The organism is Halomonas sp. AOP30-A1-24 (assembly GCF_052378165.1).
In the GTDB taxonomy this organism is placed as follows: domain Bacteria; phylum Pseudomonadota; class Gammaproteobacteria; order Pseudomonadales; family Halomonadaceae; genus Vreelandella; species Vreelandella citrativorans.
Genome location: NZ_JBQSXL010000005.1, coordinates 1 through 57,671, shown reverse-complemented (window position 1 = coordinate 57,671; position 57,671 = coordinate 1). Strand labels below are relative to the sequence as shown.

47 protein-coding genes and 7 tRNA genes (1 of these 54 running past the window's edge) are annotated in these 57,671 nt (G+C 54.7%); 31 read left to right on the top strand and 23 right to left on the bottom strand.

The genetic code is table 11. The features are described from left to right. From ACT3TJ_RS04160 to ACT3TJ_RS04150, 3 genes are all read right to left on the bottom strand, one after another. A protein-coding gene (locus ACT3TJ_RS04160) for a YcjF family protein (protein ID WP_193056745.1) crosses the window boundary here: on the bottom strand, positions 1-194 show its 5' portion. The gene continues 853 nt to the left of window position 1, outside the view; only the first 194 of its 1,047 coding nucleotides appear in the window; it begins with the start codon at positions 192-194; its stop codon lies off the left edge, out of view. Continuing rightward, complete coding sequence (locus ACT3TJ_RS04155; protein ID WP_193056744.1) at positions 191-1,579, bottom strand: YcjX family protein; 1,389 nt, start codon at positions 1,577-1,579, stop codon at positions 191-193. Before ACT3TJ_RS04155 ends, ACT3TJ_RS04160 begins: the two co-directional genes overlap by 4 nt. A 164-nt stretch (positions 1,580-1,743) precedes the next feature. Continuing rightward, a complete protein-coding gene (locus ACT3TJ_RS04150; RefSeq protein ID WP_193056743.1) occupies positions 1,744-2,613 on the bottom strand; it encodes a D-hexose-6-phosphate mutarotase in 870 nt (289 codons plus the stop codon). Between the two features lie 150 nt (positions 2,614-2,763). On the opposite strand from ACT3TJ_RS04150, the gene ACT3TJ_RS04145 reads away from it, so the two are divergent. The 4 genes from ACT3TJ_RS04145 to ACT3TJ_RS04130 all read left to right on the top strand — a co-directional run bounded on the left by ACT3TJ_RS04145 (position 2,764) and on the right by ACT3TJ_RS04130 (position 7,631). After that, the gene (locus ACT3TJ_RS04145; RefSeq protein WP_192527808.1) at positions 2,764-3,006 is read left to right on the top strand and encodes a GlsB/YeaQ/YmgE family stress response membrane protein; all 243 of its coding nucleotides are present in this window, start codon (positions 2,764-2,766) and stop codon (positions 3,004-3,006) included. A gap of 189 nt (positions 3,007-3,195) precedes the next feature. Then, positions 3,196-5,661 carry a DUF1266 domain-containing protein gene (locus tag ACT3TJ_RS04140; protein ID WP_193056742.1) on the top strand — a complete coding sequence of 822 codons (2,466 nt, stop codon included), beginning with the start codon at positions 3,196-3,198 and terminating at the stop codon, positions 5,659-5,661. A gap of 85 nt (positions 5,662-5,746) precedes the next feature. Further along, on the top strand, positions 5,747-6,382 hold the full coding sequence (locus ACT3TJ_RS04135; protein WP_172117191.1) for a C40 family peptidase: 636 nt from the start codon (positions 5,747-5,749) through the stop codon (positions 6,380-6,382). 61 nt (positions 6,383-6,443) lie between these two features. Beyond that, positions 6,444-7,631 carry an MFS transporter gene (locus tag ACT3TJ_RS04130; RefSeq protein WP_193056741.1) on the top strand — a complete coding sequence of 396 codons (1,188 nt, stop codon included), beginning with the start codon at positions 6,444-6,446 and terminating at the stop codon, positions 7,629-7,631. Between the two features lie 53 nt (positions 7,632-7,684). On the opposite strand, the gene ACT3TJ_RS04125 is transcribed toward ACT3TJ_RS04130, so the two are convergent. Further along, positions 7,685-8,167, bottom strand: coding sequence for an FKBP-type peptidyl-prolyl cis-trans isomerase (locus ACT3TJ_RS04125; RefSeq protein ID WP_172117189.1), 483 nt, complete (start codon positions 8,165-8,167; stop codon positions 7,685-7,687). A 178-nt stretch (positions 8,168-8,345) separates the two neighbouring features. Here ACT3TJ_RS04125 and ACT3TJ_RS04120 point away from each other — a divergent pair, with 178 nt between their 5' ends. Beyond that, on the top strand, positions 8,346-8,624 hold the full coding sequence (locus ACT3TJ_RS04120; RefSeq protein WP_192527804.1) for a hypothetical protein: 279 nt from the start codon (positions 8,346-8,348) through the stop codon (positions 8,622-8,624). Positions 8,625-8,797: 173 nt separating this feature from the next. Here ACT3TJ_RS04120 and ACT3TJ_RS04115 read toward each other — a convergent pair whose 3' ends face one another. From ACT3TJ_RS04115 to ACT3TJ_RS04080, 8 genes are all read right to left on the bottom strand, one after another. Continuing rightward, positions 8,798-9,265 carry an outer membrane lipoprotein gene (locus ACT3TJ_RS04115; protein WP_087106221.1) on the bottom strand — a complete coding sequence of 156 codons (468 nt, stop codon included), beginning with the start codon at positions 9,263-9,265 and terminating at the stop codon, positions 8,798-8,800. A gap of 234 nt (positions 9,266-9,499) precedes the next feature. Further along, positions 9,500-11,098, bottom strand: a complete 1,599-nt coding sequence (locus ACT3TJ_RS04110) for an isocitrate lyase (protein ID WP_172117187.1) — start codon at positions 11,096-11,098, stop codon at positions 9,500-9,502. A 332-nt stretch (positions 11,099-11,430) separates the two neighbouring features. After that, on the bottom strand, positions 11,431-12,612 hold the full coding sequence (locus ACT3TJ_RS04105) for a cupin domain-containing protein (protein ID WP_172117186.1): 1,182 nt from the start codon (positions 12,610-12,612) through the stop codon (positions 11,431-11,433). A gap of 30 nt (positions 12,613-12,642) precedes the next feature. After that, entirely contained in the window at positions 12,643-14,031 is a 1,389-nt protein-coding gene (purB, locus tag ACT3TJ_RS04100; RefSeq protein WP_193056740.1) for an adenylosuccinate lyase, read from the bottom strand. Between the two features lie 77 nt (positions 14,032-14,108). Continuing rightward, entirely contained in the window at positions 14,109-14,750 is a 642-nt protein-coding gene (gene hflD / locus ACT3TJ_RS04095; protein ID WP_444665479.1) for a high frequency lysogenization protein HflD, read from the bottom strand. Further along, positions 14,747-15,904, bottom strand: a complete 1,158-nt coding sequence (gene mnmA / locus ACT3TJ_RS04090) for a tRNA 2-thiouridine(34) synthase MnmA (protein WP_193056738.1) — start codon at positions 15,902-15,904, stop codon at positions 14,747-14,749. Before mnmA ends, hflD begins: the two co-directional genes overlap by 4 nt. Positions 15,905-15,977: 73 nt before the next feature. Further along, positions 15,978-16,433 carry an NUDIX domain-containing protein gene (locus ACT3TJ_RS04085; protein ID WP_193056737.1) on the bottom strand — a complete coding sequence of 152 codons (456 nt, stop codon included), beginning with the start codon at positions 16,431-16,433 and terminating at the stop codon, positions 15,978-15,980. Continuing rightward, positions 16,430-17,041, bottom strand: coding sequence for a pseudouridine synthase (locus ACT3TJ_RS04080; protein WP_193056736.1), 612 nt, complete (start codon positions 17,039-17,041; stop codon positions 16,430-16,432). The genes ACT3TJ_RS04085 and ACT3TJ_RS04080 overlap by 4 nt, the downstream gene beginning before the upstream one ends. 231 nt (positions 17,042-17,272) lie before the next feature. Here ACT3TJ_RS04080 and ACT3TJ_RS04075 point away from each other — a divergent pair, with 231 nt between their 5' ends. The 3 genes from ACT3TJ_RS04075 (at position 17,273) to clpA (ending at position 22,541) form a co-directional block, all read left to right on the top strand. Beyond that, positions 17,273-19,507, top strand: a complete 2,235-nt coding sequence (locus ACT3TJ_RS04075; protein ID WP_172117181.1) for an NADP-dependent isocitrate dehydrogenase — start codon at positions 17,273-17,275, stop codon at positions 19,505-19,507. 315 nt (positions 19,508-19,822) lie between these two features. Further along, positions 19,823-20,128, top strand: a complete 306-nt coding sequence (gene clpS / locus ACT3TJ_RS04070; protein ID WP_087106453.1) for an ATP-dependent Clp protease adapter ClpS — start codon at positions 19,823-19,825, stop codon at positions 20,126-20,128. A 139-nt stretch (positions 20,129-20,267) separates the two neighbouring features. After that, positions 20,268-22,541, top strand: coding sequence for an ATP-dependent Clp protease ATP-binding subunit ClpA (gene clpA / locus ACT3TJ_RS04065; protein WP_172117180.1), 2,274 nt, complete (start codon positions 20,268-20,270; stop codon positions 22,539-22,541). A gap of 135 nt (positions 22,542-22,676) precedes the next feature. On the opposite strand, the gene infA is transcribed toward clpA, so the two are convergent. The 3 genes from infA to aat form a co-directional block, all read right to left on the bottom strand. Continuing rightward, positions 22,677-22,895 (bottom strand): translation initiation factor IF-1, encoded by a 219-nt coding sequence (infA, locus tag ACT3TJ_RS04060; RefSeq protein ID WP_007111068.1) that lies wholly within the window; start codon positions 22,893-22,895, stop codon positions 22,677-22,679. A gap of 147 nt (positions 22,896-23,042) precedes the next feature. After that, positions 23,043-23,777, bottom strand: a complete 735-nt coding sequence (locus ACT3TJ_RS04055) for an arginyltransferase (RefSeq protein ID WP_444665478.1) — start codon at positions 23,775-23,777, stop codon at positions 23,043-23,045. Positions 23,778-23,816: 39 nt separating this feature from the next. Then, complete coding sequence (gene aat / locus ACT3TJ_RS04050; protein ID WP_444665477.1) at positions 23,817-24,557, bottom strand: leucyl/phenylalanyl-tRNA--protein transferase; 741 nt, start codon at positions 24,555-24,557, stop codon at positions 23,817-23,819. A 118-nt stretch (positions 24,558-24,675) separates the two neighbouring features. Between aat and ACT3TJ_RS04045 the strand changes: the two genes are divergently transcribed. Beyond that, positions 24,676-27,924, top strand: coding sequence for a DNA translocase FtsK 4TM domain-containing protein (locus tag ACT3TJ_RS04045; protein WP_444665476.1), 3,249 nt, complete (start codon positions 24,676-24,678; stop codon positions 27,922-27,924). A 224-nt stretch (positions 27,925-28,148) separates the two neighbouring features. After that, positions 28,149-28,802 carry an outer membrane lipoprotein chaperone LolA gene (gene lolA / locus ACT3TJ_RS04040; protein ID WP_193054841.1) on the top strand — a complete coding sequence of 218 codons (654 nt, stop codon included), beginning with the start codon at positions 28,149-28,151 and terminating at the stop codon, positions 28,800-28,802. 35 nt (positions 28,803-28,837) lie between these two features. Here lolA and ACT3TJ_RS04035 read toward each other — a convergent pair whose 3' ends face one another. Further along, positions 28,838-30,172 carry a replication-associated recombination protein A gene (locus tag ACT3TJ_RS04035; RefSeq protein WP_444621839.1) on the bottom strand — a complete coding sequence of 445 codons (1,335 nt, stop codon included), beginning with the start codon at positions 30,170-30,172 and terminating at the stop codon, positions 28,838-28,840. A 304-nt stretch (positions 30,173-30,476) separates the two neighbouring features. Between ACT3TJ_RS04035 and ACT3TJ_RS04030 the strand changes: the two genes are divergently transcribed. The 5 genes from ACT3TJ_RS04030 (at position 30,477) to ACT3TJ_RS04010 (ending at position 39,271) form a co-directional block, all read left to right on the top strand. Then, positions 30,477-31,022: a hemerythrin domain-containing protein gene (locus tag ACT3TJ_RS04030; protein ID WP_444621838.1), complete on the top strand. Its 546-nt coding sequence runs from the start codon at positions 30,477-30,479 to the stop codon at positions 31,020-31,022. A 113-nt stretch (positions 31,023-31,135) separates the two neighbouring features. After that, positions 31,136-31,924, top strand: coding sequence for a glutamate racemase (gene murI / locus ACT3TJ_RS04025; RefSeq protein ID WP_444621853.1), 789 nt, complete (start codon positions 31,136-31,138; stop codon positions 31,922-31,924). 80 nt (positions 31,925-32,004) lie between these two features. Next, positions 32,005-33,120 (top strand): tRNA (uridine(54)-C5)-methyltransferase TrmA, encoded by a 1,116-nt coding sequence (gene trmA / locus ACT3TJ_RS04020; protein ID WP_172117173.1) that lies wholly within the window; start codon positions 32,005-32,007, stop codon positions 33,118-33,120. A gap of 139 nt (positions 33,121-33,259) precedes the next feature. Continuing rightward, the gene (locus ACT3TJ_RS04015) at positions 33,260-38,083 is read left to right on the top strand and encodes an NAD-glutamate dehydrogenase (protein WP_444621837.1); all 4,824 of its coding nucleotides are present in this window, start codon (positions 33,260-33,262) and stop codon (positions 38,081-38,083) included. A 174-nt stretch (positions 38,084-38,257) separates the two neighbouring features. Beyond that, positions 38,258-39,271: a quinone-dependent dihydroorotate dehydrogenase gene (locus tag ACT3TJ_RS04010; protein ID WP_444621836.1), complete on the top strand. Its 1,014-nt coding sequence runs from the start codon at positions 38,258-38,260 to the stop codon at positions 39,269-39,271. An 81-nt stretch (positions 39,272-39,352) separates the two neighbouring features. On the opposite strand, the gene rmf is transcribed toward ACT3TJ_RS04010, so the two are convergent. Next, complete coding sequence (gene rmf / locus ACT3TJ_RS04005) at positions 39,353-39,562, bottom strand: ribosome modulation factor (RefSeq protein ID WP_087106179.1); 210 nt, start codon at positions 39,560-39,562, stop codon at positions 39,353-39,355. 325 nt (positions 39,563-39,887) lie between these two features. On the opposite strand from rmf, the gene rlmKL reads away from it, so the two are divergent. Further along, on the top strand, positions 39,888-42,110 hold the full coding sequence (rlmKL, locus tag ACT3TJ_RS04000) for a bifunctional 23S rRNA (guanine(2069)-N(7))-methyltransferase RlmK/23S rRNA (guanine(2445)-N(2))-methyltransferase RlmL (RefSeq protein ID WP_444621852.1): 2,223 nt from the start codon (positions 39,888-39,890) through the stop codon (positions 42,108-42,110). Positions 42,111-42,129: 19 nt separating this feature from the next. Continuing rightward, positions 42,130-42,465, top strand: coding sequence for a glutaredoxin family protein (locus tag ACT3TJ_RS03995; RefSeq protein ID WP_193054847.1), 336 nt, complete (start codon positions 42,130-42,132; stop codon positions 42,463-42,465). A 16-nt stretch (positions 42,466-42,481) separates the two neighbouring features. On the opposite strand, the gene ACT3TJ_RS03990 is transcribed toward ACT3TJ_RS03995, so the two are convergent. Then, on the bottom strand, positions 42,482-42,763 hold the full coding sequence (locus tag ACT3TJ_RS03990) for a hypothetical protein (RefSeq protein ID WP_018916661.1): 282 nt from the start codon (positions 42,761-42,763) through the stop codon (positions 42,482-42,484). 187 nt (positions 42,764-42,950) lie between these two features. On the opposite strand from ACT3TJ_RS03990, the gene pdxB reads away from it, so the two are divergent. Then, positions 42,951-44,099 (top strand): 4-phosphoerythronate dehydrogenase PdxB, encoded by a 1,149-nt coding sequence (pdxB, locus tag ACT3TJ_RS03985; RefSeq protein ID WP_444621834.1) that lies wholly within the window; start codon positions 42,951-42,953, stop codon positions 44,097-44,099. Between the two features lie 62 nt (positions 44,100-44,161). Here pdxB and htpX read toward each other — a convergent pair whose 3' ends face one another. The 4 genes from htpX to msrB form a co-directional block, all read right to left on the bottom strand. Next, positions 44,162-45,067, bottom strand: coding sequence for a protease HtpX (htpX, locus tag ACT3TJ_RS03980; RefSeq protein ID WP_172117168.1), 906 nt, complete (start codon positions 45,065-45,067; stop codon positions 44,162-44,164). A gap of 92 nt (positions 45,068-45,159) precedes the next feature. Further along, entirely contained in the window at positions 45,160-46,452 is a 1,293-nt protein-coding gene (locus ACT3TJ_RS03975; protein WP_444621833.1) for a pyridoxal phosphate-dependent aminotransferase, read from the bottom strand. 57 nt (positions 46,453-46,509) lie between these two features. Then, positions 46,510-47,463 (bottom strand): ribosome biogenesis GTPase YlqF, encoded by a 954-nt coding sequence (gene ylqF / locus ACT3TJ_RS03970; RefSeq protein WP_172117167.1) that lies wholly within the window; start codon positions 47,461-47,463, stop codon positions 46,510-46,512. A gap of 106 nt (positions 47,464-47,569) precedes the next feature. Further along, positions 47,570-47,968 carry a peptide-methionine (R)-S-oxide reductase MsrB gene (gene msrB / locus ACT3TJ_RS03965; RefSeq protein ID WP_444621832.1) on the bottom strand — a complete coding sequence of 133 codons (399 nt, stop codon included), beginning with the start codon at positions 47,966-47,968 and terminating at the stop codon, positions 47,570-47,572. Between the two features lie 250 nt (positions 47,969-48,218). Between msrB and ACT3TJ_RS03960 the strand changes: the two genes are divergently transcribed. From ACT3TJ_RS03960 to ACT3TJ_RS03935, 6 genes are all read left to right on the top strand, one after another. After that, positions 48,219-48,294: transfer RNA gene (locus ACT3TJ_RS03960), tRNA-Glu, on the top strand. A gap of 24 nt (positions 48,295-48,318) precedes the next feature. After that, a tRNA-Gly gene (locus ACT3TJ_RS03955) sits at positions 48,319-48,393 on the top strand. Between the two features lie 79 nt (positions 48,394-48,472). Further along, positions 48,473-48,548: transfer RNA gene (locus tag ACT3TJ_RS03950), tRNA-Glu, on the top strand. 24 nt (positions 48,549-48,572) lie between these two features. Next, positions 48,573-48,647 (top strand) — tRNA-Gly (locus ACT3TJ_RS03945). A gap of 23 nt (positions 48,648-48,670) precedes the next feature. Further along, positions 48,671-48,746: transfer RNA gene (locus ACT3TJ_RS03940), tRNA-Glu, on the top strand. A 23-nt stretch (positions 48,747-48,769) separates the two neighbouring features. Continuing rightward, positions 48,770-48,844: transfer RNA gene (locus tag ACT3TJ_RS03935), tRNA-Gly, on the top strand. A 272-nt stretch (positions 48,845-49,116) separates the two neighbouring features. Here ACT3TJ_RS03935 and ACT3TJ_RS03930 read toward each other — a convergent pair. After that, complete coding sequence (locus tag ACT3TJ_RS03930; protein ID WP_444621831.1) at positions 49,117-50,742, bottom strand: methyl-accepting chemotaxis protein; 1,626 nt, start codon at positions 50,740-50,742, stop codon at positions 49,117-49,119. Between the two features lie 281 nt (positions 50,743-51,023). Here ACT3TJ_RS03930 and ACT3TJ_RS03925 point away from each other — a divergent pair, with 281 nt between their 5' ends. The 7 genes from ACT3TJ_RS03925 (at position 51,024) to ACT3TJ_RS03895 (ending at position 57,315) form a co-directional block, all read left to right on the top strand. Beyond that, positions 51,024-51,992, top strand: a complete 969-nt coding sequence (locus ACT3TJ_RS03925; protein ID WP_193054851.1) for an ABC transporter ATP-binding protein — start codon at positions 51,024-51,026, stop codon at positions 51,990-51,992. Then, positions 51,989-52,762, top strand: coding sequence for an ABC transporter permease (locus ACT3TJ_RS03920; RefSeq protein WP_444621829.1), 774 nt, complete (start codon positions 51,989-51,991; stop codon positions 52,760-52,762). The genes ACT3TJ_RS03925 and ACT3TJ_RS03920 overlap by 4 nt, the downstream gene beginning before the upstream one ends. Before the next feature lie 34 nt (positions 52,763-52,796). Then, complete coding sequence (gene queF / locus ACT3TJ_RS03915) at positions 52,797-53,630, top strand: NADPH-dependent 7-cyano-7-deazaguanine reductase QueF (RefSeq protein ID WP_444621828.1); 834 nt, start codon at positions 52,797-52,799, stop codon at positions 53,628-53,630. Between the two features lie 47 nt (positions 53,631-53,677). Further along, positions 53,678-54,238, top strand: a complete 561-nt coding sequence (locus tag ACT3TJ_RS03910) for a nitroreductase family protein (RefSeq protein WP_444621827.1) — start codon at positions 53,678-53,680, stop codon at positions 54,236-54,238. Positions 54,239-54,252: 14 nt separating this feature from the next. Next, positions 54,253-54,756, top strand: coding sequence for a YiiD C-terminal domain-containing protein (locus ACT3TJ_RS03905; protein WP_444621826.1), 504 nt, complete (start codon positions 54,253-54,255; stop codon positions 54,754-54,756). A gap of 107 nt (positions 54,757-54,863) precedes the next feature. After that, positions 54,864-54,951 (top strand) — tRNA-Ser (locus tag ACT3TJ_RS03900). A gap of 291 nt (positions 54,952-55,242) precedes the next feature. Beyond that, positions 55,243-57,315 carry a hypothetical protein gene (locus tag ACT3TJ_RS03895; protein WP_444621825.1) on the top strand — a complete coding sequence of 691 codons (2,073 nt, stop codon included), beginning with the start codon at positions 55,243-55,245 and terminating at the stop codon, positions 57,313-57,315. The last annotated feature ends 356 nt before the right edge of the window (positions 57,316-57,671 follow it).

The following is a 57,671-nucleotide window of genomic DNA, read 5'->3' as shown; positions in this document are numbered from 1 at the left end:
AACCCCCAGCGGCGTTTGCGTGGGGCGCCCAGGCTGGTAGCGGGCAACGCCTGTTCCTCGGCCGCCGTTATAAGGGGCTGGTCATCGTCGGTTGCTTCAAAGCGCTGCTGCTGGCGTAGGCGGGTCTCCTGCTCGGTAACCGTGTCGGGCGTATCGTGCAGGCGAAAATTACGCCGTGGCTGTGGGTCGGTCATGCGAGTTTATCTCCAATCAGCCAATCAATGGCGGCGTCCATTCGGATATGTGTCAGTGCATCCGATGCCGATGGCATGGGTCGAAAGCTGGGGAAGTCAAAGCCCTGGTGCTGCCAGAAGTCGGCATTGGGCAGGCGGGTCGGGACATCGCCTGGGTAAACCAGCACGTCTTCTCCTTCAAGCGTCGTGCCGCGTAGCGCCGAGGAGCGTTTTCCATCTTGCAATACTTCGCGTGCCTCGGTGGCCCGAATAGCTGCAAGCGACAGCGCTTTTACCGGCACGTTGGCAAAGCGTAAATCCTTCAGCGGTTCGGCTAGCAACGCTTCCAGTAACTGTACAACATGGCTGTGCTGGTCAGGCGTTACGTGATCCGCTTTGGTGGCGGCGATGGCCAAACGGTCAATTTTGGGTGCGAACAGCCGCGATAGCAGGCTGCGTTTGCCGTAGTCGAAGCTTTGCATTAATTGATGCAGCGCACGGGAAAGGTCCTCAAACCGTTCTGGCCCGGCGTTCAGTGCACCCAGTACATCGACCAGTACAATCTGGCGATCAAAACGCCTGAAATGATCACGATAGAAGGGCTTCACCACCTGTTGCTGATAGTAGCGAAAACGGGCAGCAAGCGTGGCGTAAAGGCTGCTTTGGGGCAGGCTGTTGAGCATTTCCCTGGAAGCATCAAGATGGGGCAGGGGGAAAAACTGCAGCACCGGGGCGCCCGCCAGCTCACCGGGAAGCAAAAAACGCCCCGGTTGAAGGTCCGAAAAGCCCGCCGCCTTGGCACGACGAAGCCCTTGCGCATAGGCGTCAGCCAAGTGCGCCAGTTGAGCTTCGTCCGCTTCAGAGGCGGGGGCTAAAGATTTCACCGCGTTTAACCACTCGCTGAAGAGTGCGCGCCGCTGCTCGCCTTCCAACAAGGGCTGGGCCTGGCACCAGCTGTAAAAATCGTGCTGCAGCAGCGGTAAATCGAGCAGCCATTCGCCTGGGTAGTCAAACAGGTCCAGCGTTAAATGGGCGATATCCGGCGACAGCCAGCCGCTTTGCGCAGGCCGATAGCGCAACTGCAGGCGTAATTCGCTGATGCCCCGTGTCGGTTCGGGCCAGCGCGGCGGCGTATCGCGCAGCGCCGCCATGCCTGGGTCGTAGGGGAAACGGGGAACGCCAAGATCGGGTTGATTAAGCCGCTGTGCGCCCAGTAAGCGGCCATCTCGGGCGGCGGGCAATAAATCCAGCCTTGCCTCGACGCCCGCATGACGTAGCTGGTTCACCAACGAGGTTAAAAACGCCGTTTTGCCCGCTTGTGATAGCCCCGTTACCGCTAAGCGCAGCTGACGGTCTCGGCCTCGTTCCAGTAAGTTACTCAGTTCGCGGCTTAACGGCTGGCGCATCCTGGCGTTCCTTTTGTTAATCCTGAATTCAGAAGTCATGGGGCCGTGGCCGTAAGCGGCTCACGTAGTGAGCGAACATTAGTGGCTGGCGGCGTTGCAAACGTAATGGCTAATTTGGTTGCTAGCATAGTGAATAGCATAGCCAAGGGTTGATGAACCGTGCATTAACCGCGACTTAGCGTTGTCCCCAGCAGGTGCTGGGCGCCTGGTACCAGCCACACCGGGTCAAGGCGCGTGTTGGCGGCTTCAATGCACAAAAAATGGCGCGCGGCGTCAGCAGGTGTGTCGCCGGGAGGGTTCGCACCGGGGTGCCACACCACGGTTGAATCACTTGACTGCTTGGCAACGCGCAAGCGGCGCACGCCATCATCTAGAAGCACGGCTTCATTGCTGTGATAAATTCGGTCGATGCCGCCACGGATAGCCAGCGTGCCTTGGTGCTCGGACTCCGCAAAATCACGCAGTTTGTCCAGGTAACGGGCGCCCGCAAGACCTTCCACACGACACTGATGCACGTCATCAACGGCTAAATAGGTGTGCAGCGCACCGCTGGTTTTAACCGGCGTATCGCCGATATTTTCACTGATAAGCTCAACATTTAAGCGCTGCGCGTTGGCCTGAACCACCACGCGTGCGGTGAGTTGGTTGTGCAGAGGGTGCTCGGGAGAAAGGTGCACCTCAATTCCCTCTGCGTGCTCATCAACGGCGTCCAGCCGCCAACTGGCTTGGCGAGCCAAACCGTGGAATGGGCCGTCGCGTTCAGGACTTTCGTCGGCGTAGCGCTCGTCTGCAAACCAGGGCCAGCATAATGGGATGCCGCCGCGTATAACGTCGGGCATTGCGGGCGGTGTCGGTGTTACCCAAAGCCAGCCGGTATCATTGGCAGGTTTGAAGTGAAGCACTTGGGCGCCTTGTAGGCTGATGGCAAGCTCGCCCCAGGGCATATTGAAAAGAGCGACATTGCGTCCTTCCCACGTCGTTATTTGCTGGCCGTCTACGCTAGCCATAAGAGTTACGAGTGAATCAGGGGTCATGAGCGTTCCTTAAAAGGGTGTGTATCAAATCAGGCAGGATTGTCGCGCTGTGTGCTATGGTAGGACAAGCATAATGAGTAGGTAAAACGCCTAGGTTGGCAGGTAAGAGACATAGGTAAAACCCTGAAAAGTGGATATCAAGGAGGCACTATGGGCTTTATTGCGTGGTTAATTATTGGTGGTTTGGCTGGCTGGATCGCTGGCAATATCATGCGCGGCGGCGGTTTCGGCATCCTGGGCAATATCGGTGTGGGTATCGTTGGAGCCGTGTTAGGTGGCTTTTTGTTTAGTTTGCTAGGCTTGCAGGCGGGCGGCTTTATTGGCTCGCTAGTGACCGCTACGGTAGGGGCTGTCGTACTGCTGTGGGTTATTAGTAAAGTGCGAAGTGCGTAGCGTTAAATAAAAGACGCCGTGCTTAAGCGGCGCACTGGTTCGATATCATTTGCTGCCCGGCCTTGTGTCGGGCAGTGTCGTTTTGCACCAATCGGTCAGTTTAGCTATCGGTCTTGCCACCACTTTCCGTTACACTAAGGCGCTTTGCTCTAGCGCACTGCTGGTAGATTTTTTGTTTCGAGGTGTCTCTTGGTCGACGCGTTAAACGCTTGGTGGGCCCAACAGCTGGTGCTGTGTGATTGGGCATTTACCCCGCATCCGCTCTCGGTGGATACGCAAGCTGCTGAGCAGCGTTTGCTGCAACTGGGTATTACCAGCCGTAACGAGCTGGCCGAACAGCTTTTTCATGCGTTAGGCGCTTCGACAGGAGAAGCAGACCGCTTATTGGGCGCGCTTGAGTGGTCGGCGTTGGCCGGGGCAGCAGGGTGGTTAAATGCCGATCAGGCTCATGCCTGGGCGCACCATGTTATCCGCCGTATTACCGCTGACTACAGCGATTTACGTGGCTGGCTTTCAGAGCTGCGCCGGGTGCTGGGCGCCAAGGGCTGGGAAACCGGCGCGGATGATCGTTTTATTGACGCTTGCCAGGCACTCTCAGCACTGGAAAGCGAAGACGAAGGGATTACCTGGCTAAGGCTTGAACATACGCTGGCACAGTTGCCCGCGCCGGCGCCGTTATGGCCCCAGGCGGCAGAAGCGCAGGTGTGGCGTTTATGTGCGCTGTTTCGCCCCGTTATTAGCTACCCCGCAAACCGAGCCGATTGGCCGGAAGCCGACCAATGGCTTGAACGCATTTGGCAGATCAATGACCGCGAGCAGCTACTCGAAGTGGCGCTATGGCTGAGCGCTCAGGGAGAGCGCCAGCGCTGGGATATTGAAGCCCGTGAGCTGCTGGGGATGGATAACGCCCAACGGCTTGCTTGGCAGCAGGATGAAATAGAAGACTCGCCCTACGCGGGTGTCCTCAACGCGTTTGTAAGCCAAGGCGAGCCGCTTGAGTGGGCCGCGTGGGACTGGCTGCGGCTGGTGGAGATTGCCTGGGCCGGTGCTTGCTGTGGTTGGTTAAGCCAGGCAGAAGCAGATGATCTTGCATGCCACGCAGCGGACCTAATGAATCATCGCTACCACGACTGGCGCGCTATTCTAAAAGCCTATATGCGAGGTCAGAGCCTTTTTGAGGGTGTCGACCGACGCGATATGACGCCTAACCCTCATCACGCCTTACTGCTCAACGCCGCGCATAGCCCATGGGCCTGCCCGCCCTCTACGCTGTTGAATGAGACGAGTCGCCAAGCATCACAACAGCGTGTCAAAGCGTGGCGCAATACGTCCCATCACTGGCTGCTGGCGTTAGCGGGGGTACGTGAACCCGATGTCATGCTGCGCCAGCTAAACCCCGGTGCACCCATTGCCGAGCAGCGCCGAGCAGATGCCGCGCTTTACCTTCTAGAGTCGCTTGGCCTGCATGCGGATGAGGGCCCCGCTGTTCTCGCCCGTTACTGGTTGCCTGCCCAGGCACATCATCTTAATCAGTTAGCGGCCGATGCGGTGCACGGCGTGTTGCCGCCATCACACACGCTGTTTGGTCAGCCCGCGTCAGACGAGTTGAAGCAGCGTAATGCGGTGAAGGGTGTCAGCCGTCATGCGGCCACTATCCATATGGCGGAAAAGTTTGCCTTCTATTTGCACATGTCGCTGGATAGTGGTTTATTCGAGCGTGAGCCGCTGCTTGCTTATGCCCGTGAACTACGTAGCTGTTTGTGTCGTTTTTACCCTAACCCCAAGCGGTTGCTGGAAGCCTGGTTTGCCTGGGAAAGTTGCTTGCCGGAGCCTGAGCATACCTCGTTAATTAACGAGATTGCTTGGCACCTGGAAGATCCAGGGAGCCTCTTTTACTGGCTGGACTGGCGCCCCGATGCCTGGTGCGAGCCAGGCGGACGGCCAACGCTTACCCATTTTACGGCCATGTCACTGGTTGGGCCGCTTAATAGTGCCGTGTGGAGTGAGCCTCAGCCAGAAAGTGCGCGCGAGTGCGCGGACATTAAAGAGTGGGTGGAGAGTCACTATCACTTGAGCAGTGCTGCCGATATGCAAGAGTTTCTAACCTTTATGTTGGAGGCTGGCGACCGCCAGGAGTATCAGATCAACTATGCGCCCTATACGCTGAACCCGGAGCGTCTAGAGGCCGAAATCGCGATTCTGGAATCGGGTGACTGTGCCGAAGAAGATCGCCACCATCTGCTTCGCCTACGGCGTGTGCAGGGTAATGAAGATAGCTGTAATGATGTTGACATGGCCGCATGGGATATTGCTCAGCTTGTCGATTTGGCGATCGCTGCCCGGCAGTTGGGTTGGCTGGAAAGTCAGGCATTTGCCGAGGTGCTGGACCGTGCGTACCATTTGGCGGCTGATCACTATGCTGGCTGGCAAGAGTACGCCGCAGGAATGTATGCTGGATTCTCGTTTTTTATGGGTGAAACGCCCGAACGTGACAGCTTTTTAGCCGGGTTTCGTCAAGCCATGGTGGCTTGGGTGTGCGGTGCACCGATCCTTGCGGGCCCTTGGGCAAGCCTCGATTTTCCGGGTAATAAACCGCGCCATTTTGCGCCGCTGCATATCGACACCTTACCCGGTGATTCACGAACATTACATTGAGGCTCGCCAACCATGCATTGTCTAGCTTATAGTTTAACGCGTGTTAATTACCCTACCTTCACCATAATAGTACGAGGTTAATCGCATGGTTGCGTTGCCACACCCCGCTGTGACCGCTGTCCGTGTTGTAAGTGTTTGTGTTGTCATTGCTTTTCTGGCTGGCTGTGCAGGCTCTTCGCATCAATCTATCGAGCCGCCCGAGGACTATTTCTCGATGACGCTGCCAGGAATGGCGAAAGGCGTTAGTCCTCAGATGTCACCCGTCAGTAATTCGTTAGACCAGTTACGTAGTTTTCAGACACCGCCACCGACTCTGGTGCGTCAGGCACTACTGGAACAGCACCAGCGATGGTCGGGGACGCCTTACCGCATCGGCGGGACGTCAGAACGAGGAATCGACTGTTCGGCGCTGGTACGTAATGTTTATCGCGATACGTTTAATTTAGAACTACCCCGTTCCACTTCGGGCCAGATACATGAGGGACGCTCGATCGACCGCCAAGAGCTGCAGGCGGGCGATCTGGTTTTCTTCCGTCCGCCAGGGCGTTATAATCATGTGGGCATCTATGTCGGAGATGGCTACTTTTTACATGCCTCTACCTCACAAGGCGTCATCATTTCCAGTTTGGATAACAGCTACTGGCAGCGTTATTACTGGCAGTCGCGTCGGGCGCTGGAACCCACCAACCTTGCTTATTTAGGCAGTAACTTCACTCCGTGAAGGGGCAGGGCTGTTGGCGTTTCGCTTCCAGCCCCGCAAGTTGTCTACTCCTGGGAATGGCATGATTGAAGCCAAAACACGTGCTTGGTGGCGAGCAACAATGGCCCTGTGTTTAGGGTCATTTCTGGTATTTATTAATCTGTATGTTCCTCAACCGTTACTGCCCGAGCTTAAAACGGCCTACGAGGTGTCTACCTTAGGCGTCAGCCTGCTGATGTCGGTTGCTACGCTGTCGCTTGCCTTGTCCCTGTTGGTCTTTGGACCGCTTTCCGATGCGATAGGCCGTGAAGGCATTATGCGTATCACGCTACTGCTGGCGGGGGGCTGTTCGCTGGCGCTGGCATTTGCTCCGAACTTTGAAAGTCTGCTACTGCTTCGCTTGGTTCAGGGATTTGTATTAGGCGGCCTACCCGCCGTTGCTATTGCCTGGATGGGCGATGCCTTTGAAAAGTCTGCGCTGCTAAGCGCCGTAGGGCTCTATATTGGTGCCAATACGCTAGGCGGTATTAGCGGTCGGGTCGTAGGGGGGGCCGTCGCGGAGATAGGTGGGCCCTCCGCTTCCTTTATTGTGGTTGGGGCGATGACGCTGGTTGGCTGCGCAGTATTTTGGCGCTTATTGCCTAATAGCCATGCGTTTGAGCCCAAGCGTTTTCAGCTTCGCCGCGCGCTGGTAGACCTGGCCGGGCATTTGCGCAACCCGGTGCTGCTTGCAGCCTACTGCCTGGGCGGCATCAATTTTCTTATTTTTATCAATCAATATAGCTACATCACCTTTCGCTTGGCCGCTACACCTTATGCGCTGGCAGCGAGCGGGCTGGGGCTGATTTTCCTGACCTATTTGGGTGGCACTTTTGCATCGGCTATTTCTGGCCGACTGGCCGAGCGCACGTCTCCGGCTACTTGCATGATGGCAGGCGTGGCGATTCTGATGACAGGTACCGCCGTCACTCTGCATGATTCGCTGGTGCTAATTATTGTCGGTCTAACGATTAATGCGTTTGGTTTTTTCTTAACGCACTCACTGGCGTCCAGCTGGGTGGGGCGTTATGCCCAAGGCGCGCGTGGCAGTGCGTCAGCCCTTTACCTGGTGTTTTATTACGTGGGCGCAAGTCTCGGTGGCTTCTGGCTGGAGCCTTTTTGGCAGGGAGCTGGCTGGCTTGGTGTGACCTGGGCTTCGTGGATTCTGTTAACGGTTACGTTAACCATCACGCTAGGAATGTGCTGTTTCGAGCGCCGTTGCTGCCTTTAATGAAGGCATAAAAAAGGCAGCCCGCAGGCTGCCTTTTTAGCAAACGTGGGCACTTAGTGCTCAACGCCACCTTCACCGTGCACATGGCCGTGCTCGGTTTCTTCCTGGCTTGCTTCACGTACGGTTGCAATCTCAACGTCAAAGTTAAGTTGCTGGCCTGCCAGCGGGTGATTGCCGTCAACGATGACGGTATCGCCTTCGATGTTCTTAACGGTCACCATTAGCGGGCCACCTTGAGTCTGGGCTTGGAACTGCATGCCCGGCTCAATGTTTTCAACGCCCTGAAAAGCATCACGCGGTACTTCTTGTACCAGCTGCTCTTGGACTTCGCCGTAGCCCTCTTCGGGGGATACTTTAACGTTCAGCTTGTCGCCCGCTGCGCGGCCTTCCAGCTCTTTCTCCAGGCCCGGGATGATGTTGCCAGCGCCATGAAGATACGTGAGCGGCTCACGGCCTTCGGAACTGTCGAGCACCTCACCTTCATCGTTGGTCAGGGTATAGTGGAACGCGACAACCGAGTTTTGCGCAATTTGCATTGGATAACCTTTCGGTGAGTGCATGTCCCAATATGGTAACGCGTGAGGCGTGGCTTGTCAGGGGGTAAACCGGGTTTTTACGCCTGATCGTTAATAGTGGTGTTGCGCCTTGCAGTCACCGGGGATACTCTAAGCCAACAACTTTTCCCTTTTTAAGATCACATTCACTGGAGCTTGCATGACAATCTTCTTTATTTGGCTTATTGCATTTGTCCTGATTGCCTACTTTGCCAATCAGAAGTGGAGCAATGGCCTCAGCCAAGGCCTGGACCGGCTTTTGCCTGGCGTGATGAAAAGCCACGGCGATAATCGCTACTTGTGGGTAACGACGCTGGCTGTATTAGGCGCAACAACGCTGGTTCGTCCGGTGGATATTTTGCTTGTGACTATTTTGCTGGCGTTGGTTGGTTGGGTCATTGTGAAACTGGCCGGTTGGGCGAGCAATATGTCACACTAATTAAGCTATCAAGCGGCGAATGTCATTGCCGCTATGAACATAAAAATGCCCGGCTAAAGATAGCCGGGCATTTTTTTGCGTTAAAACGAATAGCTCACTTAACGTGGTAAATGTTCATCTTACCTGGCGACAAGCCTGAGACCTATCAACCCGAGCCTATCGGCGAAGCGCTATTAATACGGAGCGACGCTTACGTTTGAGCCACTACCGATCAGGCGAACACGCTGGCCTGCCTGGTAGGCGTGATCCGCTCCTTGTACCACCACCACGTCGCTGCCATCATCAAGGCGGATTTCCATTTCCAGTGCGCTGATGCGGTTGGCGCGGTCTTCAGCAGCGGTGCCCGCAATCGTGCCACCCAGAGCGCCGGCAACAGTTGCCAACTGACGACCTGAACCGCCACCCACTTGGCTACCCAACAGACCACCAATAATGGCGCCACCGCCACTACCCAGCAAGCCTCCCGCACGGCTATCTGCCTGAATTTGTACGGGCCTTACCGCTACGATGGTTCCATAAGTAACGCTTTGGCTGGTTTTAGCTTGGTTGCCGCGATACACATCACCTGAATAGGGGGCAGTGTTGGCACACCCGGCCAAGGTCAGGATGCTTAACGCAGCAACAGGTAGTAAACGTTTCATTAAAACCTCCAAGGTATGCAGCTTAAAAAAGTATAATCAGGTGCTTCAAGGGTAGTGCAATGTTTATAAAAAGTAACTGAATTGACTAATTAAGACCAGAGAATATCAAAAGGCCGTAAATCCCAGTGTAGACAGAGAATAAGAAAACAGTGTGCATATCTAACAATAAAAAAAGGAGGCTAAAAAGCCTCCTGAGATAAAGATACTTCGTCGTGGAGTGCGGGTACGGCTACATTAGCCAAACTGGTTCATTGTATTATCTTTGCCGCCCGCTTTAAGCGCTGCGTCGCCGTGGAAGAACTCCTTATGGTCATCGCCAATATTAGAGCCTGCCATATCTTGATGTTTTACCGTGGCAATTCCTTGGCGAATCTCTTCTCGCTGAACACCTTGTACGTAGGCCAGCATACCCTCTTTACCAAAGTAGCCCTTGGCCAGGTTGTCGGTTGAAAGCGCCGCAGTGTGGTAGGTGGGCAGCGTAATAAGATGGTGAAAAATACCCGCTTCACGGGATGAGTCACGCTGGAAATTGCGCGTCCATTCATCCGCCAACTGGCCAAGCTCGGTAGTGTCGTACTCGACACTCATTAGCTTGTCACGCTGATAGGCGGACACATCCTTACCCTCGGCTTGCCAGGCATCGAACACCTGCTGGCGGAAATTGAGCGTCCAGTTGAAAGAGGGCGAGTTGTTGTAAACCAATTTGGCATCGGGCACCACTTCGCGGATACGGTTGACCATGCTGGCAATTTGCCCAACGTGGGGCTTTTCCGTTTCAATCCACAGCAAGTCGGCGCCATTTTGCAGGCTGGTAATACAGTCAAGAATGACGCGGTCTTCACCCGATCCAGCTTTAAACTGATAAAGGCCTGATGCCAAACGCTTGGGTTTGACCAGCTTGCCGTGTTGCTTGATAACCACATCGCCATTATTGATATCGGCAGCATTCTCGATAACGTCACCATCCAGAAAGCTGTTGTACTGATCGCCGAGGTCGCCTGGTTCATGGGTCACGGCAATCTTCTGGGTCAGCCCAGCGCCCAGCGAGTCCGTACGAGCAACGATAACGCCATCTTCCACGCCGAGCTCAAGAAACGCGTACCGGACTGCGTTAATTTTGGCTAGAAAATCCTCGTGCGGAACCGTGACCTTGCCATCTTGGTGGCCGCACTGTTTCTCGTCGGACACCTGGTTTTCGAGCTGAATGCAGCATGCGCCGGCTTGAATAAACTTCTTCGCTAGCAGATAGGTGGCTTCCGCATTACCAAAACCGGCATCAATGTCGGCAATAATAGGCACGATATGAGTATCATAATTGTCGATTTTGCTAATGACTTCCTGCTCTTTGGCGCTGTCACCGCTGGATTTTGCGTCATCCAGCGCGCGGAAAAGATGATTAAGCTCCCAGGCATCGGCCTGCTTCAAGAAGGTGTAAAGCTCCTCAATCAGGTTGGCGACCGAGGTTTTCTCATGCATGGACTGGTCGGGCAGGGGGCCAAATTCGGAACGTAGGGCAGCGACCATCCAACCCGAAAGATAGAGGTAGCGGCGCTTGGTGGTGCCGAAATGCTTTTTGATGGAGATCATCTTCTGCTGACCAATAAAACCGTGCCAGCAGCCTAGCGACTGCGTGTACTGTGCCGTATCGGCATCGTAGGCAGCCATGTCATTGCGCATTATCTTGGCGGTATAGCGCGCAATATCGAGCCCTGTATGGAAACGGTTTTGAGCACGCATCCGCGCTGCATGTTCAGGCTTAATCGCCTCCCACTTGCCGCTTTGGGCCTCACGTAATTGAGCGATGGCTTTAATATCGTTGAGTAGTCCAGACATGAGCAATTCCTCCAGGGTTAAACAGCACTTCGCAAGGTTGTGTTTGTGCTGCGCTTGCGAAAACGTTATCAGCGTCTACCGGCTGTAAGGCATGGCTTCTGTCTAGGCAGAGATACCTGGTAGCGCTGCAGTGCAATAACTATTGACGACAAGGAGGGATTCAACAATTGACACTTGGAGGCAGACGGGGTTGTAACTTGACGACAGAGGGTTAACAAAATGGCGTGTTTGTGTAGTCGTTTTTCGTCAGGCGCGTCACCGGCCCATAAAAAACGCCATCCGAAGATGGCGTTTGGTGCTCAATATTGAGAGACGTTGGGTAGGTGCTGGATCTACTCTTCGTCCTCTTCTTCATCCATAAAGCCCATGCTGCCAGTGTTAACCAACTGGGTAAGTAACGCCGCCGCACCATCAAGCTCAAGAACGTCTTCATAGAAGGGAGCCGATTCTGATAGGCGCTTGGCAAGTGCTTCAGAGCAGGAATGACCATCGCCATCGACAAACAGCGTGGTGCCGCGCGAATCGCTACGCCAGGCAAAGCGTGAACCGGGCATTGCAAAAAGCGGTTCACCCGCTTGCAGATGCGCGACCAGCGCTGCTTCATCCAACGGCGACTCCAGTGGAGCGACCTGATCCATGTACTTGGGTTGCGTCATCACGCGGCCAAACCACTGTGCCATTTGCTCAGGATTGTCCAGCGTTGACAGCATAAACTGGCGCATGCGCTCGATAGCCGCATCATCCAGCTCGCCGGCCTGGCTTGCGGGTGCCATGCCCGCATCGCTGTAGCGCTTTGACGCGGGCAACTGCTCGCCCAGGTAATCCGCGTAAGAGGTAATGGACTCATCGGCAGAGGGTGCGCGAAAGCCTACCGAAATCGTCATGCAGTCATCGGTCTGGCTGACGCCGTGATGTGCCCAACCCGGCGGAAGATACAGCATATCGCCTGGTGCCAATGTCCAGTCTGAGTCTGGTTCAACCTCAAAGGTTTCCAGGATACGCAGGTCAATGCCCTGAATAATCGGGGCGTCATCGGACTGCTTACCCCCCAGCTGCCAACGGCGGTGACCGCTGGCTTGTAGTAAAAAGACATCGTACTGGTCGATATGCGGGCCGACGTTGCCACCTGGCGGTGCATAGCTGATCATAATATCGTCTAACCGCCAGCGTGGCAGAAAGTCGAATTCATCCATCAGCGCAGCAACCGCCGGTACATAGTGGTCAACCGCCTGCACTAACAGGCTCCAGTGGCCTTCAGGCAGGCGCTCAAACGTAGCTTCATCAAGCGGGCCATGAGAAACCTGCCAGGCCCTGTCGGGGCCTTTTTCTTCTACCAGGCGCGCTTCTACACCCGGTTCACAAGCAAGGCCCGCCAGTTCATCAGGATCAATCGGGCTTAGAAAGTCAGGTATAGCGCCACGAATCAGCAGCGGTTTCTGTTGCCAGTAGTGGGCCAGGAAGTCCTCGGGCGTTAAATCGCCCAGCAGGGTAAGTGGCTTATCGTGTTGGCTCATGGCGGTATCCTAATTGAGTGGCCGCAGCGCTTATGACAAGCTGCCCAGGCGTTGAGTAAGTGCTTCAGCTTGCGCTTGTGCATTACCAATATAGCTTGCCGGGGAGAGCTCTTTAAGCGCTGCTTTAACGTCGTCTGGCAGCTCAAGGGTATCAATGAAGGCGGCAAAGCCTGCCTGATCAATACGCTTGCCACGTGTCAGCTCTTTAAGTTTTTCGTAGGGTTTTTCAATACCGTAGCGGCGCATAACGGTTTGAATTGGCTCGGCCAGCACTTCCCAGCTGTTATCCAGGTCGGCGGCCAAGCGCTCAGGGTTGGCTTCCAGTTTGCTGATGCCTTTTAAGCTGGCGTGATAGCCAATCAGGCCATATGCCAAACCTACACCTAAATTGCGCAGCACGGTGGAGTCGGTCAAGTCGCGTTGCCAGCGGGAAATGGGCAGTTTTTGCGCCAGGTGAGCAAGCACGGCGTTCGCCAGGCCGAGATTGCCTTCCGAGTTTTCAAAGTCGATAGGGTTAACCTTGTGCGGCATCGTAGACGAGCCGATTTCGCCTTCAACCGTGCGCTGTTTGAAGTAACCCAGCGAAATATAGCCCCAAACGTCACGATCAAAGTCGATCAAAATGGTGTTGAAACGGCATACCGCATCGAACAGCTCGGCAATGTAGTCGTGCGGCTCAATTTGCGTCGTGTAGGGGTTGAAACTTAGTCCCAGCCCTTCGACGAAGGTGCGCGCATTGGCTTCCCAGTCGATGTCGGGGTAGGTGGTCAAGTGAGCATTATAGTTGCCAACGGCGCCGTTGATTTTTCCCAAAATTTCAACGCGTTCGATCTGCTTGAGCTGGCGCTTTAAGCGGTAGGCCACGTTAGCCATTTCTTTGCCAAGCGTGGTGGGGCTTGCCGTTTGGCCGTGGGTACGCGAGAGCATCGGCTGAGCAGCGTGGGTAATCGCGAGCTTAGCCACTTCATCGGCTACTTCGTGCATGGTAGGCAACAGTGCTTTAAGGCCATCGGCCAGCATTACACCGTAAGACAGGTTGTTGATGTCTTCCGAGGTGCACGCAAAGTGAATGAACTCGGTCACTGCGTTCAATTCGGCGTTGCCAGCAATTTTCTCTTTCAGGAAGTACTCGACGGCTTTCACATCATGATTGGTCGTCCGCTCAATCTCTTTGATACGTTCGGCATCAGCAATCGAAAACTCACCCACTAATTGCTCAAGAAAGGCGGTCGCCTCGGCGGAGAGAGGCGGCACTTCAACGATTTGATGGTGCTCCGCCATGCGCTGCAACCAGCGTACTTCCACAATTACGCGGGCGCGTATCAGGCCAAATTCACTGAAGTGTTCGCGCAGCGCGGACGCTTTGGCGCTGTAGCGACCGTCAACAGGAGAGAGAGCAGTCAAAGCGGAGAGTTGCATGGCATCGTTTCCAAGTAGTTCAAGAACAGGTGAGTCGGGAAAAAGTAAAGAGGCGCAATATCCGCCATTTAAAAGCGTTAACCGAGGCTATCCAGCGCACGGCGCAGAGCTTTGCGCTGAAAAATCAACTTCCAGCGGCGTCCACCCTGCTGATGCCATAAGAGCCCAAATCGAATGCCTGACAATAAGCAGGCACGCACGCGTTCCGGCATCATACGGCTTTGCAGTAATGAGGGGGCACCCTGCACTACAATGCGCGTTTTAAACGTGGAAACCGTCTCCTTGTAAGCTTCGCCGAGGCTTGAGATGACGTTTTCATGGGTAGCGCTAAAGTGTTCGGCCTGACCCTGAATACGGGTAAGGTGCTGGCCCAGAGAATCCATCATGTCGTTGTTGGTGCGCAGCATATTCATGACCAGTAAAATCGTAAAACCGTAGCGCAGCACTACCGGGTTGGCCTGCTTACGGCCTACCAGCGCCTCAAGCGTTTCAAGGCCACGGCGCAGGTTGTTGGGGTGGCCGCCATAGATCGCTTCAAAGCTTTCCGGGTTGGTATCCACGGTCGCTTCAATCAGCGTGTCCCAGGAGCGGGTATCCACTTGGCCGGTGCGCGCTAGCTCATCCACCAGGCTGGCTGCTTGAAACACACCGGCCAGGGCAAGTGCCTGGCGTATAGCGGGTGAGTCAGGCGCCCGGTGAATGGGAGTGGGGGTGCTCATGCGGCAGTCTCCGTGGCATTCCATGTCGCGCGAATGACGCCGCCGCCCAAGCAGATATCGCCATCGTAAAGTACCAACGATTGGCCGGGCGTCACCGCCCACTGCGGGTCATCGAACGTCACTTCAACGCCGCCATCGGGCAACGTGCGCATTTCGCAGGGGCAGTCGCTCTGCCGGTAGCGGGTTTTGGCGGTAAACCGGCCTGACGCTGCGGGTGGTTCGCCTGCGACCCAGTCCATGGCCTCGGTGGCCAACGTATCCGAAAAAAGTAGCGGATGATGCTTGCCTTGTACCACGACCAGTACGTTGCGCTCTAAATCTTTTATCGCTACGTACCATGGGTCTTCGGAGTAGTTGGCCAGCCCGCCAATCCCCAGCCCTTGGCGCTGCCCCAGGGTGTAGTACATCAGCCCCATGTGGTCGCCAATTACATCGCCTTCAGGTGTCTCAATCTTGCCGGGTTGCGCGGGTAGATACTGCTGTAAAAAGTCACGGAAGCGCCGTTCGCCGATAAAGCAGATGCCCGTGGAGTCTTTCTTTTTGGCGGTGATCAGGTCGTGTTCTTCGGCAAGCGCACGAACGGCGGGTTTTTCCAGCTCACCCACCGGGAACAGCGTGCGGGCGATAGCCGCTTCGGGCACCGCGTGCAGGAAGTAACTCTGATCCTTGTTGCCGTCCAGCCCTTTAAGCAGGCGCGGGCGAACACCACTGGTGCCTTGGCGAACCTGTCCTTCACGCACATAGTGGCCGGTGGCGATCTTCTCGGCGCCCAGCATTTCGGCGTACTCAAGAAACACCTTGAACTTGATTTCCCGGTTGCACAGGATGTCGGGGTTGGGTGTACGCCCGGCCTTGTACTCTTCCAGGAAGTGCTCAAACACGTTATCCCAGTACTCGGCGGCAAAGTTGGCCGTATGCAGCTTGATGCCCAGCTTGGCACATACTGCTTCGGCGTCGGCAAGGTCTTCCTTTGCCGTGCAGTATTCAGTGCCGTCGTCTTCGTCCCAGTTCTTCATGAACAGGCCTTCCACCTCGTAACCCTGCTGCTGCAGGATAAGAGCGGAGACAGACGAATCGACGCCACCCGACATGCCGACAATTACTTTGCCTGCGGCGGGCGCCTCGGTAGTGGGCGAGCCATTGGTGGATGTCATTGGCATCCTCGGTTGAAGTGGTATGCAATTGGGCGGTGATTATACACGATGGGGGGTTGGTGCTTCGAGTGCTTCACTCTTGAATGACGCTTAATGGATAGCAGCGTTCGCAGATAGCGTCCTCAATGCGTTTGAGTACCAAGGGGCTTCTTAAGCGGTTTGCGTCTTTTAAGGCGCGAATTTCGTCAAGCGTTAGCCAGTGGGTCGCCACAATGTCACGGTCCAGTGGGGTGTCTTGCTGCTTAAGCGGCTCGGCAAGAAACCCGTGGCTGTGAAAGGTTTGCCCACTCTTTGCGTGAAAAACATACAGACCTAAATAGCCCGTAAGCGTCACCTGCCAGGCCGTCTCTTCTTGCACTTCCCGTACGATTGCCGCCATAGGGCCTTCGCCCAACTCAATATGCCCCGCCGGTTGGTTAAAAACGGTAGTTGGGCCGCCCTTGGCTTCTTCAACCAGTAAAAAGCGGTCGTGATGTTGAATAACACAGGCGGCCGTACTGTGAATGGCACTGCTTCGAGTAGCGCTCATGAGGGCTTTCGCTGGCGCGAGGCAGACGATTTGCCCGAGCGCTGGGGGCTTGGCGCCTTTCTTGGGGCATGCAGGGTTTCCTTGCGCCATTCACCAGGCTGTAAATCACCCAACTGCCAGGCGCCTATCGAGGCACGAATCAAGCGTAGTGTGGGAAACCCGACATGGGCGGTCATCCGGCGTACCTGGCGGTTACGGCCCTCGCTAATGGTCAGTTCCAACCAGCTAGTGGAGGGGTGGCGCTTGGGGTCGATGGCCGGTTCGCGGGGGGCAAGTGCCGGTGGCGCTATTAGTCGAGCTTTGGCAGGGCGGGTAGGGCCGTCCTTCAAGGTAATCCCGGCCCGCAACGCATTAAGCGCGGTGTCGTCGACCTGGCCTTCAAGCTGTACCCAATAGGTTTTGGGTTGCTTGTGGCGAGGGTGCGCAATTCGGTGGATGAGCGCGCCGTCATCACTAAGTAACAGGAGACCTTCAGAGTCATAATCAAGTCGTCCAGCCGCATAAACACCGGGCACCTTAATAACATCGGCAAGGGTAGCTCGCCCTTCGTTATCGGTAAATTGGGAGAGCATGCGGTAGGGTTTGTGGAGTAAATATAGGCTGCTCATAACGTCTCTTACATCTTGCGCCGGATTTGTCGACAATCTCTCATGCGGTTAAAGTGCAGCGCTGGTATACTCCTGCGTGACCGCTGGAGTCGTCGTCAACACCACCGAAGTGATATCAAGGCAGCCAGATTGAGCTGCTTAGCGCGCTTCGCGGCACGGTCTATCGTCGAATGAGCCGCGTAGCTTAGTATTTTATAACTAAAGCGACAGAGAAAAGAGGTTAACGCAAAAATGTCCCAAACGCCGAAGATCATTTATACGCTCACCGACGAAGCCCCTGCGCTCGCGACATATTCCCTGTTACCGATTATCGATGCTTTTACAGACCCGGCCGGGATTGAAGTCGAGACACGCGACATTTCATTGGCAGCACGTGTGCTGGCCCAGTTCCCTGACCTGCTTAACGACGAGCAGCGCGTTAGTGATGACCTGGCAGAGCTTGGCAAGTTAGCGACTACGCCTGAAGCCAATATTATTAAGCTGCCCAATATCAGCGCCTCTGGCCCGCAGCTGAAAGCCACGATCAAAGAGCTTCAAGGCCAAGGCTACCCGCTGCCGGAGTACCCGGAAGAGCCTAAAAACGACGCAGAAAAAGCTATCAAGGCGGCTTACGATAAGGCCAAGGGGAGTGCGGTAAACCCGGTGCTGCGTGAAGGTAACTCTGACCGCCGTGCGCCGAAGTCGGTCAAGAACTACGCGCGCAAGTACCCGCATCGCATGGGCGAGTGGAGCAGCGACTCTCAGTCTCACGTGGCTCACATGAGCGAAGGCGACTTCTACGGCAGCGAGCAATCCGCCGTTATGGAAAAAGCCGGCAAGCTCAAGATTGAACTGCAGCAAAAAGATGGCTCCACAACTGTCCTAAAAGAAGGCCTGGCCGTTCTTGAAGGCGAAGTGATTGATGCAGCCTGCATGAGCAGCCGCCGCCTGCGCAGCTTTATCGACAGCGAAATCAGCGATGCCAAGGCGCGCAACGTACTGTTCTCGCTCCACCTGAAAGCCACCATGATGAAGGTTTCCGACCCGATCATGTTCGGCATCGTGGTTGAAGAGTTCTACAAAGCCGCACTTGAAAAGCACGCCGATGCGCTGAAGTCAGCTGGATTTAACCCTAATAGCGGTATTGGCGATCTCTACAGTGCCATTGAGTCGCTTCCCAGCGACCAGCAAGACGCTATCAAAGGTGATATCGAAGCGCTTTACCAAGAGCGCCCGCCGATGGCGATGGTGAACTCTCACAAGGGCATTACCAACCTTCACGTGCCTTCTGATGTGATCATCGATGCCTCCATGCCGGCGATGATTCGTGACTCCGGTAAAATGTGGGGTGCCGATGACCAATTGCACGACACCAAAGCGGTTATTCCCGATCGTTGCTACGCGACTATCTACCAAGCGGTGATCGAAGATTGCAAAAAGCACGGTGCGTTTGACCCGACCACCATGGGTAGCGTGCCTAACGTGGGCCTGATGGCGCAAAAAGCCGAAGAGTACGGCTCCCACGATAAAACCTTCCAGATCGCTGCCGATGGCACCGTGGTGGTGACGGACGAAAACGGCAACACGCTGTTTAGCCATGACGTTGAAGCAGGCGACATCTGGCGTATGTGCCAGACCAAAGATGCGCCGATTCAGGACTGGGTGAAGCTTGCTGTTACGCGTGCGCGCGAAAGCGGCGTTCCGGCTATTTTCTGGCTGGATGCTAACCGCGCTCATGATGCGCAGCTGATCAAGAAGGTAGAAGCGTACCTTAACGATCACGATACCAACGGCCTGGATATCCGTATCCTGGCGCCGGTTGATGCCATGGCGGTATCGCTTGAGCGTATCCGCAAAGGCGAAGACACCATTTCTGTCACCGGCAACGTGCTGCGCGACTACCTGACCGACCTGTTCCCGATCATGGAGCTGGGCACCAGCGCGAAGATGCTGTCTATCGTTCCGCTGATGAATGGCGGTGGTCTGTTTGAAACTGGCGCGGGCGGTAGTGCTCCCAAGCACGTTCAGCAGTTCCTGGAAGAGAACCACCTGCGTTGGGACTCGCTGGGCGAATTCCTCGCGCTGGCGGCATCGCTTGAGCACCTGGGCAGCACCTTCGGCAACGCACGTGCCACTGTGCTGGCGAAGACGCTTGATGAAGCCAACGGCAAGTTCCTGGATAGCAACAAGTCGCCTTCACGTAAGGTTGGTGAGCTTGATAACCGTGGTAGCCACTTCTACCTGGCACTTTATTGGGCAGAGGCGTTGGCCGCTCAGAATGACGATGCTGAGCTGAAAGCGCTGTTTGCTCAGTTGGCCGAGAAGCTGGAAGCCAATGAGCAAACCATCGTTGCAGAACTTAACGATGTTCAAGGAAAAGCCGTTGATATTCAGGGCTATTTCCGTCCGAACGGTGAGCTGGCAAGCCAGGCCATGCGCCCGAGCAAAACGCTGAACGAAGCGTTAGCCGTGGTGGCAAAAGGTTAAGGCCAAAATGCCCTCGTTAATGGGGGCGTGAAAGCGAAACCCTCGTTCCAATACAGAACGGGGGTTTTTGACTTTTGAAGTATGATATTTTTGATGCCACGTGAACCCTTGTAGAACTTAAGCGTCATAGTCTTTGACGGGTTACCCTTGCGGCTGCAAAGGTGGAGTCGTCCCGACTAGGTCGTTTTATGCGTCTTGAGAGAACCAACAGTGCGATCTATGTCTATTCCAATGTTTGATATGACAATGTTCGGTATGACGACGGTTGATGTAACCGCAATGTCATATGCGATGGCCGGCATGACGCGGCCTGAAATGCCTGATGATGGGGATGTAGCGACTCAGTCTGCTGAGCCCGCTTTAGCACAACCGCCTCTATACAAAGTCGTGCTGCATAACGACGACTACACGCCCATGGATTTTGTTATTGAAGTGCTGCAAGAATTTTTCAGTATGGATAGCGAAAAAGCGGTGCAAACAATGCTGGCGGTGCATACTCAAGGAAAAGCGACCTGTGGTGTTTTTACACGAGACATTGCCGAGACCAAATGCCATCAGGTTAATGAGTATGCACGTGAATGCGAACACCCGTTAATGAGTGATATTGAAGCCGCAAATTGAAAGGGTTGATAAAAATTTGTCGGTGAGGCTTGCAACCCTGCCATTTGTACCCGATGTTGAAAGTGCCGGTCGACTAAATTGATCCGACGCAAGTCCTAGGTGGCGAAATGCCCTAGGTAGTAGCGAAAAGGGGACTGCCATGCTGAGCAAAGAACTTGAACTGACCCTGAACACGGCTTTTACCGTGGCCCGTTCAAAGCGCCACGAGTTCATGACCGTTGAGCACCTACTGTTAGCGTTGCTGGACAATGCCTCAGCAGTTGATGTCTTAAAAGCGTGTGGGGCAAACCTCGACAAGCTGCGGTCCGATCTGCAGGATTTTATTAATTCAACCACACCGCTTATTCCCGAAGGCCATGGGGACCGTGAAACGCAGCCAACGCTTGGTTTTCAGCGTGTGCTACAGCGGGCGGTTTTCCATGTTCAGTCGTCAGGCAAAAGCGAAGTTACCGGCGCCAATGTATTGGTGGCCATTTTTTCTGAGCAGGAAAGCCAGGCGGTCTATTTCCTCAAGCAGCAAAGCGTTGCCCGTGTCGATGCGGTTAACTACATCGCCCACGGTATTTCCAAAGTAGCAGGCCATGGCGAGGCGCCGTCATCATCGCAAGAGGGTGAGGAGGTCGAAGAGGGTGCAAGTGAAGGTGGTGCGCATCCGTTGACCGGATATGCCACTAACCTGAACGAGCAGGCCCGCTTGGGCAAAATTGACCCGTTGATTGGCCGTGACCACGAACTTGAACGCGTTGTGCAGATTCTGGCGCGTCGGCGTAAAAACAACCCGCTGCTAGTCGGCGAGGCTGGCGTAGGCAAGACCGCTGTGGCTGAAGGCCTTGCCAAGCGTATCGTTGAAGAAGACGTTCCGGACGTTATTGCAGACGCCGTAGTTTATTCGCTGGATATGGGCGCGCTGCTTGCCGGAACCAAATACCGCGGCGATTTTGAAAAACGTCTAAAAAGCCTGCTGAGCGAGCTACGCAAGCAGCCCAATGCCGTACTGTTTATCGATGAGATTCATACGATTATCGGTGCGGGTGCTGCCTCTGGTGGCGTAATGGATGCCTCTAACCTGCTGAAACCGCTGCTCTCCTCAGGCGAGCTGCGCTGTATTGGCTCCACGACGTTCCAGGAATTTCGCGGTATTTTTGAAAAAGATCGTGCATTGGCGCGTCGCTTCCAGAAGGTCGACGTACTCGCGCCCTCGGTTGACGATACGATCAAGATTCTTAAAGGATTGCGCTCTCGCTTTGAAGAGCACCACGAGCTTAAGTACACAGATGGTGCGCTGGAAAGCGCAGCACGTTTGGCCGATCGTTACATCAATGATCGTCATTTGCCGGATAAGGCCATTGACGTCATTGACGAGGCGGGCGCTCACCAGCGGCTATTACCCCCTGAGGTGCGCAAAAACACCATTGATGTAGAGCAGGTGGAAGCCATTGTGGCCTCTATCGCGCGCATTCCGCCGAAGAGCGTTTCAAGCTCGGACCGCAAGCTGCTTGAGAAGCTCGACCGCGACCTGAAAATGCTGGTGTTCGGGCAGGACGAAGCCATTGATACGCTCTCTGCCGCTATCAAGCTTTCGCGCGCAGGGCTTAAATCGCCCGATAAGCCGGTAGGTAGCTTCCTGTTTGCTGGGCCGACGGGGGTAGGTAAAACCGAAGTGGCCAAGCAGCTTGCCCATATCATGGGTATCGAGCTTGTGCGCTTTGATATGTCGGAATACATGGAGCGTCACACCGTCTCGCGCTTGATCGGTGCGCCTCCCGGCTATGTCGGGTATGACCAGGGCGGGCTGTTAACCGAAGCAGTGACCAAGCAGCCGCACTGCGTCCTGTTGTTGGATGAGATTGAGAAAGCGCACCCGGAAGTCTTTAACCTGCTGCTGCAGGTAATGGACCATGGCCGCCTGACCGATAACAACGGACGTGAAGCTGACTTCCGCCATGTTATTGTCATCATGACCTCTAACGCAGGTGCCGAGCAGGCCTCGCGTCGCTCTATCGGTTTCCAAAGCCAGGATCACTCAACTGACGCGATGGAAGTTATCCGCCGTACGTTCTCGCCGGAGTTCCGTAACCGCTTGGACGGTATCATTCAGTTCCATGCGTTACCGACGTCTGTTGTGCGTAACGTGGTCGACAAGTTCTTGATTGAACTGCAGGCGCAGCTGGACGAGAAACGTGTACAGCTTGAGGTTGATGATGCGGCCCGGGACTGGTTAGCCGAGAAAGGCTACGATCCGGATATGGGGGCTCGCCCCATGGCGCGCTTGATTCAAGAGAAGCTGAAAAAGCCGCTTGCTGAAATGATTCTGTTTGGCGAGTTGGCCGATAATGGCGGTATTGTGCATGTCAGTCTGGAGGAGGGGGAGCTGCATCTCTCCACCGAGACTGAGATGGCGGATGCGCCCTGAAAAGGGCGCTAAGATCGCCTTAGTGCGTAGCGCCTAATCATACCGTAATGCACAGCGCCCTGTCTTCGACGGGGCGTTGTCGTATACAGGTAACGGCGCCGTACTGCGTGCTGGCTGAAAAGGCGTTATAAAGGCTTAGCGCGAGCGGTAGACAATGCGGCCTTTGGAAAGATCGTACGGCGTTAGTTCCACTTTCACTTTATCGCCCGTCAGAATGCGGATATAGTTTTTACGCATTTTGCCGGAGATATGAGCGGTTACAACGTGACCGTTCTCAAGCTCAACACGGAACATGGTGTTGGGAAGGGTATCAACGATAACACCTTCCATTTCAATATGATCTTCGCGTGCCATATAGGCAGATCCTCACTTATTTAACGTAGTTAGCAAACCAAAACCGTTTCAGGTTTTAAGGGCCAGAAGGCTGACACTTAAGAAACAGCGCTATATTGTGCCGTAAGCCCGTCGTCAAGGCAAAAAAGCTGGCTTAATTTGCTGGCTTTAGCGAATTAAGGGCCGCCAATAACGCCCATCCAGTACTTCAATGGGAGAAAAATCCTGCTTGTAGCGCATTTTACGACACTCTTCGATCCAGTACCCTAAATACAGGTGGGATAGGCCTTTTTCACGCGTCAGCGCAATGAGCTGAAGGATAGCAAGGGTGCCTAAAGAGCGCCTGTCTAGGGCATCGCCAACGCCAAAAAACGTGTAAATGGCCGAAAGGCCATGCTCTAGCTGGTCAAATGCCGATACGGCCACCAGCTCCGAGCCTGCATACATCTCCAGCAAGTAGGCATACGGCTCCTCCAGGGTTAAAAACGTGCGGTACTGTTCACGATTGGGTGGGTACATGTCACCATCGGCATGGCGATGGCGAATATAGTGTGCATAGAGTTCATAGTGTCGCGCCTCATAGCGTGCAGGGACGACGCGGGTGGTGATATCTGCGTTCCGGCGCCACACCTTGCGCTGGGAGCGGTTGGGCGCAAAGGGCTCCACAGGAATACGCACGGACTGGCAGGCATTACAGTTTTCACAGTGGGGCCGGTAGAGATGCCGACCGCTGCGCCGAAACCCGAGTAGCGCCAGCGAGTCATATACGCCCCGAACGGGAGACTCTTGCGGGTCAAGAAAAAGCGTTGTCGCTTCTTTGTCGGGTAAATAGCTGCAGGCATGAGGCACGGTAAGGAAGAAGCGCAGATCCCGCACCGGCCGACGCGGAGTATTACTACTCAAAGCTTGCCTCCTTGATAAATTAACCCAACCCAGCCAGCATCACGGGGTGTTATAGCGCGATACCGCTTCTAGCCAGGGGGATGCAGGCACTGACAATGCCTCATGTGATGACACATTAAACGCCGCTTCGGGCAACCACTGTTCAAGATAGTTGATGAACGTCTCTCGGGCGACTGTTGTCGCACCCATGCTTGCAAGGTGCGGTGTGTGCATTTGGCAATCAATCAACTTGCCGCCATGTGCCTGCATAGCGCCCGCCAAGTGAGCAAGGGCCACTTTTGAGGCATCGGCGATGTTCGAAAACATCGATTCGCCGAAAAATACCGGTCCCATCGCTAAACCATAAAGGCCGCCTACCAATTGGTCGGCGTGATGGACCTCGATACTGTGTGCAATCCCTAGACGGTGAAGCGCTACGTAGGCATTGTACATATCAACGGTGATCCAGGTGCCTGCGTCTTCATCGCGTGGCGCAGCACAGGCATTAATGACGTGTTCAAACTGTTGATTAACGGTGATGTTAAAGCCCCCATTGCGCAGTCGTTTTGCTAAGCTACGCCGCAGCTTGAACTGCTCAGGGCGTAGTACCATACGCGGATCGGGACTCCACCATAAAATGGGGTCGTCATCGCTGTACCATGGGAAAATACCGCGCCGGTACGCTTCCACCAGCCAGCGCGGAGAAAGCTCGCCACCTGCTGCCAGCAGCCCATTGGGCGAGTCCATGGCAATGCGGGTAGGCGGAAAGGTTGGGAATGGCGAAGAAAGCCAAGGTAGCATTACTTGCTCCTGTTACTGAGCACTTGATGAGAAGCTCTGTGACGGCGCAAGGATGCTCGGTATGATGCAAACTCGCAAGTGGATTAAAGACACCATTGAGGTGTAAAGGGAGAATCGCTTGAAAGTGAATAAGGCGGTAGACAAGCGAACGCAGCGTAATTCGCGTCAAGCACCATCTTCGGCCTCTTCTGCGCGGGTTAAAGCCGCGAAAGATAAAGCTCGCCGGTTCGGTCTGCGCTTGCAAGGCTCGGTGCGTGAAGGCGTAGTAGTGGTACTGCTGGCGCTGTGCGTTTTTTTATTATTAGCACTGTTTAGTTATCATCCGGAAGATCCTGGTTGGTCTTACCAGGGGCCTGAAACGGACGTTCGCAACTGGATGGGACCGGTCGGCGCTTGGCTTGCGGATGTCCTGTATTCGCTGTTGGGGGCTAGTGCTTTGTGGTGGCCGGGTATGTTTGGCTTTACCGCATGGTGGCTAATGCGCTCGCGCCAGGTGCGCTTTGAGTTCGACCCCGTGGCGGTTGCCGTGCATGCTGGCGGCCTGGTGCTGTTGATGTTTGGCACGACCATGCTGGGAGCGCTGCACTTTTATCACCCTAGCAGCATTTTACCCTATGCCTCCGGCGGTATTTTGGGGGAAGGGTTGGTCAACACCCTCAAACCACTGGTCGGCAGTGGTGGTGTGGGACTAATCGCTGCGGCCTTGATACTGATTGGCTTCCCGCTGTTTAGCGGTACGTCCTGGCTGCGGGTGGCGGATGAAGTAGGTCGCCGCTTATGCCGTGTTGGTGGCTGGTTGAGTGCCCGCCGTGAAAAAAGTCGTGAGAAACGCCGCGAGCGGGCTGCGCTGCGCGCCTCTTTAAAGCCTGCGCCAAAAGCGGAAGAGCCTCCACGAGCACCTAAAGCCAAAACCAGCCGCGATACACATCGTGAACGTCGCGAGCCCGAGTTCTCGGCACCGTCTGCCGCGCAAGAAACGCCTGCGGAGACCACAAACGATACGTCGATTCCTTGGGCAGCGAGCGCTTTTTCAGCGGCAACGACGGCTGCCGAGACACAGACCAAGCCTGCGGTGGTAACGGCCACTGAGCCTGACGCTGTGCCGCAGCCAGAAGCAGCACCAGAACCCGCGCAAGCGCCAACGCCTGAGGCAGTGCGCCCTGCAGCAGCGCAGAGTGATGAGCCAGTATCGATCAACGCTGATCGCACTTCTGGGCTCAATTCAGAGCCACCCAAAGCGCGTCAACCTGAGGTCATCCCAGAGCCCACGCCTGACAGCGACGCTGCGCCAGCGGTTGAATCATCAACGTCTGAAGAGCCGATGTCGTTACGCGCTTCTCGTGAAGACGATGCTGCGGTGCCCGCTGTCTCGCACTTCTTCCGTCAAGAAGAGGACGCCGAGGAAGCGCAAGACGATGAGCAGGGCAGCGAGCGAGATGATGAGTGGGATAGTGAACAGGGCTTGAAAACAGAGGGCTTGAGAACGGAGGAGTGGCAGCACGATGGCTGGGATGAGCAAGAGCAGGCGGTTCAGGAAGACACGCCTCTGCGCCCTGAGCCCAGGCTAAGCGCGTTTGATCAGCCTGAGGTGGTGCCTCAAAGTGAGCCTTCACTTACCGCTACGCCTTCATATACTGAGCCCCGCCGTGAGCGGGTGCCTGAAGTCGTTCCTGAGCCGGTATGGGAAGAGGATGAAGATGAGCCCTTGCTTAGTCCTACGTCTTTGCCCACCAACACTGCACGCCATGAGCCGACCTTCTCTGCGGATAGCGTGGTCAATGAAGCCGACAGTGGGCCGACGCTCTGGACGGTTGAGCACCTGCAAAATCAGCGGCCTGCGTTTGAGACGTTGCCAGAACCGGAAGGCGATGTGCCCAGCCTTCAACTGCTAACGCCCGCTGAGCCGCATCAGCCGAACTACACAGACGAACAGCTGGCCGATATGGCAGAGCTGCTGGAAGTGCGTCTGCGCGAATATGGTGTAAAAGCAGAAGTGGTCGATACATGGCCTGGCCCCGTCATCACGCGATTTGAAATCAGGCCTGCGGCAGGGGTGAAAGCGTCCAAAATCAGCAATCTTTCCAAAGACCTGGCCCGCTCGCTAATGGTAAAAAGCGTGCGCGTGGTTGAGGTGATTCCTGGGCGGCCTACCGTTGGGATCGAAATTCCCAACCCGCATCGGGCAATGATTCGTCTGCGTGAAGTCATCGACTCCGAGCGCTACCAGCAGGAAACCTCACCGCTAACCATGGCGCTTGGCCAGGATATCGGTGGTGGGCCTGTGATTGCCAACCTCGGCAAGATGCCCCACCTGTTGGTGGCGGGCACCACCGGTTCGGGTAAATCAGTAGGCGTTAACGCAATGCTGATCTCGATGCTGCTGAAAGCCACGCCAGATGAGCTTAAGCTCATCATGGTGGATCCTAAGATGCTGGAGCTTTCGGTCTACGACGGTATTCCGCATCTGCTGGCGCCGGTCGTGACCGATATGAAAGAGGCCGCCAATAGCCTGCGCTGGTGTGTCGCTGAAATGGAGCGCCGCTATAAGCTGATGGCGGCCATGGGCGTGCGTAATATTGCCGGCTTTAACGGCCGATTGGACGAAGCTGAGCGCGCAGGTGCTCAGGTAGCCGACCCGCTTTGGGAGCCGCAACCCTGGGAAATGCACCAAACGCCCCCAGTGCTTGAGAAGCTGCCCTATATCGTGGTGGTCATCGACGAATTTGCCGACATGTTTATGATCGTCGGCAAAAAGGTGGAAGAGCTGATTGCCCGCCTGGCGCAAAAAGCGCGGGCAGCCGGTATTCACCTTATCCTGGCCACCCAGCGCCCCTCGGTGGACGTGGTAACGGGCTTGATCAAGGCGAATATTCCTTCGCGCATGGCATTTCAGGTCTCTTCACGGATCGATTCTCGTACGATTTTGGACCAGGGCGGCGCTGAAAGCCTGTTGGGTCATGGCGACATGCTGTATTTGCCTGCGGGCTCCGGTCCGCCTAATCGAGTGCATGGCGCGTTTGTTGATGATGACGAAGTGCACCGTGTGGTTGAGGATTGGAAGCGCCGCGGTACCCCTGAGTACATTGAGGAAATTTTGTCGGGCGGCGTCTCGGCTGATGCGCTAACGGGGCTTGAGGCAGAAGGCAGTGACGGCGACGATGCTGAACAGGACGCACTGTATGATGAAGCGGTTCAGTTTGTGACCGAAAGCAAAAAAGCCTCGATTTCTGCGGTACAGCGGCGCTTCAAGATTGGTTACAACCGAGCCGCGCGCCTGGTCGATGCCATGGAGGCGGCACAGATCGTTTCTGCCATGGGCAGCAACGGCGCCCGCGAAGTATTAGCACCACCGCCGGTGGGGCATTAATGCCGCAATTAGTAATTCTGCATTTAGTAATCGTGCAAGAAGCGTGAAAATCGCGCCGCGGATGAAACCCCGTGGCGCGTTTCGCGTCTGAAGCATCACATGGACGTTGTTGAAAGTCCTCAGCATTGGTTTATCAGTACTGGTTCATCTGTACTACTTTTATCAGCTTCAATCCGGCAGCGTAGGTCTATTCAACTCGACAACGTATGCCCAGGGAGAACACTATGCGCGACACGCAAACTCTGCTTTCTTCACCCTTGTCATTGGCCGCGGCCGCTCTTGGATTGACGTTTGCTACCCCCGCTGCATGGGCCAATGATGCCGCTGAGCGTTTAACCGAGCGCTTGGAGCCCCTGGAAAGCTATCAGGCGACCTTTGAACAGCAGATTCTTGATGGTAGTGGCCAGCGTTTGCAAAGTGCGCGTGGCGAAATGTGGCTCTCACGCCCAGGCATGTTGCGTTGGGAAGTCGAAGCGCCTTATACGCAGGTCGTCGTGTCCGATGGCAACGATGTGTATCTCTACGATCCGGACCTTGAACAGGTAACGGTTCAGCCGATGGATGACCGCGTAACACACACACCTGCGCTTCTGCTCTCTGGCAGTATCAATGACCTGACGGCAAGTTATGATGTGGTGTATGAGCAGGAGAGCGGTGAAGATGTGTTCACGCTGATCCCAAGCTCGGCAGACACGCTGTTTGAAGAGTTGAGCATGGTGTTTGACAATGACACGCTCACTGAGCTTTGGATGATGGACAGCACTGGTCAAAAAACGCTTATTCGGTTTAGCGATATCACTCAGAACGGGTCTATTGACCGTGGCCTGTTTAACTTCGAAATTCCAGAAGGCACCGACGTTATTCGTGAAGAGCTCTAAAACGTCGGCGGTTTACCCGTGAATGATCAGGCGCCTTAAGGCGCCTGATCTGCTTCCTGGTCACGATTTTCCCGCCAGGCCATTATCTCGCCGAAGCGCTTCTCCTGGCCGAACTGGCTAGGTTCAAAAAAGCGTGCTTTGGGCAAATCCTCTGGCCAACAGTCGTGAGCGCTACCCGCGGGATAGCCATCAGGCTCGTTATGCGCGTAGCGGTAGCCTTCGCCATGGCCTAGCTGCTCCATAAGCCTGGTGGGCGCATTGCGTAAATAAGTGGGTACCTCTATTTGAGGCTGCTGACGCGCGTACTGTTTTGCAGCGTTCCAGGCGCGGTCAATTCGGTTGCTTTTGGGCGCCACGGCCAAATGGATGGCTGCATGGGCAATGGCACGCTGGCCTTCGTAGTCTCCCAAGCGAAGGTAGGCGTCCCAAGCCGCTATCACCAACGGAAGCGCACGTGGGTCGGCATTACCAACATCTTCTGACGCAATGGCGCTAAGCCTGCGAACCACATCCAAAGGATCACCGCCGCCCTGAATAAAGCGCGCCATATAAAGTAACGCTGCGTCAGGGCGTGAAGAGCGTATGGATTTATGAATCGCTGAGAGCAGGTCGTAATAAGCGTCGCCCTGCTTATCAAATGCGCTTGCCTGATGGCCAATAACATCTGCCAATACCGACATGTGAAGCACCTCTTGGCCATTCTCTGGCTGGGTAAAGTCACAAGCGGTTTCTAAAAGTCCCAACGCGCGCCGGGCATCGCCCGCACTTGCGTGCGCCAGGGCAGCAAGCACATCGTCCTCCACGACAATCGCACGTTTGCCAAGACCGCGCTGCTCGTCAGTCAGCGCTTGGCGCATGACGGCTATCAGCTCCTCTTGCGAGAGTGCCTTCAAAACGTAAACTCGAGCGCGAGATAGCAGGGCAGAGTTGACCTCGAAGGAGGGGTTCTCCGTGGTGGCGCCAATCAGGGTTAGCAGCCCCGACTCTACATGAGGCAGCAAGGCATCCTGCTGGCTCTTGTTTAAGCGATGGATCTCATCCAGAAACAGAATCACCGGTGAGGTATGCTGCTGGGCGCGCTCAACTACGGCGCGTATCTCTTTAACGCCTGCCATCACCGCGCTTAAATGCTCCAGATGTGCGCTGGATGCGCGCGCGAGCAGCTCGGCCAGGGTTGTTTTGCCAACGCCTGGCGGCCCCCACAAAATCATTGAGCGTACCAGGCCTGCTTCGGCCATGCGACGAAGCGGCTTGTCGTGACCCACCAACGCTTGTTGGCCGACGTAGTCATCAAGCGTCTGCGGGCGCATCCGATACGCCAACGGCGCGTCATCGCTGGGTGTTGCACGCTGAGAGTCGAAAAGATCCATGTAAACTTCCGTTGTAAATCGAGATGTTGAGTAATGAGGTAATCATAAGAGCGTATGGCAAATGGCGTATTGCCCGACTACCTTTTGCATAGCTTCCATAAAAACTGATACAAACGATATGCTTGTCAGGGTGGCGCCTTAAGCGCATGGTGACATCTAACCATAATACGTAGCGGTACCTACATGACGATAGCGCTTAGCCATCGCCCATAGGCGTAGTGTAGTAATACCCGCTTATGATTGCGTGCCCAACGCCACTTCAGAGTTAAGGCGGCAGGCATGACACCACACAGGAGACGGCACGATGTTAAACCAACTGCGTCTAGATCATGCCAACATGGCACGAATGCTTCATGTCTTGCAGCTTAAACAAAAGACCCTGGCTCAGGGTGAGCGGCCCAATTTTCAGCTGATGCGTGAAGTCGTGGATTACATTTTGTCTTACATGGAAGGTTTCGCGGCCCCGTTAGAGCGTATATGCGTTGATCGTTTGGAAACCCAAGCGCCCGAGCATCTGGAATTAATGGAGAAAATGACCAGCGATTATCTTGAGCTCAAGCCACGCCTTCAATTGCTGTCCGACAACATCGATACGATCCTGATGGACAACATCTTGCCGATGGATCGTTTTGCCGAGGACTTAAAAGCTTACCTTGAGGCGCATAGGGCGTATCTACGCCAAGAGCGAGAAGGTCTTTTCCCTCTTATTGATCAATACTTTAGTGAGGAAGATATGCAAGAGCTGCTGCACGCGCTACCAGAAGGCGCTGAGCAGGAGCTTGAGCGCCTGCAACAGGATTACCCAGAGCTTTACGCTGAACTACGCGGCGCGGACATACCCGCGATCTAATCAGCAGAGCGTTCCTTTGGCTGCCAGCGGGGCGTGTTAAACTAGCGCCCCGTGAATGAGCGGCTGATGGAGAAGCAGGTGTGCTTATCAAAGCAAACGGCAAAGGGGCAGTAATGGCTGGCCCCGTGCTGATTTTTGACTCCGGCGTGGGTGGGCTTTCGGTCGCCCGCTCACTGCGTCAGTATTATCCTGATACGGCGATGTGCTACGCCTGCGATAACGCGTGGATGCCTTATGGGCTGCGTGATGACATAACGCTTTCAGCGCGTATCGTGTCGGTTTGCCAGGCCGCCGTTCAGGCCTGCCAGCCAAGCGTGCTGGTCGTTGCCTGCAATACGGCCAGCACACTCGCGCTGGATGGTTTGCGCAACGCCCTGACGATCCCTGTGGTTGGCACGGTCCCCGCTATTAAACCCGCCGCCGCCATTAGCCAAACACGCCATATTGGCCTGCTGGCTACTCGCGCTACTGTGGGTAGGCCCTACACGCAAAAGTTGATTGAAAACTTTGCCAGCGATTGCCTCATCACCCGGGTAGCCGCCGATGCGCTGGTGCTGGAAGCCGAGGCGCTACTTGGCGGCGGCCAACCTGACCGCCAACGGCTTCAGCAAGCCCTGGCGCCGCTTTGGCAAACGTCGAGCACTCAGCCACCAGTGGATACCGTTGTGCTGGGCTGTACGCATTTCCCCCTGTTAAAACCCTGGCTTGAAGCACTCGCCCCCACACCCGTGAATTGGATTGACTCCGGTGATGCGATCGCTCGGCGCGTCGGCCAGATCGCGCCGCCGTTAAAAAAAGGGCAAGATGGCCGATTTTTTACCACGGCTTCTGCCGATGCGCTAAGCCTAGGCTTTGCGCCGTTTGGATTTTCTGTTCCTGGCCGGTTGGCGTTAAGCGCTTAGGGCGCGTATTTTCAGCCTAAGCCGACACGACTGTTATTAGCATTGATATTAATACCGTTTATGAAAAAAGAGGCGCCGACTTGGCTATCCCCGTGATACAACCCGAACGTTATGACGAGCAGCTTGCCGAGAAGCGTGCTTACCTGGAAAGCACTTTTGCGGTGTTTAATCCGCCCGCACTTGAGGTCTTTGCCTCACCGCCCAGTCACTATCGCCAGCGCTGTGAGTTTCGTATCTGGCATGAAGGCGATGATCTTTACTACGCCATGTTTGAGGTCGACCCAGCCGATCCTAAAAACAAGCAGGTCGTGCGGCTTGATCAGTTTGACGTTGCAAGCGAGTCCATCAATGCGCTAATGCCGCGTCTGCGCGAGGCTTTTCTGGCCAGTGACGAACTGCGTCGGCGCCTATTCCAGGTGGAGTTTCTTACTACGCTGTCAGGCGAGGCGCTGGTCACGCTGATTTACCACCGCCCGCTAGGTGACGCTTGGGAGCAAGAAGCACGCGCCCTAGAAGCCGAGCTTGGCATTATGATCATTGGCCGCTCACGCAAGCAGCGCCTGGTGCTTACCCGTGACCACGTGTGGGAGCGTTTAACGGTTGATGGGCGCTCGCTTGACTATCAGCAGGTCGAAAACAGCTTTACCCAGCCCAATGCACATATCTGCCAAACGATGCTGAGCTGGGCGCGAGAAGTGACGGCCGGACGTCAGGATGAAGACCTCGTCGAGCTTTACTGTGGCAACGGCAATTTCACCATCGCCCTGGCCGATAATTTTCGGCGCGTACTGGCCACTGAAATTTCGCGCACGTCGGTCGCCAGCGCTAACGTCAACCTTGAAGCCAACAAGATCACCAATGCTCATGTAGCCCGTATGTCAGCCGAAGAGTTTGCGCTGGCGCTTAAAGGCGAAAAAGGCGGGCGGCGCGTGGCTGAAATGGCATTGGACGAATATCGCTTCTCCACGGTGCTGGTTGACCCGCCCCGCGCTGGGCTGGACGCGCAGAGCTGCCAGCAAATCAGTGAATACGACCAGATCGTCTATATTTCATGTAACCCAGCAACACTTGCCGAAAACCTGGCGCTGCTCACTAAAACGCACCAGATAGAACGCTTTGCACTATTTGACCAGTTTCCATTCACCGACCATTGTGAATGTGGCGTATGGCTCACGCGGCGCGAGGATGGTCAATAGGGCGCATAATGCGAAAGAGGTATATACCATGAAGAACATGCCAGATGGATAGAGTGATGATCCAGGGTGGCGTAAGCTAGTCGTTATATTGGCCTAAAGGCCTATCGTTCCACGTTTTTTCCGGCAGTCGAGGTGATGGATGCAATACGTTGCGAGTGAAGAGAGTCGGCAAGACCTTTTGAAGCAGCTATTTGAGCGCTTGGAAGCGCGGCTGGAACCGGAGCGAGCAACGGCGATAGAGGCGTTTGCACGACGTTTTTACGCGAGCGTGCCGTTAGAGGATCTTGTTGATCGCCGCCTGGACGATCTTTACGGCGCCACATTATCCATTTGGCAGTTTTTACAGCACCACGATGCGAAGCGCCCTAAAGTGCGCGTTTTCAACCCTGACTTTGAAGAGCATGGTTGGCAGTCGACGCATACCTTTGTGGCGGTACTGCATGAAGACATGCCTTTTTTGGTCGACTCGATACGCATTGAACTGAATCGCCAAGGGCTTACCGTCCATGCGATCCAAAATTCCGTATTTGCTGTGGCCCGCAATGAGCAGAATCAACTGCAAACGCTGACCTCACCTCGTGATGCCAACGCCCCAGAGGCGCGTGAGTCGCTCATCGTTATCGAGGTTGATCGTCATACGGATCCTGACGCGCTGTCGAATATCGAGAAAAAGCTCTATCAAGTACTGCGTGATGTACGTACCGCGGTTGATGACTACGACGCGATTACCCGTCAGATCACCGCTGCGATCCAAGAGCTTGAAAAGAACTGCCCCCCGCAAATCGACCCGGACGACCACGAAGAGGCCATCGCCTTTTTAGAGTGGCTGGTTAAGGATAATTTCACTTTCCTGGGGTATGACGAATACCTGTTGGAAGGCGATGAGCTGCAGCGCGACCCGAATAGCGTGCTTGGGGTCTTCCGCCTGGACGATCCACGCTACGATGAGCGCATTCGTGCCGAAGAGGGCATTGACGAACACGGCAATTATGAACTGGTGCCCCAATTGCTCTCGTTTGCCAAAAGCGCCCACCACTCGCGGGTACACCGCCCGACCTATCCTGACTACATCACCGTTGACCGCTACGACGACGACGGCAATGTGATTGGCGAGCGTCGTTTCTTTGGTTTGTTCACCTCGACGGTGTACAACGAGTCGCCGCGCAATATTCCGCTGCTGCGCCGTAAACTAAAAGCTGTCTCGGATATCGCCGGGTTTAACCCCCAAGGGCATAACGGTAAGCAGCTTCTACAGGTGCTTGAAGTTTATCCCCGCGATGACCTGTTCCAGATCAGTACGGATTCACTAGCGCATACGGCGCTGGGCATTCTTGATATTCGGGAACGCCGCCAGGTACGCCTGTTTATCCGTGCCGATGTTAGCGGCAAGTTCTACTCGTGCCTGGTGTTTGTGCCTCGCGATGTGTTTTCAACCGATTTGCGTCAACGCATTCAAAACCTGTTGTGTGACGAGCTTGACGCGCACTTTGGCGATTTTAATACCTACTTGTCAGAGTCGGTTCTGGCGCGTATTCAACTGATTCTACGCTTTAACGGCGATGCACCCAGCCAGTACGACCTTAAACGCTTGGAAAGCAAGGTTGCCCGCCTGGCACGCAGCTGGCGCGACGAGCTGATGGCCGCGATGATTGAGGGTTTTGGAGAAGAGCGCGCCAATCATCAGATGGAGCAGTTCCAAAGCGCCTTCTCGGCAAGCTATCGCGAAGACTTCAATGCGCGCACCGCAGTATTCGATATACAGCACTTGCTGGCACTGGATAGCGGAGAGGCGCTGTCGCTGTCGCTTTATCGGCCGCTGGAAGAGCAGGGCAGTGGCGTAAACCTGAAGCTTTTCCATCGTGGTTCGCCGATCCCGCTGTCTGATGTGTTGCCCATGATGGAGAACCTGGGGCTTCGGGTTATTAGTGAGCGCCCCTACGACATTAGTGCGCCGCAGCAGCATTACTGGATTCACGACTTTGAGCTTGAGCACGGTAATAAAGATGTCAGCTTGGGTGAAATGCGCGAAACCTTCAGTGAAGCGTTTAAACGTATTTGGGCGGGCGAAGCGGATAACGACGCCTTTAACCGGCTGATTATTGCGGCAGGGCTGGACTGGCGCGAAGTCGCCATGCTGCGTGGATACGCACGTTATCTCAAGCAAATCCGCTTTGGCATGTCTCAAAACTACATTGCCGCGACCTTGGCCAACTACCCGGCCATTACTCAGTTACTGGTGGAAATGTTCCGTCTGCGCTTTGATCCTGCGCTGGACTCACACGATACTGACGAGTGCATCACGCGGCTTAATGAGCAGTTGGAAGCCGTTGCCAGCCTAAACGATGACCAACTGTTACGTCGTTTTATGGAGCTTATTCAGGCAACTCTGCGCACCAACTACTACCAGCGTGCTGAAGACGGCCGCTTTAAAGATTACATCGCCTTTAAGCTTGAGCCTTCCAAAGTCACCGGAATGCCCAAGCCACGGCCGATGTTCGAGATTTTTGTCTGCTCGCCACGCGTGGAAGGTGTCCACCTGCGCGGTGGCAAAGTAGCCCGCGGTGGTTTGCGCTGGTCTGACCGCCATGAAGATTTCCGTACCGAAGTGCTGGGGCTGGTAAAAGCGCAGCAGGTCAAAAACGCGGTGATCGTGCCGGTAGGCGCCAAGGGTGGTTTTGTATGTAAGCGCATGCCTGAAAATGCTGACCGCGAAACGAAGCAGAACGAAGGCATTGCTTGCTATAAAACGTTTATCCGTGCGCTGTTAGATGTGACCGATAATCTGGATGGCAGCGACGTTGTTCCGCCTAAAAACGTGGTGCGCCACGACGAAGACGATGTCTACATGGTGGTTGCCGCCGATAAAGGAACGGCAACATTCTCGGATATCGCCAACGAAATCTCTATCGAGTATGGCCACTGGCTAGGGGATGCGTTTGCCTCCGGCGGGGCGAACGGATATGACCATAAGAAAATGGGCATTACCGCGCGTGGTGCCTGGCAGTCGGTTAAACGTCACTTTAAAAACCTCGGCGTAGATACCCAGCGGGACCTGTTTAGCGTCGTTGGTATTGGTGATATGGCGGGCGACGTATTTGGTAACGGCATGCTGCTTTCCGACAAGATTCAGCTGGTGGGTGCGTTCAACCATTTGCATATCTTTGTCGACCCCAATCCTGAGGCTGATGCGGCCTTTGCCGAGCGTACAAGGCTATTTAACCTGCCGCGCTCCAGCTGGGAGGATTACAGTGCTGAGCTGATTTCGCAGGGCGGAGGTATCTTTAACCGCAGCGCCAAGTCCATCGCGATTACTCCGGAAATGCAGCAGGTCTTTGGTATTCAGGAAGAGCACCTGTCGCCGAATGAATTGATTCGCGCCATGCTCCAGTCAAAGGTCGACCTGGTCTGGAACGGCGGTATCGGCACCTACGTGAAAAGCTCGGATGAAACCGATGCCGATGTCGGCGATAAAGCTAACGATGCGCTGCGCATTAATGGCGAAGACCTTAACTGCCGCGTAGTGGGCGAAGGCGGCAACCTGGGGATGACTCAACGTGGCCGAATGGAAGCCGCGGCCAAAGGTGTGCGCGTTTACACTGACTTTATTGATAACGCAGGTGGCGTTAACTGCTCTGATCACGAGGTCAATATCAAAATATTGATCGATGATGTGGTGAAGCGCGGCGACATGACCGACAAGCAGCGCAACGACTTGCTGGCAGAAATGACCGATGAAGTTGCCGACTTGGTGATTCTTGATAACTACCGTCAGGCTCAGGCGCTGGACCTCTCCGAGATACTGTCATGCCAAGGCATCGGACCGTACCGCCGCTTTATCAGCGAGCTGGAGTCTGCCGGGCAGATTGATCGTGAGCTTGAGTTCCTGCCCACCGATGAGACCTTAAAAGAGCGCGCCGCCAATCAGCAGGGCATGCGCTTGCCGGAGCTTTCGGTACTGATTTCCTACGCCAAGAGCACGCTAAAAGACGACCTGATCACCTCCGATGTGCCCGATGATACGTATATCCACCGCCATCTTGAGCGGCTGTTCCCGTCTGTGCTGACAGAGCGCTACCAGACCGAGATGTATGAACACCGCCTGAAGCGTGAAATTGTGGCAACGCAAGTCGCGAATGACTTGGTTGATCACATGGGTGTCGTGTTTGTCCGTCGGCTACGCGACTCTACTGGCGCCGGTCGGGCAGATATTGCACGTAACTATGTCATCGCGCGGGATAGCTTCAACCTGCTGTCACTTTGGGCACAGATTGAAGACCTGGATAACCAGATCCCCAGCGACGTGCAGCACTCCATGATGCTGGACCTGATGCGCCTGATCCGCCGCTCGACACGCTGGTTCCTGCGCCAACACATGGGGCTTTCGACTCAGGATGCCATTGAGTACTTCGCGCCTCGGTTGGCGCAGTTGCAAGAAGAGATGGGCGAACTGTTAAGCGGCGAAGAGCTTGATGCCTGGCGCCAGCGTCGGGATGAGCTTCAGGAAGCGGGCGTGCCGGAAGCACTGGCCTCTACCGTTGCCGCCGCGCCTAGCCTGTATGCCGGGTTGGGGATCATTCAGGCGGCACGGGTTACCAATGAGAAGCCCCAGCGCGTCGCCGAAGTGTTTTACGAAATTGGCAGCCGTTTGGAGCTTCCCTGGATGAGCCAACAGGTAACGCAGCTCGGTGTGCGTGACGCATGGCAGGTGCAGGCCCGGGAAACGTTCCGGGATGATATCGACCGCCAGCAATTGGCCTTAACCACCAGCGTACTGAAGTTGGAAGCCGGTAGCCGCGATACTCAGGAGCGTGTGGACCAGTGGCTTGAGCAGCATGCTGACCTGCACCGCCGCTGGTGCCGTTTGATTGATGAGGTGCGTAGCGGTAGTGAAGGTGGGTTTGCGCTGTTTGCCGTCGCCGTACGCGAACTGGTGGACCTTGCAGAAAGCGATAGCGAAGCATAACCGCCTAAGCGTGCGCTAACACAACGCATACTTGCTGTAAGAAGTAACCGTGCCTGAGATAACTCAGGCACGGTTTTTTTGTGCGTGGCTTCTGGTTAAGCGCAAGCGCGGTGCGCTAAAAGGGCAGGATGCGCTATACTCTGCGCCGCCCATTCTCCTGGAGAGACTCTGTCGATGTATTCACTCGCGCGCTCGCTGTTCTTTCGTATTGACCCCGAAACCTCACACGGGTTGGCGCTGGGGGCGTTAGACGCATTACAACGCGTGGGCGGTGTACGCCCTTGGGTGGGCAAGCCAATCGAGGATCCTGTTGAGCTGATGGGGTTGCGCTTTGCTAATCGCGTGGGGCTTGCTGCGGGGCTTGATAAAAATGCTGATCACCTGGATGCGCTCGGCGCGCTGGGTTTTGGTTTTGTTGAAGTGGGCACGGTGACGCCCAAGGCACAGCCGGGTAACGCCAAGCCGCGTTTGTTCCGTTTGGCGAGCCATGGCGCCATCATTAACCGCTTTGGGTTTAATAACAAAGGGGTTGAGCACTTAATTGAGCAGGTGAAAAAGCGCCGCTATCAAGGCGTGGTGGGCATTAACATCGGCAAAAATCTAACCACCTCGGTTGAAAACGCCCTGGAGGACTATTTAGCCTGCCTGAATGCCGTTCACCCGGTCGCTGATTATATTACTGTGAATATTTCTTCACCCAATACGCCGGGGCTGCGTACGCTGCAGTTTGGTGAGCAGCTGGATGCGTTATTAGGGCCAATACGTGAGCGTAGCCGGTTGCTGGATGCTGAAGCAAAACGCAAGGTACCGCTACTTATTAAAATCGCCCCGGATATGAGCGAAGAGGAAGTCGCGCTCGTGGCCGGTAGTATTGCTCGCAATGAACTGGACGGCGTCATTGCGACCAACACGACCGTTTCCCGTGAAGCGGTCAAGAGTGACCCTCAGGCAGAAGAGGCGGGAGGGCTATCGGGAAAACCCGTTTTTGAACCCTCTAACGTGATTATTCGTCTACTGCGTCAGCATCTGCCAACGCTACCGATTATTGGCGTAGGCGGTATTGATAGCGGTGAAACCGCAAAAGCCAAAATTGCGGCGGGTGCTGATTTGGTTCAGCTCTATTCAGGCCTAATTTACCAAGGCCCAGCGCTTGTGAACGAATGTGCCAGCGCGCTAAAAACGCAGTAATTCGCGAGGCTTTGATGCTAAAAAGCCCGCTTTTAAGCGGGCTCCATGTTCCAAAATGTAGATTAAGGAAGTTATAACCGGTTAGGTCATGACCATGGGATTCTTGTGGATACCGGAAACGCCGGTCATACCGTCCCATTGGTCTCCGCGACCTTCACGCCAACCGCTCATCCAGTACTCGCGTAAATTAACATCTTGACTGGGACATTCATCACGGGAGCGGCCGATAACACCTGCTTTGTACCCGTGAACATAAGCCCGCTGGAAGCGGTCACGTTTTTGTCGTTTCATTGGCTAACCTCTTTTCATGAAAGCCTTTAATAAGAAATAGTGCACTATGCCTTAGTGGCGTCAGGCTCCTATTTCGAGAGCTAACCTCAAGAGCAGGCAGCCAGCATGGTACTTTTGTCTAGCACTCACGTGCTGAACCGACCAAGCGGCGCCCCAAACAAGCCATAGGTCATAAATGGCCTGGACAAGCAACGCATGCGTTTTTAGTAGCTACTCTCTTATTCTTAGATCAAGATGGGGGCACTTGTCGACCCCCAAATTGTCATAAGATGTAAATACATTTGCCATATATAGGAATATCGCGCGGTTACGCGCTGCCATGACTATGACCGAAACGAGTCAAAACGCCCCCTTGAACCTGTTGGCGACCTGCCCGAAAGGCATTGAAGGCCTGCTGGCCGATGAGCTGGCAGCGCTAGGCGCGACGCCTGGAAAGACCACAGTGGCAGGCGTGTACTTCACCGCCAGCCAAGCCATCGCCTACCGTGTATGTTTGTGGTCACGGCTTGCCAACCGGATAATCCTGCAGCTCGTTCGCGAGCCGATGATTGAAACGCCCGAGCAGTTACGCGATGTCGTTGCCCACATTGCCTGGACCCAGCATTTGGCTGTGGGCAAAACCCTGGCCGTAGATTTTCATGGCCGCAGCGACCACATTCGTCATACCCGGTTTGGCGCGCAAACGGTGAAAGACGGCGTGGTAGATTCGTTGCAGCTTGCCGGGCAAGAGCGGCCATCCATTGATACTAAAACGCCCGACTTGCGCCTGTACGCACATTTGCACCGGGCGAATCTCACGATTGGTATTGACCTCTCGGGCGAGAGTCTTCATCGCCGCGGCTATCGTCGCGATGTAGGCCATGCACCGCTGAAAGAGAACCTGGCGGCCGCGCTACTCATACGCGCGGGCTGGCCCGAGCGAGCCAAGGCTGGCGAGCCGTTGATCGACCCACTGTGTGGCGCGGGCACGCTGCTGATTGAAGCGGCGCTAATGGCCGCCGACCAGGCGCCTAACCTGGACCGCGAACGCTTTGGCTTCAAGGGCTGGGCCGGGCACGATGAAGCGCTCTGGCTTGAGCAAAAGCGCGAGGCCGAAGCGCGTGCTTCTATTGGCCGTAAGCGGTGTAAAACGCAGCTGCTGGGCTTTGACCAAAGCCCAGCCGCGCTTTCTGCGGCGAAAACCAACGCGATGCGCGCAGGCATTCCAGCGCTGATTACCCTGCACGGGCAAAGCCTTGCTCAGCTAACCCGGCCCGAGACGCTCACGGCAACAAGTGGGCTGTTGATCACCAACCCGCCGTACGGCGAGCGGTTGGGGGAACTTCCCGAACTGGTACGCCTTTACGCCCAACTGGGCGAAAAAGCCAAGGCGCTGTTTCCAGGTTGGACGCTGGCAATGTTTACCGGCAACCCCGACTTGGGCCACCGTTTGGGGCTGCGCGCGCACAAGCAGTATGCGTTAAAAAATGGTGCGCTGGATGCCAAGCTGCTGCTGATGGATATCGGCACGTCAGTTGCCAATAATGATGCTCAGGCAGAAGGGCCGCCTGCCGATCAAGCGCCTGCTGCTAGGCAAGCTGCTCCACAGCAAGCGTCGCGTGCTGTGTCCGAAAACGCCCAGATGTTTGCCAATCGTCTGGTCAAAAACCAGAAGCGCCTCAAAAAATGGTTAAAGCAGAGCGGAGAAACCTGCTACCGGCTCTATGATGCCGACATGCCTGAGTTTGCGCTGGCGATTGACCGCTATGGTGACCGTGTACACGTTCAAGAGTACGCCGCACCGAGCTCGATCAACCCGGCTCAGGCACAAAAACGCCTGTTTGACGCCTTGGAAGTGTTGCCTGATGCGTTGGGCGTTGACTCCAGCAAGGTGTATATCAAGCGTCGTGAGCGGCAAACCGGCACCGCCCAGTACCAGAAGCGTGATGCCAGTGGCGAGCGTTTTGACGTGCGCGAAGGCGATGCGCGGTTGTGGGTTAACCTGCGTGACTACCTGGATACCGGGCTGTTCCTGGACCACAGGCCAGTGCGCCGCATGTTGGGTGAAATGGCCAGCGGCAAGCGCTTCTTAAACCTGTTTTGCTATACCGCCACGGCCACGGTGCAAGCCGCGCTGGGCGGCGCCAGCGACAGCGTTAGCGTGGATATGTCCAATACCTACCTTGAGTGGGCAAAAGACAACTTTACGCTGAACGAACTCGACCTGCGCCTGCATCGCGTGGTGCGTGATGACTGTTTCCGCTGGCTGGAAACCGCTAACGCCGAGTTTGACCTGATCTTTATGGATCCGCCGACGTTCTCCAACTCGAAAAAAATGCGCGATACGCTCGACGTACAGCGCGACCACCCACGGTTGGTCGAACTTGCCATGGCGCGCCTCGCGCCTGGCGGAACGCTGGTGTTTTCGAATAATCAGCGTCGCTTCAAGCTTGATGATGCACTTAGCGAGCGTTATGCGGTGGAGGAGGTTACCTCGCGTACCTTCGACCCTGACTTTCAGCGGCGCACCAATATGCATCACGTGTTCCTGCTGCGTCACCGCAGCTAGGGCGTAAGGGCTTGCAGCGGTGATCTCGCTTACGCTCTACACCACGCTGGGTTGCCATCTGTGCGCCCAGCTGGAAGGCCTGCTGGCAGCGCTTGCTAATCAACCGGTGGCGCTGCAACGCATTGAAATCAGTGATTGTCCGGAGTTACTAGCGCGCTATGGCGAGCTTATTCCGGTTGTGGCGGATAGCCAGGGGCATGAGCTGATACGCGGTTTTGAGGTAGAGCGCTTAAGCGCTTGGTTGCGTCAGCGCGGCTGGCTAAGTGAGCACGCGCTAACACGCCTGATGCAACCTGATGAAGCGCCGCCAAAAGGGCGTTATGTTCGCAACGGGCGGCGTTTTCTGGGTGAGTGATGACTTACTGGGGCACTTAAAGCAGGTCAAGCAGCGAAAGCTGGCGCATCGCTTCCTGGCCTTCTGGAGTATGGTCATCAACGTCCAGTACTTTATGAAACCCGCGTGACTTTTGAATGGTCGTCTCATCTTCCAGCCACATCTGAGCCTGCTCAAGCGTGTCGGCCAGTTGATGTTTTAAGCCGCCAAACTGCGTGCCGATTTGCCCCCAGGCGCGACTAAAAATCCAGTCGCCAAACATATCCTGGTGAATATGAACCAGCACATAGTCGTGGTCGGTTTCCCACCTTACGATCACAAGCTTACTCCCACGGTTGTTCTTGACACTGGCTTGCCCATTAGGCACTCCTTGTCCTGAATACTCTTTTCCAATTTGATGCGGCGGACGGTATTGTAAAGCGCGTTATCGCAAACGCCTATCTTTGCTTATGAAGCGTTTTTCTGTGGAGAGGCTTGCCTGTCCTGCGGACTAAAAGGATCACGTTGTGAAGCTGACTGTAGATGCCAATATACCCGCCGCCGAACGCTGCTTTGGTGATTTTGGCTCGATCACCCATCTGCCAGGGCGTGAAATAAGCGCGGCACACGTCAAAGACGCGGATGCGCTGATTGTGCGCTCCATCACCCAGGTCACTGCCGCACTATTGGCAGACAGCGCTGTACGCTTTGTCGGTACCTGTACGATTGGCACCGACCATGTTAATCACGCCGCCCTGGCCGAGCGCGGTATTACCTTTGCAAGCGCGCCTGGTTGCAACGCCGAAGCGGTGGTGGACTATGTGCTCAGCAGCTTGCTAACGCTGGCTGAGCGCGATGGCTGGTCGCTGCTCTCAAAAACGGTGGGCATTGTGGGCGTCGGCAATGTAGGCAGCCGCTTACTTGCCCGCCTTAATGCGCTGGGCGTCAACACACTTGCCTGTGACCCACCCAGAGCAGAGCAGGAGGGCGAGCAGGGCTTTGAGCCGCTGGATACGCTGATCGATCGTTGCGATATTCTCTGCCTGCACACGCCGCTGGTGACAGATGGGCCGCACGCCACGTATCAGCTGCTGAATGCTCAGCGCATCAATGAATTAGCGCCTGGCACGGTATTGCTAAACGCCGGGCGGGGCGACTGTGTTGATGGGTTAGCGCTGCGTGGTCGGTTAGCGGGTAAAGGCGATATTACCGCCGTGCTGGACGTGTGGGAGAGCGAGCCGGACATTGACGCAGGGCTGCGCGACCTGGTGGCACTTGCCACGCCGCATATTGCTGGGCACAGCCTGGACGGCAAGCTGCGCGGTACCTGGATGATTCAGCAAGCGTTAGCCAGCCATCTTGGTACTCCCAACCATGATGCGTTTACCGATATTTGCCCGCTGCCAGCGTTGGCGTCATTGCATTTGCAGGACGCACTGTCGGTCGAGGATGCACTGCGTGTGTGCATGCGTGCCGTGTATGACGTGCGCCGAGACCACGACAGCCTGCAGCGCCAGGCGCTTGTACAGGGTATCAAGCAGGGCTTTGATACCTGCCGAGCCAATTATCCACTGCGCCGTGAATTTGCCACGCTGAACGTGCAGTTATCAGGCAGTGCGGTTGATCTTGAAGCGCCGTTGAGTGCCGCGGGCTTTCACGTCTCGCGGTTATCCTGACGCGTAAAAAGAACAGGCCCGCTTAGCGGGCCTGTTGCGACTAAATACGTTGCGGATGTTGTTTATTGACGGTAAGCGGCTTCTTTTAGCGCACGAATACGGTCATCCAACGGCGGGTGGCTGGCAAAAAGTTGCTCTACCAGCGAGCGTGTTTGGCCTTTGGTGATCGCCATGGCGCGTAGGGTGTCGGGCATTTGGTCCGGCATTTCTGTTTCCGCTTTCAAGCGGGCCAGGGCATTCACCATGGAGCCTGTCCCTGCTAACCGAGCACCGGCCTCATCGGCACGGTATTCACGATAGCGCGAGAACCAGGCAACGATAGCCGACGCCACAATCCCGAACACAATTTCTGCGACAATCACGACCGCGAAGTAACCCATAAAGCCCAGGCCACCTTCGCCGCCGCTGCGGCTTTTAAGAAAGCCATCCACCAACTGCGCCACCACACGGGCAAAGAACATCACAAAGGTGTTCACTACGCCCTGAATCAGCGCCAGCGTGACCATGTCGCCATTGGCGACGTGGCCAATTTCGTGGGCAAGCACTGCGCGCACTTCGTCGGGGCGCATCCGGTTTAACAGCCCGGCGGAAACCGCCACCAAAGCGTCATCTTTATTCCAGCCGGTGGCAAACGCGTTTGACTGCTGGGCGGGGAAGATGCCCACCTCCGGCGTCTTAATGCCGGCCTCGCGGGCAAGTTCAGCCACGGTATCGACAAGCCATTGCTCGGTGGCGTTGGAAGGCGACTCAATAATTACCGTGCCGGTACTGCGTTTCGCCATCCACTTGGAAATAAACAGCGAGATCAGCGAGCCGACCATGCCGAAGATAAAGCAGAAAATCAGCAGGCTGGTAAAGTTGATTCCTTGGCTGCGTAAATAACCCTCAACGCCAAACAGGCGCAGCGTAATACTGGCGACAAGCAGTACCGCCAGGTTGGTGGCTAAAAACAGCACAATTCGCATCATGGTGCAGGTTCTCCCTAAGAGGACGGTAAAGCGTTACTAGAATGCTTGCTTAGATACGTACACGTCGTGGCAGTTTCAAGTCACAGCGCACGTTATTGACGGTAGCGGGACAAGAAATTACCGAACCTGTCCAGGGCGTCGCCCAGCTGATCCGCCCAGGGCAGTGTCACAATGCGCACATGATCAGGTTCTGGCCAGTTAAACGCCGTGCCTTGAACCAGTAGAATTTTCTCTTGAAGGAGCAAATCAAGAACCAGCTTCTGGTCATCTTGAATATTGAAGACCTTGGGGTCCAAACGAGGAAACGCATAGAGCGCGCCCTTGGGCGTGACACAGGAAACGCCAGGAATCGCGTTGAGCTTTTCCACCGTGATGTCGCGTTGAGCCAGTAAACGGCCACCTGGCAGGATCAGGTCATTGATCGACTGATAGCCACCCAGTGCGGTCTGAATGGCGTGCTGGGCAGGCACGTTGGCACACAGACGCATGGAGGCCAGCATGGTTAGCCCCTGGATAAAATCCTTGGCGCGCTGTTTGGCAATCGTGCCAGAAATCGTCATCCAGCCGGAGCGAAAGCCCGCACAGCGGTAGCTTTTCGACAGCCCGTTCATGGTAATCACCAACTGGTCATCGTCGGCCAGAGCGCCGGTCGCGGTATGTTCTACGCCGTCATACAGGATCTTGTCGTAGATCTCGTCAGAGAACACCACCAGATTGTGCTCTTTGGCCACGGCCAATACGTCGCGCACCACGGCCGGTGGATAAACTGCGCCGGTCGGGTTGTTGGGGTTAATCAGTACAATCGCGCGGGTACGGCTGGTGATCTTGGCGCGGATATCGGCAATGTCCGGCGTCCAGTCGGCCTGCTCATCGCACCTATAGTGCACGCCGTGGCCGCCGGAAAGGTGCGCCGCTGCCGTCCATAGTGGATAGTCGGGGGCAGGGATCAGCACTTCGTCGCCATCGTTTAATAGCGCCTGCATGCACATCACAATCAGTTCGGACACGCCGTTGCCGATGTAAATATCTTCGATGCCAACGCCTGGGATTTTCTTGCGCTGGCACTCCTGCATGATCGCCTTACGCGCCGAGTAGAGGCCTTTGGAATCACAGTAGCCTTGTGCCGTGGGCAGGTTGCGCATCACATCCTGCAAAATCTCTTCTGGTGCTTCAAACCCAAAGGGCGCCGGGTTGCCAATATTCAGCTTTAAAATCCGCTGGCCTTCATCCTCAAGCCGCTTGGCATGATCGAGGACCGGGCCACGGATGTCGTAGCAGACGTTATTGAGCTTGTGAGATTTTTTGAGTTCAGTAGCTGACGGCTCGGCGTTTTGTGAGTCCGTATCCTGAAGCTCAGTAGGCGTTTGAAGCTGAGAGGTTTCCATGAGTGATTTATCCAAAAGTGTCCAAAGGCCGTGCGGCGGCGCCGGTCGGTTCATCCATTATGCGTCGGAAAGTGGCTGATTGTCTTCGTCGTTTTGCACAATGGGCGGCGGAATATCGTCTGGTGTTTCCAGCGTTAAACGGCCAAGCTTGCCGTCACGCAGTTCGTGTAACAGCACTTCGGCGCCACGATGTAAATCTACCTCGCCACCCGCGCGCAGGCCGCCCCGTTTACCGGCAATTTCTTTCAGGATGGCATGCCCATCAAACCCGGCGATCGCCAGAAAATCAGGTTTCTTCGGACCGTCAGCGTCCACGTCATTATCGACCGGCACTTCATACGTGGGCAATGCTTTGAGTTTGTAACGTGTGGTCAACTCGTCCGGGTAGCGCTTGGCAAGCTCGGCGCTGGTAACAATACCCACGTCGGTATACTCAATGGCGGTATCGCGAATAGCGCCGCTGGCCGCCAGCCGATAGGCGCTGGCCTGGTCTTCAATCTTGGGCCACAGCACGCCGGGGGTGTCGATCAGCGCCACGCGGCCATCAATACGCACTTTCTGCTGGCGCTTGGTGACCGCCGGTTCGTTACCGGTTTTGGCAATTTTACGCCCAGCGAGGCCGTTAATCAGGGTGGATTTACCCACGTTGGGAATCCCCATCACCATCACTCGAACGTCGCGGTCAGCACGTACGTCACCCGCTAATTCGTGGCAAAGTTTGGGAATCTTTTTTAACTCACGCGTGTTGGTCGTGGTGATCGCGAGCGCCCGGGTATCGTCCTGGGCATCGAAAAAGGCCACCCATTCCGCGGTGCGCTCTGGGTCTGCCAGGTCCGCCCGGGAGAGTATTTTCAGCACTGGCTTATGGCGGGTCAGCTCGGCCAGCATCGGGTTGGCGCTAGAGTAGGGCAGACGTGCGTCGAGTACTTCAATGACCACGTCAATTTCCGGCAGCGCATCCTTTATCTGGCGGCGGGCCTTGTTCATATGTCCGGGGAACCAGCCGAGCATGAGTTTCTCCTACAAGCACAAAAAACGGGCATAAAAAAAGCGAGCAACCATTCTACCAGATGGCGCTCGCCTTGCTGCGATTCGTTAAAGGGGTTAGAGGTAGCGTTTACTCGTCAGGATGAAACTCTAGCGACACCGAGTTAATGCAGTAACGCAACCCTGTGGACGCCGGTGGCCCGTCAGGAAACACATGCCCCAAGTGGGCATCACAGTGAGAGCACACTACTTCTGTGCGCACCATGCCGTGCGTGGTATCGCTATGCTCTTCAACGCAGTTTCTGCCAAGTGGCCTGTCGAAGCTGGGCCAGCCACAACCCGCATCAAATTTGTGCTCGTTTTCAAACAGCGGTGCATGGCAACAAGTGCAGTGGTAAATGCCTTGAGCATCGCTTACCTGGTAGTCACCTGTAAAAGGACGTTCGGTGCCTTTCTCGCGTGCAACCCGGTACTGCTCAGGCGTCAGCTGTTCGCGCCACTGCTCGGGGGATTTTTTAATTTTGGCCATTTTAGTGTCTCCTTGCCCTCTGTGACTTGCAGGCTATCGTACTCTTTTCAATTAAGACAGCGTAGTTAAGAAAGCTGGTACTTACCCGAGTTCAGAAGGTGAATAGGGTGTAGCCACCCGCTTGAGTGGGCGTTAAGTCGTAGCAATGAAAGAGATTGGCGTATAGATAGAAAGCAGAGCGATATCATAGGGCTTGACAGAAATGCGTGCTCTGAGTAATATACGCGCCACCTCGACGAGGCAATGAAACGTCCCATTCGTCTAGTGGTCTAGGACACCGCCCTTTCACGGCGGTAACAGGGGTTCGAACCCCCTATGGGACGCCAATTACATCGTTAAGGTATCGGAGTGCGGGAATAGCTCAGTGGTAGAGCATCGCCTTGCCAAGGCGAGGGTCGAGAGTTCGAATCTCTTTTCCCGCTCCAATTTGGTCGTGTGGTTAAGCAAGTGCAGGTCGAGAGCTGGAACGCCAGCCCGGTCGAATCTCTTTTCCCGCTCCAAAACGTCCCATTCGTCTAGTGGTCCAGGACACCGCCCTTTCACGGCGGTAACAGGGGTTCGAACCCCCTATGGGACGCCAATCCGATGGCGAGAAATTGATTAAGCGGGAATAGCTCAGTGGTAGAGCATCGCCTTGCCAAGGCGAGGGTCGAGAGTTCGAATCTCTTTTCCCGCTCCAATCAATAAAATAGATGTTTATACGTCCCATTCGTCTAGTGGCCTAGGACACCGCCCTTTCACGGCGGTAACAGGGGTTCGAACCCCCTATGGGACGCCATCTAGTAAGTGCATGTTTACATTGCGGGAATAGCTCAGTGGTAGAGCATCGCCTTGCCAAGGCGAGGGTCGAGAGTTCGAATCTCTTTTCCCGCTCCACGTAAACAGCCTTATCTAGCACGGCAAGGGTCGAGAGCTGGAACGCCAGCCCGGCTGATGGCAGTCCCGTCGAATCTCTTTTCCCGCTCCATGTAAACAGTCTCATTTCGTTATCCTTCCTGTTTTACCTTTCCTTCTTGTTATACATATTGCTATCTATCTACCGTCCTTGTTGGCGGCGTTTTGCTGTGCGTGTGTTTTAGAGGCGCGTTTTGAGTGGTGGCTTACGCCCAGGCAGTGCTGCCTGAGCGTAAGCCGGTAATGCCGAGTGCTTAACTGAGGGTGAAGTGATTTACAACGCTGCTAAGCGACTGTGAGCGCTGTTTCAGGTCGTGGGCGGAGTTGGCGGTTTGCTGAACCATAGTGGCGTTATCCTGGGTTGACTGGTCAAGCTGTGCGATGGCCACGTTGATCTGTTCAATCCCCTGGGTTTGCTCATGCGTCGCGGCTGTAATGTCGGCGAACAGGTCATTGATGCGTTGGATCTGTTGGTCAATCTGCTGCATCCGCTCTTTAGCGGTCGTCACCAGTGAGGCGCCGTTATCCACCTGTGCATTGGAGGCGTTAATCAACGTTTTGATCTCGTGAGCGGCGGTTGCCGAACGGTTAGCCAACTGGCGTACTTCACTGGCTACCACGGCAAAACCTCGACCATGCTCGCCCGCGCGGGCAGCTTCAACCGACGCATTAAGGGCCAAAATGTTGGTCTGGAAAGCAATGCTGTCAATCAGGGTAACAATGTCGGAAATTCTGGCGGCTTCAGCGCTAATTTCCTGCATGGAGGTAACAGCCTGGCCAATGGCTTGCTGGCCAAACTGAGAGGTTTCGCCTGCGTTGCGTACAAGTTCCTTGGCTTGTTCCACGTTTTCGGCATTTTGGCGCACCGTCGCGGTCACTTCTTCCATGCTGGCAGAGGTTTGCTGAAGGGCGGCTGCCTGCTGCTCGGTGCGTGATGAAAGCTCCTGATTGCCTGCGGCAATATCGCCAGAGTCATGGTCTACTGCGGTGCTGGTGGCGTGAATTTCCTGCATCGTTGCATGCAGCTTGTCACGCATTTGCTGAATATCGTAAAGCAGGCTGTTGGTATCGTTAGCGCCCAGGCGAACCCTTGCCGTTAAGTCGCCTTGGGCAATACGTGCTACTACCTCTGCCGCGTAGTCAGGCTCGCCACCCAAACGGCGCAGAATCAGCGAGATCATGCCCCAAAAGGCCAGCGTTACCAGTATGCCGCCCACCAGGCCGACTAAAATGGTTTTGGTCAATTGGGCCATAATGGTTTGGCTGATATCGCCCATAAAAATACCGCTGGCAACATACACATCCCACGGGGCGTAGGCTTCGGTGTAAGTATGCACCAGGGGCATTTTGTCGTTGCCGCGGGCGAAGTTAGAGTAGTACTCGGAAAAGCCGTAGCCTGACTCGCGGGCGCTTTCCCGGATCAACGGAAAGATCAGCGTGCCCTTGGGGTCAGTCACCTGGGATAAATCCTGCCCCGTCGGACGTTTGGGGTGGGCAAGCATCTTCAGGTCGCCGCTGAGTGCAAACAGGTAGTTATCATCGACGCCAAAGCGCACATCACGAATGGCTTCAAACGCCTGGGTTTTGGCTTCATCAAGCGAGAGCTCACCCCGCTTGGCTCGCTCATCAAAATGCTCAAGGGTAGAAATGGCAATGTCCACGGCGGTAACCATGCGCTGCTCACGCTCGTGATAGAGCAGCGTTCGGCTTTGTAGGGCATTCACCGTAATCATGATGGCGAGTATCAGCCATAAAACGGCTACGCCAATCAGCCGTTGGCGGCGCAGGGGAAGCGCCGCCAGGCCGCGTCGGGCGGCGGACGTTGAATGCTCGGTAGTAGCGCCTGGTTGGGCAAAGGTAACAGGGGGTTGGGCGATCATGGTGCTCACTATGGCTTTTTCTCGTTTATAAAATACGTGTTCCCTTGAGTGCCGTGCTATTAATAGCGAAAGGGCACGCGAATAATACTAAAGTATTAGCCTGCGTGTCGTGCGCGACAAAACGCCGCGAATACTAATTAAAGTGGATGGATTGTTAGCGGTTTAACGAGATAGCCATAGGCGCCATGTTACGCTGGCTTGAAAAAACGACCGAATGCCCCGATATCGTTGCTTCTCACGTATTTTTTGTGCCCCTATTTTTTTGCTGACAGGACATCTTTATGGCCGAACCGGCATTGTCTATCCGTGGCCTTACCAAGGTGTACGGCAACGGCTTTCACGCGTTAAAAGGGATTGATCTCGACGTCCAGCAGGGCGATTTTTTTGCCTTGTTGGGTCCCAACGGCGCGGGTAAATCCACCACCCTGGGTGTGGTGTGTTCATTGGTGCAGAAGTCTGAAGGCAAGGTGTCGATTTTTGGTATCGACATCGACAAGGACTTCGCCAAGGCCAAGTACCAGCTGGGCGTGGTTCCTCAGGAATTCAACTTCAACCAGTTCGAGAAGGTGCTTGATATCGTGCTGGCGCAAGCAGGCTATTACGGCATGACGCGCCGTGAAGCGCTGCCGCGTGCCGAGCAGTTACTGCGCGACCTGGGCCTGTGGGACAAGCGCAATGGCAACGCTCGCATGCTTTCTGGTGGTATGAAGCGCCGCTTGATGATTGCCCGGGCGCTGATGCACCGGCCCAAACTACTGATTCTGGATGAGCCCACCGCGGGCGTGGATATTGAACTGCGCCGCAGCATGTGGGAGTACATGCGCCGCATTAATCAGGATGAAGGCACCACGATCATTCTGACCACCCACTATCTGGAAGAGGCCGAAAGCCTGTGCCGTAATATCGCCATCATCAATCACGGTGAAATTGTGCGTAACACCAGCGTGCGCGAGCTATTGGCCGAGCTGAATACCGAAACCTTCCTGCTGGATCTCGCCGAGCCTGTCACGGCGCCGCCGGTGATCGAAGGGTTTGAGATCAAGCAGATCGAACCGACGCAACTCTCGCTGGTGATTCATCGCGGGCAGCAGTTAAACGATGTGTTCAGTGTATTAAGCGAGCAGGGCATGCAGGTGGTTTCCATGCGCAACAGCGCTAACCGGTTGGAAGAGATGTTTGTGTCAATGGTAGAGGCGGGCAATACAGCCATCGATCAGCGCGCCGAACCCAACAAGGAGACGCAGGCATGAATGCAACACAAACGCTCGTCGCGCTATGGACGCTCGTACTTAAAGAGATCAAACGCTTTACTCGTATCTGGCCGCAAACGCTGCTGCCGCCTTCGATCACCATGGCGATGTACTTCATCATCTTTGGCAACCTGATCGGCTCGCGCATAGGGGATATGGATGGCTTCTCCTACATGGACTTTATCGTCCCCGGCCTGATCATGATGTCGGTCATCACCAACAGCTACTCGAACGTGGCCTCCAGCTTCTTCTCGAACAAATTTCAGCGTTCGGTCGAAGAGTTAATGGTATCTCCCATGCCCAACTGGGTGATTTTAGCCGGGTTTATCCTCGGTGGCATGGCGCGCGGCTTGGGCGTGGGCCTGATCGTTACTATTGTGTCGCTATTCTTCACACGCTTAACCATCGAGCACCCGCTTTTAACCATCCTGGTGGTGGTGCTAACCTCGGCGCTGTTCTCTATCGGCGGCTTTATCAATGCCCTGCTGGCCAACAAGTTTGACGATATTTCCATTGTACCGACCTTTATTTTAACGCCGCTGACCTACCTGGGTGGGGTGTTTTACTCCATTTCCATGCTGCCCAATTTCTGGCAGGGCGTGTCGATGCTCAACCCGATTCTGTATATGGTGAACGTCTTCCGTTATGGATTTTTGGGCGTGTCGGACATTCCCGTTGGCTGGGCGCTGGCGGCTATTTTGGGGTTTATCGTAGTACTGTTTTTTGCGGCACTGGCCATGCTGGAGCGTGGCAAAGGCATTCGTAGTTAACCGCACGACCGTTTTATCAAGAGAGCGTTACCCTATGGCACACCGCCCCGATACCTTAGAGCACGCGCCCCTGGGGCGCGAATCCGCCTACCCTGAGCAGTACGATGCCGGGCTGCTGTTCCCCATCCCACGCGCCGCCAACCGCGCCCCGCTAGGGATTGAAGAGGGCAAGCTGCCCTTTGTGGGGGAAGATGAGTGGCACGCGTTTGAGGTTTCCTGGCTGAATGCCCGTGGCAAACCCATCGTGGCTGTGGCCCGCTTTCGGCTGCCTGCTGAATCGCCCAGCCTGATCGAATCCAAATCCTGGAAGCTCTACCTCAACAGCTTTAACCAAACCCGTATGGAAAGCCGCGAGGAAGTGCTTGAAACGTTGCAGCGTGACCTAAGCGCGGTAGCCGGTGCACCGGTCAGCGTGGAGCTGCTCGGTGTGGAAGACGCTGAGCTTGCCCCACAGCCGCTCCCCGGCGACTGCCTGGACGACCTGGATATCGAAGTAAGTGATTACACGCCCAGCGCTGCCCATTTGGCGGTAAGCGATGAGGTTGTAGAAGAGACGCTGCACTCGCATTTGCTTAAATCCAACTGCCCGGTGACCGGCCAGCCCGACTGGGGCAGCGTCATGATTCGCTACAAAGGCCCGAAGTTGGATCGCGAAGGGTTACTGCGCTACCTGATCGGCTATCGTCAGCATCAGGATTTTCATGAGCACTGTGTTGAGCACATTTTCACCGACCTGATGCAGCACGCCCAACCTACCGAGCTTCTGGTGTTGGCGCGCTACGTGCGCCGCGGCGGGTTGGATATCAGCCCCTGGCGCGCCACACCGGGCCTTGCGCCGCCAAGCCCGCTGCGTCTGGCAAGACAGTAAGTGACTGCGCTACAGTAGTGCCTAACTGATTGATAGGATGAAACCAAATGGATGGACTCACGCTACTGCACAGCCGTAGCTCAATGGGCAAGCTGGTTGAGCCTGCGCCCACTGCCGAGCAGATGGATGCAATTTACCAAGCGGCCCTGCGCGCCCCGGACCACAAAGAGCTGCGCCCCTGGCGGTTTATTGAGTTCACTGGGGAAGGGCGTACGCGCTTGGGTGAGCTGTTTGCCGAAGCCGAGTTCCAGGAAGACCCTGGTGCCGATGACGACACGCTAAATTCAGCGCGCAAAAAACCGCTGCGCGCGCCGATGATTATCGCCGTGATCGCCAAGGTAACGCCGGACCTGCCCAAAGTGCCCAAAATGGAGCAGGTAATTTCCGCAGGCTGCGCCGCCCATGGCATTTTGCTGGCCGCCCACGCGCAAGGACTAGGCGCCATGTGGCGTAGCGGCAAGTACGCTTTTGACCCCGTGGTACGCAAAGGGCTCTCTCTGGGAGAAGATGACGAAGTCGTCGCGTTTATCTACCTGGGACACCTGGGCGGGCGCCACAAGCCTTTGCCTGCGCATAACGTGGCCGACTTCGTAGAGCGCTGGGCGTAAGGAGACCAACCGCCATGCGCAAACCCGGTGTGCCTCACCCACGCTTGCCGCTGCCCGAAGGCCAGGAAGACCTAGCTGCCTTTCAAAAGTGGCTAAGCGATGCAATCCCCATGGTTGGCGCCCTGGGGATTGAAGAGATGTCGCTGCACAATCAATCGCTCACTTGGCGGCTCGCCCTGGCACCTAACCTGAATGATAAAGGCACCGGCTTTGGTGGCGCGCTAAGTGCGCAAACCACACTGCAAGGCTGGTGCTGGGTAACGCTATGGCTACGCAAGCAGGGCATGGCGCGCGATGTAGTGGTTGCTGAAGCCACGCAGCGCTTTCTGGCCCCGGTAACGGGTGATTACCGCCTGGTATGCACGCCAGCAGAGCCTGACGGTGTTGAGAAGCTCACCAAGAAGCTGGCCGAGCGCGGCAAAGGCCGCATTGCGCTTACCCAACAGCTTTACTGTGGCGATGCGCTCTGCCTGGAAGCCCACGGCAGCTACGCGGTGTTATCGAGCAGCGATACCTGATGGCAAGCCACTGATTCTGAAAAAGGCTTGCTATTTGGCCGCTTAAACCATAGTATATGCGCCGTTCTGTCGCGAAAGGCACAGCCTAAGTGATTGAACCAAAATGTGGAGGGGTGTCCGAGTGGTCGAAGGAGCACGCCTGGAAAGTGTGTAAGTCGAAAGGCTTCGAGGGTTCGAATCCCTCCCCCTCCGCCACAGAATTTGAAAAAGCCCGCTGAGCAATCAGCGGGCTTTTTTGTGTTTGGGATTTGGCAGCCCAGACTTCTTACCTTTGCCTACCTTGGTCTTGTTTTCGTCAATACGAAGGTGACAAGGCTTGCTGGCTTCGTTACTGTTAACTTAAGAATCATGAGCTATCGATGTGGGTCTGATAGCGACCCTGAGCGGACGTGCCGGGAAAAGTGCCAGCACGTTTATTCAATCATAGAACGCGCTGCCTAATACGCTGTTAGGGTTTCATAGCATTTGAATTTAGGGTGACAACTAATGAGTAGTAATGCAGGTGGCGCAGCCACAAATGCAGGAATTGATTTTCAGCAGCGTATATCAGCTCTTTTTATGACGCATATGCTAATGGACTTAGCCTTTATTGACGATCTAGGCATGGAAAGAAACTCCAAAATTCAAAGCTTGCAATTTGAATCAGATGAAGCAATTGATGACCTGGTAGTTAGAACTGATCTGGGAACGGTATATATCCAAGCGAAAAGATCAATCAACTGTTCACAAACTGAAGAATCAGAATTCTCTAAGGTTATTAAACAGTTCGTCAAACAGTATTCTCGCGGAACCTCTGATAATGATAAGTTCGTACTTACAACCTCATCAAAATCCTCGTCAAAAATAACGCGCGACCTAAGAAAAATCACTGAAAGCATAAAGCTAAATGATCGTGGGTTTATTCAAAATCCGCTAAATCAATCTGAACAAAGTGTCTACGATACGCTCAACAACCTTATAGATAGCCACTATTTAATTTCTACTGGTAATGAAATAACTGAGGATATAAAGGCAGATATTTTAAGAAGAATACATATATCTGTAATTGATGTAGAAGCTGGAATGCCTCTTGAAAAAGCTGTAATGATTTTAATTTCTGGAAATTCAGTCGTTTCTGCCGAATTATTGTGGTCAGCATTAATAAGTTTAGGATTGTCATTATCAAAAGAAAGGGCTTCAATAAACAAGCAAGGTCTTGAGGATCGAGTGGGTCGATTTGTTGGGGATCTGAAACAAAGCGATAAAGATATAGCCAAGAAAAAACTGTTTCAGATAGAAACGAAAAGCTCTCTATTTTCTGGTAGAGAGGTGCTTGTAATTGAGTCTTTTGTTAAAGATTATGACTATATGATAGTAGAGTTAATTAGATTTGAAGATGACGGAAGAAAAAGACTTAATTTTTACAATGATAAAGTCGAGCTCCTGAATGGCAGTACATGGAATGTATTGTTTCGTGCTTCTACATATGCAGGGGCTGAGAGATACATAGCTGGTAATTCTGAATTATTTGAGGGTAAAGATTTAGCCATGCTTCAAATAAACTCTGAAGAAGAATTTGATAAGACTCCGATATCGCTAAGTCACTCTGAACTATGCCAGAATATATTTAATGAAAAAGCCAACCCTTTAATGTGTGTCCATTGTGGTGACCCAATATCAGGTGACAAATCTCCTTATATAGAAATTGATGAGCGTGACGCTGAGCACGACGTTGGTTTTTCTCACGATGACTGCCTTTCGCCAATAGATCGAATACTGGGCTTGATAGACTCAGCCCTTTTTAGGGAAAATCCGCATATTAGAAATTTTGATTACGAAACTTGGTATGTCACTGTCTCCAAGGGGCAAGGCTTTTTTGCAGGTATGTCTAACATGCCAAAAGATACATACCCAGTCTATTGGAAGCCAGATTACAGCAATATATCTAGGGGGAAATATTGTGTAAAAATAAATTTGGAGGATGGTAGCTCTAGGTATGTTCATGAGAGAGGACGTGTTGTAAGAGAAACTTTAGCTGGAGCAGAAGAAAAATGCGAATTTTTTAATACCGTGTTCAAAGAAGGCAAAAAAAATAAAGATCCTCATTGTTACACGTCTAAGTCTGAAGCATTTACTACCTACTCTGTTGCTATGAAGAAAAAAGCGGAGGATGAGGATTGCGTATTATGCATAAGTGCAGAAGTAGCTACTTTCACAAATGCCATTAACAAGGCATACAGTGCTTTTGATAACTTTTATGCACCTCTGGTTATATTCTTAGAAAAGGAAAGTGGTCTACCAATAGTCTTAGAAGAAACAATGATTATGATTTCTTCCCCTTTGAACCTTGAAAGCTACTTAACTAACTGGAAGAGAGCTGGTATTGAACTGCCAGATTACACGTTATCAATCATTGAGAGTGATACAGCTTTCGACAAGCTAGTAAGTGAACTAAAGTCTGATGGTATATCTATCATTATTGACCCTGAGGTAGACATGAGGGGGCAGATGACATCAGGCTTGATCATCAAAGACATGAATGAAATCCTCAATGCGTCGGAATGTACCCCAACAAGTTAAGGCACTCGGGCTTGATAAAGCTTCCACATTTTTGTTCCAAAAAAGCCGCCAACTTCATCGAGCCGGTGTTTGAAGTGTTTAAGCGCTATATCAGCGTCGCCTTAAAAACCGCTTTTGGCCGAAACCAGCAAGTTAAAGCATCTACTCAGTGCAATAATAAAATTGTTGGCCGGTAGGCTGTCTCTTCTGATTTCCCCTAACCTACAGAAATGACGCTATAACAAAAAACCGGCCATACGCAGTGACCGGTAAATTTATTATGGCTGGATTAAAACGGTTCAATCATTTTCAGGCGATGTATGTGGTTACGCAAAAGTTATTGAGTAATCAGTGCCGTAACCATTGCATACGTTTTT

Excerpts from the sequence above, each read along its gene's own strand:
- ACT3TJ_RS04030 (WP_444621838.1), top strand. The coding sequence starts at position 30,477 with ATGTTAAACCAACTGCGTCTAGATCATGCCAACATGGCACGAATGCTT.
- ACT3TJ_RS04080 (WP_193056736.1), bottom strand. The coding sequence starts at position 17,041 with ATGAGCAGCCTATATTTACTCCACAAACCCTACCGCATGCTCTCCCAA.
- ACT3TJ_RS04155 (WP_193056744.1), bottom strand. The coding sequence starts at position 1,579 with ATGCGCCAGCCGTTAAGCCGCGAACTGAGTAACTTACTGGAACGAGGC.
- rlmKL (WP_444621852.1), top strand. The coding sequence starts at position 39,888 with ATGACCGAAACGAGTCAAAACGCCCCCTTGAACCTGTTGGCGACCTGC.
- ACT3TJ_RS04145 (WP_192527808.1), top strand. The coding sequence starts at position 2,764 with ATGGGCTTTATTGCGTGGTTAATTATTGGTGGTTTGGCTGGCTGGATC.
- ACT3TJ_RS04105 (WP_172117186.1), bottom strand. The coding sequence starts at position 12,612 with ATGAGCCAACACGATAAGCCACTTACCCTGCTGGGCGATTTAACGCCC.
- ACT3TJ_RS03910 (WP_444621827.1), top strand. The coding sequence starts at position 53,678 with ATGGATGGACTCACGCTACTGCACAGCCGTAGCTCAATGGGCAAGCTG.
- purB (WP_193056740.1), bottom strand. The coding sequence starts at position 14,031 with ATGCAACTCTCCGCTTTGACTGCTCTCTCTCCTGTTGACGGTCGCTAC.
- clpS (WP_087106453.1), top strand. The coding sequence starts at position 19,823 with ATGCCTGATGATGGGGATGTAGCGACTCAGTCTGCTGAGCCCGCTTTA.
- ACT3TJ_RS03975 (WP_444621833.1), bottom strand. The coding sequence starts at position 46,452 with ATGGAAACCTCTCAGCTTCAAACGCCTACTGAGCTTCAGGATACGGAC.
- htpX (WP_172117168.1), bottom strand. The coding sequence starts at position 45,067 with ATGATGCGAATTGTGCTGTTTTTAGCCACCAACCTGGCGGTACTGCTT.
- ACT3TJ_RS03930 (WP_444621831.1), bottom strand. The coding sequence starts at position 50,742 with ATGATCGCCCAACCCCCTGTTACCTTTGCCCAACCAGGCGCTACTACC.
- ACT3TJ_RS04085 (WP_193056737.1), bottom strand. The coding sequence starts at position 16,433 with ATGAGCGCTACTCGAAGCAGTGCCATTCACAGTACGGCCGCCTGTGTT.
- ACT3TJ_RS03925 (WP_193054851.1), top strand. The coding sequence starts at position 51,024 with ATGGCCGAACCGGCATTGTCTATCCGTGGCCTTACCAAGGTGTACGGC.
- ACT3TJ_RS04135 (WP_172117191.1), top strand. The coding sequence starts at position 5,747 with ATGGTTGCGTTGCCACACCCCGCTGTGACCGCTGTCCGTGTTGTAAGT.
- queF (WP_444621828.1), top strand. The coding sequence starts at position 52,797 with ATGGCACACCGCCCCGATACCTTAGAGCACGCGCCCCTGGGGCGCGAA.
- ACT3TJ_RS04110 (WP_172117187.1), bottom strand. The coding sequence starts at position 11,098 with ATGTCTGGACTACTCAACGATATTAAAGCCATCGCTCAATTACGTGAG.
- ACT3TJ_RS04115 (WP_087106221.1), bottom strand. The coding sequence starts at position 9,265 with ATGAAACGTTTACTACCTGTTGCTGCGTTAAGCATCCTGACCTTGGCC.
- infA (WP_007111068.1), bottom strand. The coding sequence starts at position 22,895 with ATGGCACGCGAAGATCATATTGAAATGGAAGGTGTTATCGTTGATACC.
- ACT3TJ_RS04015 (WP_444621837.1), top strand. The coding sequence starts at position 33,260 with ATGCAATACGTTGCGAGTGAAGAGAGTCGGCAAGACCTTTTGAAGCAG.
- mnmA (WP_193056738.1), bottom strand. The coding sequence starts at position 15,904 with ATGACATCCACCAATGGCTCGCCCACTACCGAGGCGCCCGCCGCAGGC.
- clpA (WP_172117180.1), top strand. The coding sequence starts at position 20,268 with ATGCTGAGCAAAGAACTTGAACTGACCCTGAACACGGCTTTTACCGTG.
- aat (WP_444665477.1), bottom strand. The coding sequence starts at position 24,557 with ATGCTACCTTGGCTTTCTTCGCCATTCCCAACCTTTCCGCCTACCCGC.
- lolA (WP_193054841.1), top strand. The coding sequence starts at position 28,149 with ATGCGCGACACGCAAACTCTGCTTTCTTCACCCTTGTCATTGGCCGCG.
- ACT3TJ_RS03905 (WP_444621826.1), top strand. The coding sequence starts at position 54,253 with ATGCGCAAACCCGGTGTGCCTCACCCACGCTTGCCGCTGCCCGAAGGC.
- ACT3TJ_RS04010 (WP_444621836.1), top strand. The coding sequence starts at position 38,258 with ATGTATTCACTCGCGCGCTCGCTGTTCTTTCGTATTGACCCCGAAACC.
- hflD (WP_444665479.1), bottom strand. The coding sequence starts at position 14,750 with ATGAGCACCCCCACTCCCATTCACCGGGCGCCTGACTCACCCGCTATA.
- ylqF (WP_172117167.1), bottom strand. The coding sequence starts at position 47,463 with ATGCTCGGCTGGTTCCCCGGACATATGAACAAGGCCCGCCGCCAGATA.
- rmf (WP_087106179.1), bottom strand. The coding sequence starts at position 39,562 with ATGAAACGACAAAAACGTGACCGCTTCCAGCGGGCTTATGTTCACGGG.
- ACT3TJ_RS04150 (WP_193056743.1), bottom strand. The coding sequence starts at position 2,613 with ATGACCCCTGATTCACTCGTAACTCTTATGGCTAGCGTAGACGGCCAG.
- ACT3TJ_RS04120 (WP_192527804.1), top strand. The coding sequence starts at position 8,346 with ATGACAATCTTCTTTATTTGGCTTATTGCATTTGTCCTGATTGCCTAC.
- murI (WP_444621853.1), top strand. The coding sequence starts at position 31,136 with ATGGCTGGCCCCGTGCTGATTTTTGACTCCGGCGTGGGTGGGCTTTCG.
- ACT3TJ_RS03920 (WP_444621829.1), top strand. The coding sequence starts at position 51,989 with ATGAATGCAACACAAACGCTCGTCGCGCTATGGACGCTCGTACTTAAA.
- ACT3TJ_RS04075 (WP_172117181.1), top strand. The coding sequence starts at position 17,273 with ATGTCCCAAACGCCGAAGATCATTTATACGCTCACCGACGAAGCCCCT.
- ACT3TJ_RS04125 (WP_172117189.1), bottom strand. The coding sequence starts at position 8,167 with ATGCAAATTGCGCAAAACTCGGTTGTCGCGTTCCACTATACCCTGACC.
- ACT3TJ_RS04130 (WP_193056741.1), top strand. The coding sequence starts at position 6,444 with ATGATTGAAGCCAAAACACGTGCTTGGTGGCGAGCAACAATGGCCCTG.
- msrB (WP_444621832.1), bottom strand. The coding sequence starts at position 47,968 with ATGGCCAAAATTAAAAAATCCCCCGAGCAGTGGCGCGAACAGCTGACG.
- ACT3TJ_RS03895 (WP_444621825.1), top strand. The coding sequence starts at position 55,243 with ATGAGTAGTAATGCAGGTGGCGCAGCCACAAATGCAGGAATTGATTTT.
- ACT3TJ_RS04035 (WP_444621839.1), bottom strand. The coding sequence starts at position 30,172 with ATGGATCTTTTCGACTCTCAGCGTGCAACACCCAGCGATGACGCGCCG.